The sequence below is a fragment of the Streptomyces sp. LUP47B genome, assembly GCF_001746295.1.
In the GTDB taxonomy this organism is placed as follows: domain Bacteria; phylum Actinomycetota; class Actinomycetes; order Streptomycetales; family Streptomycetaceae; genus Streptomyces.
In genome coordinates this window covers 796,829-853,816 of the sequence record NZ_MJAH01000002.1, presented here as the reverse complement: position 1 = coordinate 853,816, position 56,988 = coordinate 796,829, and the positions used below count along the sequence as shown (strand labels likewise).

Annotated in this window: 54 protein-coding genes, 1 tRNA gene and 1 riboswitch (2 of these 56 only partly in view); of the genes, 31 read left to right on the top strand and 24 right to left on the bottom strand. The window is 68.8% G+C overall.

What is annotated here, in order from left to right:
• The 9 genes from BFN33_RS10435 to BFN33_RS10395 all read left to right on the top strand — a co-directional run.
• Positions 1–328, top strand: partial view of a hypothetical protein gene (locus BFN33_RS10435; RefSeq protein ID WP_069759597.1) — the final stretch only. Its footprint begins 491 nt before the window's first position; 328 of the gene's 819 nt are visible here — the last part of the coding sequence; its start codon lies off the left edge, out of view; it ends in the stop codon at positions 326–328.
• A gap of 135 nt (positions 329–463) precedes the next feature.
• Positions 464–1,210: a YcnI family protein gene (locus BFN33_RS10430; protein ID WP_069759696.1), complete on the top strand. Its 747-nt coding sequence runs from the start codon at positions 464–466 to the stop codon at positions 1,208–1,210.
• A gap of 77 nt (positions 1,211–1,287) precedes the next feature.
• On the top strand, positions 1,288–1,944 hold the full coding sequence (locus BFN33_RS10425) for an SCO family protein (RefSeq protein WP_069759596.1): 657 nt from the start codon (positions 1,288–1,290) through the stop codon (positions 1,942–1,944).
• Complete coding sequence (locus BFN33_RS10420; RefSeq protein ID WP_069759595.1) at positions 1,941–2,393, top strand: copper chaperone PCu(A)C; 453 nt, start codon at positions 1,941–1,943, stop codon at positions 2,391–2,393. Before BFN33_RS10425 ends, BFN33_RS10420 begins: the two co-directional genes overlap by 4 nt.
• A 13-nt stretch (positions 2,394–2,406) precedes the next feature.
• Positions 2,407–4,311, top strand: a complete 1,905-nt coding sequence (locus BFN33_RS10415) for a copper resistance CopC/CopD family protein (protein WP_069759594.1) — start codon at positions 2,407–2,409, stop codon at positions 4,309–4,311.
• Positions 4,312–4,319: 8 nt separating this feature from the next.
• Positions 4,320–5,621 (top strand): iron uptake transporter deferrochelatase/peroxidase subunit, encoded by a 1,302-nt coding sequence (gene efeB, locus BFN33_RS10410; RefSeq protein WP_069759593.1) that lies wholly within the window; start codon positions 4,320–4,322, stop codon positions 5,619–5,621.
• 144 nt (positions 5,622–5,765) lie between these two features.
• On the top strand, positions 5,766–6,698 hold the full coding sequence (gene pheA, locus BFN33_RS10405; RefSeq protein ID WP_069759592.1) for a prephenate dehydratase: 933 nt from the start codon (positions 5,766–5,768) through the stop codon (positions 6,696–6,698).
• A gap of 530 nt (positions 6,699–7,228) precedes the next feature.
• Positions 7,229–8,506, top strand: a complete 1,278-nt coding sequence (gene serS / locus BFN33_RS10400) for a serine--tRNA ligase (RefSeq protein ID WP_069759591.1) — start codon at positions 7,229–7,231, stop codon at positions 8,504–8,506.
• A complete protein-coding gene (locus BFN33_RS10395; protein WP_069759590.1) occupies positions 8,503–9,306 on the top strand; it encodes an HAD family hydrolase in 804 nt (267 codons plus the stop codon). The genes serS and BFN33_RS10395 overlap by 4 nt, the downstream gene beginning before the upstream one ends.
• A 257-nt stretch (positions 9,307–9,563) precedes the next feature.
• Here the strand turns inward: BFN33_RS10395 and BFN33_RS10390 are convergent.
• From BFN33_RS10390 to BFN33_RS10365, 6 genes are all read right to left on the bottom strand, one after another.
• A tRNA-Ser gene (locus tag BFN33_RS10390) sits at positions 9,564–9,651 on the bottom strand.
• Between the two features lie 268 nt (positions 9,652–9,919).
• Positions 9,920–10,117 carry a hypothetical protein gene (locus BFN33_RS10385; protein WP_069759589.1) on the bottom strand — a complete coding sequence of 66 codons (198 nt, stop codon included), beginning with the start codon at positions 10,115–10,117 and terminating at the stop codon, positions 9,920–9,922.
• A gap of 107 nt (positions 10,118–10,224) precedes the next feature.
• The gene (locus tag BFN33_RS10380; protein ID WP_069759588.1) at positions 10,225–10,944 is read right to left on the bottom strand and encodes an ABC transporter permease subunit; all 720 of its coding nucleotides are present in this window, start codon (positions 10,942–10,944) and stop codon (positions 10,225–10,227) included.
• 10 nt (positions 10,945–10,954) lie between these two features.
• The gene (locus BFN33_RS10375; protein WP_069759587.1) at positions 10,955–11,866 is read right to left on the bottom strand and encodes an ABC transporter ATP-binding protein; all 912 of its coding nucleotides are present in this window, start codon (positions 11,864–11,866) and stop codon (positions 10,955–10,957) included.
• Positions 11,863–12,771, bottom strand: a complete 909-nt coding sequence (locus tag BFN33_RS10370) for an ABC transporter permease subunit (RefSeq protein WP_069759586.1) — start codon at positions 12,769–12,771, stop codon at positions 11,863–11,865. Before BFN33_RS10370 ends, BFN33_RS10375 begins: the two co-directional genes overlap by 4 nt.
• On the bottom strand, positions 12,761–13,726 hold the full coding sequence (locus BFN33_RS10365; RefSeq protein WP_069759695.1) for an ABC transporter ATP-binding protein: 966 nt from the start codon (positions 13,724–13,726) through the stop codon (positions 12,761–12,763). The genes BFN33_RS10370 and BFN33_RS10365 overlap by 11 nt, the downstream gene beginning before the upstream one ends.
• Before the next feature lie 248 nt (positions 13,727–13,974).
• Here BFN33_RS10365 and BFN33_RS10360 point away from each other — a divergent pair, with 248 nt between their 5' ends.
• The 8 genes from BFN33_RS10360 (at position 13,975) to BFN33_RS10325 (ending at position 21,472) form a co-directional block, all read left to right on the top strand.
• Entirely contained in the window at positions 13,975–14,817 is an 843-nt protein-coding gene (locus tag BFN33_RS10360) for a M24 family metallopeptidase (RefSeq protein WP_069759585.1), read from the top strand.
• Positions 14,814–16,571: an SDR family oxidoreductase gene (locus BFN33_RS10355; RefSeq protein ID WP_069759584.1), complete on the top strand. Its 1,758-nt coding sequence runs from the start codon at positions 14,814–14,816 to the stop codon at positions 16,569–16,571. Before BFN33_RS10360 ends, BFN33_RS10355 begins: the two co-directional genes overlap by 4 nt.
• Positions 16,568–17,437 carry a metal-dependent hydrolase gene (locus BFN33_RS10350; protein ID WP_069759583.1) on the top strand — a complete coding sequence of 290 codons (870 nt, stop codon included), beginning with the start codon at positions 16,568–16,570 and terminating at the stop codon, positions 17,435–17,437. The genes BFN33_RS10355 and BFN33_RS10350 overlap by 4 nt, the downstream gene beginning before the upstream one ends.
• Entirely contained in the window at positions 17,434–18,372 is a 939-nt protein-coding gene (locus BFN33_RS10345) for a MerR family transcriptional regulator (RefSeq protein WP_069759582.1), read from the top strand. The genes BFN33_RS10350 and BFN33_RS10345 overlap by 4 nt, the downstream gene beginning before the upstream one ends.
• 122 nt (positions 18,373–18,494) lie before the next feature.
• A complete protein-coding gene (locus tag BFN33_RS10340) occupies positions 18,495–19,067 on the top strand; it encodes an RNA 2'-phosphotransferase (protein WP_069759581.1) in 573 nt (190 codons plus the stop codon).
• A 25-nt stretch (positions 19,068–19,092) separates the two neighbouring features.
• Positions 19,093–19,548 carry a hypothetical protein gene (locus BFN33_RS10335; RefSeq protein WP_256122702.1) on the top strand — a complete coding sequence of 152 codons (456 nt, stop codon included), beginning with the start codon at positions 19,093–19,095 and terminating at the stop codon, positions 19,546–19,548.
• Positions 19,549–19,600: 52 nt separating this feature from the next.
• On the top strand, positions 19,601–20,503 hold the full coding sequence (locus tag BFN33_RS10330; protein WP_069759580.1) for an LLM class flavin-dependent oxidoreductase: 903 nt from the start codon (positions 19,601–19,603) through the stop codon (positions 20,501–20,503).
• Positions 20,504–20,605: 102 nt separating this feature from the next.
• Positions 20,606–21,472, top strand: coding sequence for an HAD hydrolase family protein (locus tag BFN33_RS10325; protein ID WP_069759579.1), 867 nt, complete (start codon positions 20,606–20,608; stop codon positions 21,470–21,472).
• Between the two features lie 55 nt (positions 21,473–21,527).
• On the opposite strand, the gene cydD is transcribed toward BFN33_RS10325, so the two are convergent.
• The 4 genes from cydD to hisC form a co-directional block, all read right to left on the bottom strand.
• Positions 21,528–25,016 carry a thiol reductant ABC exporter subunit CydD gene (cydD, locus tag BFN33_RS10320; protein WP_069759693.1) on the bottom strand — a complete coding sequence of 1,163 codons (3,489 nt, stop codon included), beginning with the start codon at positions 25,014–25,016 and terminating at the stop codon, positions 21,528–21,530.
• 59 nt (positions 25,017–25,075) lie between these two features.
• Positions 25,076–26,080, bottom strand: coding sequence for a cytochrome d ubiquinol oxidase subunit II (cydB, locus tag BFN33_RS10315; protein ID WP_069759578.1), 1,005 nt, complete (start codon positions 26,078–26,080; stop codon positions 25,076–25,078).
• An 18-nt stretch (positions 26,081–26,098) separates the two neighbouring features.
• On the bottom strand, positions 26,099–27,607 hold the full coding sequence (locus tag BFN33_RS10310; RefSeq protein ID WP_069759577.1) for a cytochrome ubiquinol oxidase subunit I: 1,509 nt from the start codon (positions 27,605–27,607) through the stop codon (positions 26,099–26,101).
• 230 nt (positions 27,608–27,837) lie between these two features.
• A complete protein-coding gene (gene hisC, locus BFN33_RS10305; protein WP_069759576.1) occupies positions 27,838–28,917 on the bottom strand; it encodes a histidinol-phosphate transaminase in 1,080 nt (359 codons plus the stop codon).
• A gap of 424 nt (positions 28,918–29,341) precedes the next feature.
• Here hisC and BFN33_RS10300 point away from each other — a divergent pair, with 424 nt between their 5' ends.
• The 3 genes from BFN33_RS10300 to BFN33_RS10290 all read left to right on the top strand — a co-directional run bounded on the left by BFN33_RS10300 (position 29,342) and on the right by BFN33_RS10290 (position 32,776).
• The gene (locus BFN33_RS10300; RefSeq protein ID WP_079140742.1) at positions 29,342–30,454 is read left to right on the top strand and encodes a LacI family DNA-binding transcriptional regulator; all 1,113 of its coding nucleotides are present in this window, start codon (positions 29,342–29,344) and stop codon (positions 30,452–30,454) included.
• A 200-nt stretch (positions 30,455–30,654) separates the two neighbouring features.
• Complete coding sequence (locus BFN33_RS10295) at positions 30,655–31,719, top strand: metallophosphoesterase (RefSeq protein WP_069759574.1); 1,065 nt, start codon at positions 30,655–30,657, stop codon at positions 31,717–31,719.
• A 193-nt stretch (positions 31,720–31,912) separates the two neighbouring features.
• On the top strand, positions 31,913–32,776 hold the full coding sequence (locus BFN33_RS10290) for a hypothetical protein (protein ID WP_069759573.1): 864 nt from the start codon (positions 31,913–31,915) through the stop codon (positions 32,774–32,776).
• 115 nt (positions 32,777–32,891) lie between these two features.
• Here the strand turns inward: BFN33_RS10290 and thiC are convergent, their stop codons facing one another.
• Complete coding sequence (gene thiC / locus BFN33_RS10285) at positions 32,892–34,670, bottom strand: phosphomethylpyrimidine synthase ThiC (protein ID WP_069759572.1); 1,779 nt, start codon at positions 34,668–34,670, stop codon at positions 32,892–32,894.
• Positions 34,663–34,852: riboswitch (TPP riboswitch) on the bottom strand. Its footprint overlaps the gene before it by 8 nt.
• 71 nt (positions 34,853–34,923) lie before the next feature.
• Here thiC and BFN33_RS10280 point away from each other — a divergent pair.
• The gene (locus BFN33_RS10280; RefSeq protein ID WP_370743265.1) at positions 34,924–36,660 is read left to right on the top strand and encodes a YibE/F family protein; all 1,737 of its coding nucleotides are present in this window, start codon (positions 34,924–34,926) and stop codon (positions 36,658–36,660) included.
• A 371-nt stretch (positions 36,661–37,031) separates the two neighbouring features.
• Here the strand turns inward: BFN33_RS10280 and BFN33_RS10275 are convergent, their stop codons facing one another.
• The 4 genes from BFN33_RS10275 to BFN33_RS10260 all read right to left on the bottom strand — a co-directional run bounded on the left by BFN33_RS10275 (position 37,032) and on the right by BFN33_RS10260 (position 39,409).
• Complete coding sequence (locus tag BFN33_RS10275; RefSeq protein WP_069759570.1) at positions 37,032–37,469, bottom strand: SsgA family sporulation/cell division regulator; 438 nt, start codon at positions 37,467–37,469, stop codon at positions 37,032–37,034.
• Between the two features lie 98 nt (positions 37,470–37,567).
• Positions 37,568–38,302 (bottom strand): IclR family transcriptional regulator, encoded by a 735-nt coding sequence (locus BFN33_RS10270; protein ID WP_256122710.1) that lies wholly within the window; start codon positions 38,300–38,302, stop codon positions 37,568–37,570.
• A 417-nt stretch (positions 38,303–38,719) separates the two neighbouring features.
• Positions 38,720–38,932: a DUF5326 family protein gene (locus BFN33_RS10265; RefSeq protein WP_037711649.1), complete on the bottom strand. Its 213-nt coding sequence runs from the start codon at positions 38,930–38,932 to the stop codon at positions 38,720–38,722.
• A gap of 159 nt (positions 38,933–39,091) precedes the next feature.
• The gene (locus BFN33_RS10260; protein WP_069759568.1) at positions 39,092–39,409 is read right to left on the bottom strand and encodes a cupin domain-containing protein; all 318 of its coding nucleotides are present in this window, start codon (positions 39,407–39,409) and stop codon (positions 39,092–39,094) included.
• Positions 39,410–39,467: 58 nt separating this feature from the next.
• Between BFN33_RS10260 and BFN33_RS10255 the strand changes: the two genes are divergently transcribed.
• From BFN33_RS10255 to BFN33_RS10235, 5 genes are all read left to right on the top strand, one after another.
• The gene (locus BFN33_RS10255) at positions 39,468–39,845 is read left to right on the top strand and encodes a phage holin family protein (protein ID WP_069759567.1); all 378 of its coding nucleotides are present in this window, start codon (positions 39,468–39,470) and stop codon (positions 39,843–39,845) included.
• Between the two features lie 6 nt (positions 39,846–39,851).
• On the top strand, positions 39,852–40,343 hold the full coding sequence (locus BFN33_RS10250; RefSeq protein ID WP_069759566.1) for a low molecular weight protein-tyrosine-phosphatase: 492 nt from the start codon (positions 39,852–39,854) through the stop codon (positions 40,341–40,343).
• Positions 40,340–41,479, top strand: a complete 1,140-nt coding sequence (locus BFN33_RS10245) for a cystathionine gamma-lyase (RefSeq protein ID WP_069759565.1) — start codon at positions 40,340–40,342, stop codon at positions 41,477–41,479. The genes BFN33_RS10250 and BFN33_RS10245 overlap by 4 nt, the downstream gene beginning before the upstream one ends.
• Positions 41,480–41,704: 225 nt before the next feature.
• Positions 41,705–42,625, top strand: a complete 921-nt coding sequence (locus BFN33_RS10240; protein ID WP_069759564.1) for a LysR family transcriptional regulator — start codon at positions 41,705–41,707, stop codon at positions 42,623–42,625.
• Positions 42,626–42,713: 88 nt separating this feature from the next.
• Entirely contained in the window at positions 42,714–43,196 is a 483-nt protein-coding gene (locus tag BFN33_RS10235; RefSeq protein WP_069759563.1) for an NUDIX domain-containing protein, read from the top strand.
• 12 nt (positions 43,197–43,208) lie between these two features.
• On the opposite strand, the gene BFN33_RS10230 is transcribed toward BFN33_RS10235, so the two are convergent.
• Both BFN33_RS10230 and BFN33_RS10225 read right to left on the bottom strand, forming a co-directional pair.
• Positions 43,209–44,858: a globin domain-containing protein gene (locus tag BFN33_RS10230; protein ID WP_079140741.1), complete on the bottom strand. Its 1,650-nt coding sequence runs from the start codon at positions 44,856–44,858 to the stop codon at positions 43,209–43,211.
• A gap of 403 nt (positions 44,859–45,261) precedes the next feature.
• Complete coding sequence (locus BFN33_RS10225; protein WP_069759562.1) at positions 45,262–45,894, bottom strand: HAD family phosphatase; 633 nt, start codon at positions 45,892–45,894, stop codon at positions 45,262–45,264.
• A 206-nt stretch (positions 45,895–46,100) separates the two neighbouring features.
• On the opposite strand from BFN33_RS10225, the gene BFN33_RS10220 reads away from it, so the two are divergent.
• On the top strand, positions 46,101–46,967 hold the full coding sequence (locus BFN33_RS10220) for a GNAT family N-acetyltransferase (protein ID WP_069759561.1): 867 nt from the start codon (positions 46,101–46,103) through the stop codon (positions 46,965–46,967).
• Between the two features lie 34 nt (positions 46,968–47,001).
• Here the strand turns inward: BFN33_RS10220 and BFN33_RS10215 are convergent, their stop codons facing one another.
• Positions 47,002–48,210 (bottom strand): MFS transporter, encoded by a 1,209-nt coding sequence (locus BFN33_RS10215; RefSeq protein ID WP_069759560.1) that lies wholly within the window; start codon positions 48,208–48,210, stop codon positions 47,002–47,004.
• 163 nt (positions 48,211–48,373) lie between these two features.
• Here BFN33_RS10215 and BFN33_RS10210 point away from each other — a divergent pair, with 163 nt between their 5' ends.
• A complete protein-coding gene (locus tag BFN33_RS10210; RefSeq protein WP_069759559.1) occupies positions 48,374–48,826 on the top strand; it encodes a GNAT family N-acetyltransferase in 453 nt (150 codons plus the stop codon).
• A gap of 89 nt (positions 48,827–48,915) precedes the next feature.
• Here the strand turns inward: BFN33_RS10210 and BFN33_RS10205 are convergent, their stop codons facing one another.
• On the bottom strand, positions 48,916–50,301 hold the full coding sequence (locus tag BFN33_RS10205) for a serine hydrolase (RefSeq protein ID WP_069759558.1): 1,386 nt from the start codon (positions 50,299–50,301) through the stop codon (positions 48,916–48,918).
• A gap of 528 nt (positions 50,302–50,829) precedes the next feature.
• The gene (gene dnaB, locus BFN33_RS10200; protein ID WP_037707244.1) at positions 50,830–52,308 is read right to left on the bottom strand and encodes a replicative DNA helicase; all 1,479 of its coding nucleotides are present in this window, start codon (positions 52,306–52,308) and stop codon (positions 50,830–50,832) included.
• Between the two features lie 459 nt (positions 52,309–52,767).
• On the opposite strand from dnaB, the gene BFN33_RS10195 reads away from it, so the two are divergent.
• Positions 52,768–54,105 (top strand): MATE family efflux transporter, encoded by a 1,338-nt coding sequence (locus tag BFN33_RS10195; protein WP_069759557.1) that lies wholly within the window; start codon positions 52,768–52,770, stop codon positions 54,103–54,105.
• 155 nt (positions 54,106–54,260) lie between these two features.
• Here the strand turns inward: BFN33_RS10195 and rplI are convergent, their stop codons facing one another.
• The 4 genes from rplI to rpsF form a co-directional block, all read right to left on the bottom strand.
• Positions 54,261–54,707: a 50S ribosomal protein L9 gene (gene rplI, locus BFN33_RS10190; RefSeq protein ID WP_069759556.1), complete on the bottom strand. Its 447-nt coding sequence runs from the start codon at positions 54,705–54,707 to the stop codon at positions 54,261–54,263.
• An 18-nt stretch (positions 54,708–54,725) separates the two neighbouring features.
• Complete coding sequence (gene rpsR / locus BFN33_RS10185; protein WP_003949403.1) at positions 54,726–54,962, bottom strand: 30S ribosomal protein S18; 237 nt, start codon at positions 54,960–54,962, stop codon at positions 54,726–54,728.
• Between the two features lie 58 nt (positions 54,963–55,020).
• A complete protein-coding gene (locus tag BFN33_RS10180) occupies positions 55,021–55,623 on the bottom strand; it encodes a single-stranded DNA-binding protein (RefSeq protein WP_069759555.1) in 603 nt (200 codons plus the stop codon).
• 80 nt (positions 55,624–55,703) lie between these two features.
• A complete protein-coding gene (rpsF, locus tag BFN33_RS10175; protein WP_030827724.1) occupies positions 55,704–55,994 on the bottom strand; it encodes a 30S ribosomal protein S6 in 291 nt (96 codons plus the stop codon).
• Between the two features lie 262 nt (positions 55,995–56,256).
• On the opposite strand from rpsF, the gene BFN33_RS10170 reads away from it, so the two are divergent.
• On the top strand, positions 56,257–56,568 hold the full coding sequence (locus BFN33_RS10170) for a hypothetical protein (protein ID WP_069759554.1): 312 nt from the start codon (positions 56,257–56,259) through the stop codon (positions 56,566–56,568).
• A 184-nt stretch (positions 56,569–56,752) separates the two neighbouring features.
• A protein-coding gene (gene femX / locus BFN33_RS10165; protein ID WP_057609122.1) for a peptidoglycan bridge formation glycyltransferase FemX crosses the window boundary here: on the top strand, positions 56,753–56,988 show its 5' portion. Its footprint extends 883 nt past the window's final position; 236 of the gene's 1,119 nt are visible here — the first part of the coding sequence; it begins with the start codon at positions 56,753–56,755; the stop codon falls past the right edge of the window.

Here is a 56,988-nt window from a genome sequence, read left to right as displayed (position 1 = left end):
GTCCCTGCCGATGGTCCTCGGGCACGTCATCGCGGCCGTCGCCGCTGGGTGGCTGCTGCGGCACGGGGACCTGGCGCTGCTGCGCCTCGCCGAACTGTCCACGTGCTCGGCGCATTCGGTCGCGGAAGGGGCGCTCGTACGGTCCCTGCGGGGGGCCCTCGCGCTGGTACGCGCCCTGCGTGCGGGGCTGCCGGGAGCGCCCGAGGCCGGACCACGCGCCCCGCTGGCGGCGTCGCTCGCGCCGCCCCGACCGTGTACCGCGGCACTCCAGCACACGGTGATCAGGCGCGGCCCCCCGGCCGCCGCCGGACTCGTTCTCGCCGCCTGACGCGACGCGATCACCGATCCGCATCCTGAAGGACATTCCTGAGGGACGTGTGGAAGGGGCCGCCGTCGTGCGGCACGCGCGTGTGCTCACGCGTATCCCTCTTCACGGAACCCCTTTCGAAGCGGAGTGCTCTTCATGAAGGCTTCTCGTCTCGCCGCCACCGGTGCCGTCGCCGCCACCGCCGTCAGTGCCGTCATCGTCTTGTCCTCACCCGCCTTCGCGCACGTCAGCGTGGCCGCCGAGGGCACCGCCGCCAAGGGCGGTTACGCGGTCGTGGACTTCAAGGTTCCCAACGAGCGCGACAACGCCTCCACCACCAAGCTCGAGGTCAACTTCCCGACCGACCACCCGCTGGCCTCGGTCATGCCGGAGCCGATGGCCGGCTGGAAGATCGAGGTCACCAAGTCCAAGCTCGCCAAGCCGCTCGAACTGCACGGCGAGCAGATCACCGAGGCCGTCTCCAAGGTCACCTGGACCGCCGCCACCAAGGACAGCGGCATCCCGACCGGCTACTTCGAAAAGTTCCCGGTCTCGATCGGCGCCCTGCCCGAGAACGCCGACGAACTGGTCTTCAAGGCGATCCAGACGTACTCCAACAAGGAGGTCGTGCGCTGGATCGAGGTGCAGGAGGACGGCGCGGAGGAGCCCGAGACGCCGGCTCCCGTCCTCGCCCTGTCCGCGGCCTCCGAGGACGGACACCACGGCTCGACGGCCGCCGAGAACGCGGACGCCAAGACCGAGAACGCCGCCGCGACCACCGAGGCCGCCACCGGCGACAGCAGTGACACCACCGCCCGCGTCCTCGGTGTGGTGGGCATCGTCGTCGGCGCCCTGGGCGTGGCCTACGGCGTGCTCGCCGGTCGTCGGCGCAGCGACGCCTGACCCTGTTTCGCGGGAGGCGCGCCGGGGTCGTACGGCCCCGGCGCGCACCGGAATTCTTACCTCTGGGACATTTTGATATGCGCAAGAAGACGTTCGCCGCGGCCGCGCTGATCGCCGCCGCCACCCTGACCCTCTCCGCCTGCGGCAGCGGTGACGACAGCAACTCGCCCGTTTCCGTGGTCTCGGAGGAGGCCGGCGCCGACAAGGCCGCCACCGTCCTCGACCAGCCGTTCGAGAAGCCGGACCTGGTCCTCACCGACACCAAGGGCGGGAAGTACGACCTCCGCAAGGAGACCGCAGGCAAGCCGACGCTGATCTACTTCGGCTACACCCACTGCCCCGACATCTGCCCGCTCACGATGAACAACATCGCCGTCGCGAAGAAGCAGCTGCCGAAGTCCGAGCAGGACAAGCTGACCGTCGTGTTCGTCACCACCGACCCGGCCCGCGACACCCCGGTCGAACTCGGCAAGTGGCTCAAGGGCATCGACACCCGGTTCGTGGGCCTGACCGGCGACTTCGCCACCATCCAGGCGAGCGCCCGCACCCTCGGCATCTCCATCGAGCCGTCCCACAAGGACAAGAAGACCGGCAAGACAGTCTCGGTGCACGGCACCCAGGTCGTCGCCTTCTCCCCGAAGACCGACGAGGGGTACGTCCTCTACGGCGAGGACGCCACCGTCGACGACTACACCAAGGACCTGCCCAAGATCATCAAGGGGCAGAACCCGTGAACCGTACGTCCACCGGGCTCGCCGTACTGACGGGGGCGGTCCTGCTGCTGGCGGGCTGTTCGGATTCCGACGGCTCCCCGGGAGGGCTCACCGTCTCCGGCGCCTACATCCCGCAGCCCGTCTCCGCCGACATGGCCGCCGGTTTCCTGACCATCTCCAACTCCGGCTCGTCGAAGGCCGAGCTGACCTCGGTCACCAGCGACGACGGCGAGGTCACCATGCACGAGACATCCGGCGGCGCGATGGAGCAGGTGTCCAGCCTCTCCGTGCCCGCCCACGGTCAACTCGTGTTCAAAAGCGGCGCCAACCATCTGATGTTCGACAAGCTGAAGCAGGCTCCGAAGCAGGGGCAGACGGTCACCGTCGAACTGCACTTCGCCAAGTCCGACCCCGTCGTCGTGAAGATGCCGGTGAAGTCGGCGACGTACGTCCCGAAGACCGGACACTGAGGGAGGGATCACCTTGACGCAGACCATCACCCCCCGCGTCCGGACCCTGGTACTGCTGCTCCTGGCCGCGTGCGGCCTGCTGCTGACCACGGCCGGGCCTGCCTCCGCGCATGCCGCGCTCACCGGCAGCGACCCCCAGCAGGGGGTGGTGGTCGACAAGGCGCCCGACCAGGTCTCACTGACCTTCTCCGAGAAGGTCGCCTTGTCGAACGACTCGCTGCGGGTCCTCGACCCCAAGGGCAAGGCCGTCCAGCAGGGCAAGCCGTTCGAGGTCAGCGGCACGACGTACGGCATCAAGGTCCACAGCGGCCTGCCCGACGGCACGTACACCGTCACCTACCAGGTCGTCTCCGCCGACAGCCACCCCGTCGCCGGCGCCTACACCTTCTCCGTCGGCGCCCCCTCGACCACCTCCGTCTCGGTCTCCGGGGAGACGGCGGGCGGAGGGGTCGTCGGCTGGCTGTACGGCTTCGGGCGGTACATGTCGTACGCCGGTTTCATCGTGCTGGTCGGCGGCGCCGCGTTCGTGCTCGGCTGCTGGCAGCGCGGCGCCGGTGTGAAGCCCATGCAGCGGCTCGTCGTCGGCGGCTGGCTCACACTGACCTCGTCCACTCTGCTGCTGCTCCTCCTGCGCGGCTCCTACACGAGCTCCGGGAAGGTCGGGGACGTCTTCGACCTGGACCTGCTCGGAAACGTGCTCCAGACCAAGGCGGGCGCGGCCCTCGTGTCCCGGCTGCTGCTGCTCGCGGCGGCGGCGCTCTTCATCTCCGTGCTCTTCGGGGCCTATGACAAGCGCGAGGACGAGGAGAAGCGGGACCTCACCTTCGGACTCGCGATCGGCGGAACCGTCGTCGCGGCCGGACTCGCGGCGAGCTGGGCGATGGCCGAGCACGCCTCGGTCGGGCTCCAGGCGGGCATCGCGATGCCCGTCGACGTCGTCCACCTGCTGGCCGTCGCCACCTGGCTCGGCGGGCTGACCGCACTGCTCGTCGCGCTGTACCGTTCCGACGCGCCGATCGAGTCGGCCGCCGTACGACGGTTCTCCCAGGTCGCCTTCGGCAGCGTGGTCGCGCTGATCGCGACCGGCGTGTACCAGTCCTGGCGGCAGCTCGGCTCCTGGTCGGCGTTCACCGGGACCCGGTACGGGCAGCTGCTGCTGGTCAAGATCGGGCTGGTGGCGCTGCTGGTCGGCATCGCATTCATCTCGCGGCGGTGGACGGCCCAGCTGGCCGACACCGTCGTACGGCAGAACAAGCGGGCACCTCAGAAGGAGCGGGTGGCTGCGAGTGCGTCCGGCTCCGGCAAGTCCAAGGGCGGCGGCTCCAAGCGGGCCGCTCAGCTCGCCCGGCAGCAGGCCGCGATGGACACCGCGCGGCAGAAGCGGACGCGGGACGCCGATCCGCACCGGTTCGGGCTGCGCCGCTCGGTGCTCGCCGAGGCCGGTGTCGCGGTCGTGCTGCTGGCGGTCACGACCGTGCTGACCCAGACCGAGCCCGGCCGTACGGAGGAGGACGCCAAGGCGGCCAAGGCGGCTTCCTCCTCTTCGTCGTCCTCCTCCTCGGCGTCGGCCGGGTCCGGGGCGGTGACCCTGGACATGTCCTTCGACACCGGCGGCGCGGACGGCAAGGGCGTGGTGACCGTGGACGTCGATCCCGCGCGCGTGGGCGGCAACGAGATGCATGTCTACGTCCAGCGGCCCAACGGCCGTGCCTTCGACATCCCCGAGGTGAAGGTCGCCCTCACCCTGGAGGCCAAGAAGATCGGGCCGCTGGCCATCACCCCCGACCACATCACCACCGGCCACTGGTCGGCGAGCGGAGTGCAGATCCCCATGGCGGGCGACTGGAAGATCGCCGTGACCGTGCGGACCTCCGACATCGACCAGACGACCGTCTCCAAGAACGCGCAGATCGGCTGAACCGCACCATGGCTGAACAGTCCATTCCCGTCGCCGGCCCCGAAGAGAGCGGCTCGGTCGAGGAGAGCACCTCCGCCGCGGGGGGCATCCCGGCCGGCAGCGGCATCTCGCGGCGCGCCCTGCTCGGCACCGCCGGCGCCACCGGGCTCGTCCTGGGCGCGGCCGGCGGAGCCGTGGGGTACGCCTCCGCGCCCGCCGCGGCTACTCCGCTGACCTCCGTGGGCAGCACCGAGGTGATGTTCCACGTGAAACATCAGCCCGGCATCACCGAGGGCCTCCAGGCCCGCGGCCATCTCGTCGCCTTCGACCTGGCGGCGGGCGCGGGCCGCAAGGAGGCCGCCGCGCTGCTGCGCCGCTGGTCACAGACGGCTCGCCGGCTGATGGCGGGGGAGGCCTCCGGGTCGGACGACACGGATGTCGCCCGCGACGCCGGACCCTCCTCACTGACGCTGACCTTCGGCTTCGGGCACAGCTTCTTCGCCCGCACCGGGCTGGAGAAGCAGCGGCCGGTAGCCCTCGACCCGCTGCCCGACTTCTCCTCCGACCAACTCGACAGGAGCCGCAGCAACGGCGATCTGTGGGTGCAGATCGGCGCCGACGACGCCCTGGTCGCCTTCCACGCCCTGCGCGCGATCCAGAAGGACGCGGGCAGCGCGGCGAAGGTCCGCTGGCAGATGAACGGCTTCAACCGCACACCGGGGGCCACGGCCCACCCCATGACGGCCCGCAACCTCATGGGCCAGCTGGACGGCACACGCAATCCGAAGCCGGGCGAGTCCGACTTCGACCGGCGCATCTTCGTCCCGGAATCCGGCACGCCCGCGTGGATGGCGAACGGCTCCTATGCCGTCGTACGACGGATCCGGATGCTGTTGGACGACTGGGAGAAGTTGTCCCTGGGGGCCCAGGAGGACGTCATCGGGCGCCGGAAGGCGAACGGCGCGGCGCTGTCCGGGGGCACCGAGACGACGCCGATGAACCTGGAGAAGACGGACGCGAAGGGGAATCTGGCGGTGCCGATCAATGCGCACGCCCGGATCACCCGGCCCGATCAGAACGGGGGCGCGGCCATCCTGCGCCGTCCGTTCTCGTACCACGACGGCATCGACGCCGACGGGGTGCCGGACGCCGGGCTCCTGTTCGTCTGCTGGCAGGCCGACCCCTTGCGCGGCTTCGTCCCGCTCCAGCGCAAACTCGACCGCGGCGACGCCCTCTCCCAGTACATCCGGCACGAGTCGAACGGTCTGTTCGCGGTGCCGGGCGGGGCGGCGGAGGGGGAGTACGTGGGGCAGGGGCTGCTGGAGGGGTGAGGGTTCGGGCGGGGCGTGGCGTGGCGTGGCGACGCGGGGTCACGCGAACGTCCTGGGCGGCCCTTGGTCACGCGGTTTCACTCAGCGGAGGGGCAGACCTGAGACACCCGCGCCCTGTTCCGCAAGGGCCATTAGGGTGAGGTCATGCCAGCCAGCTATGCCTATCTCGGCCCTGAGGGCACCTTCACCGAAGTCGCGCTGCGGACGCTTCCCGAGGCGGCGACCCGGGAGCTGATCCCCTACGTGTCGGTGCAGTCCGCGCTGGACGCGGTGCGCGTGGGTGAGGCCGAGGCCGCGTTCGTGCCGATCGAGAACTCCGTCGAGGGCGGCATCACCACCACCCTCGACGAACTGGTCGCAGGCGCCCCGCTGATGATCTACCGCGAGGTGCTGCTGTCGATCACCTTCGCGCTGCTGGTCAGGCCGGGCACGAAGCTCACGGACGTCAAGACGGTCTCGGCGCACCCGGCCGCCCAGCCTCAGGTGCGCAACTGGCTCAAGACGCACCTCCCGGACGCCCACTGGGAGTCGGCCGCCTCGAACGCCGACGCGGCCCGGCTGGTCCAGGAGGGCCAGTACGACGCGGCCTTCGCCGGTGAGTTCGCGGCTGCCCGGTACGGCCTCGAGGCTCTGGAGACCGAGATCCACGACGCCGAGAACGCCCAGACGCGGTTCGTGCTGGTCGGCCGCCCCGCCCGGCCGGCCGCACCGACCGGCGCCGACAAGACCTCCGTCGTGCTGTGGCAGCGCGACGACCACCCCGGCGGGCTGCGTGACCTGCTGGGCGAGTTCGCCACCCGCGGTATCAACCTGATGCTGCTGCAGTCCCGGCCCACGGGCGCGGGCATCGGCAACTACTGCTTCTGCATCGACGCCGAGGGCCACATCACCGACCGCCGGGTGGCGGAGGCGCTGATGGGGCTGAAGCGGATCTGCCGTGAGGTGCGGTTCCTCGGTTCGTACCCGCGTGCGGACAAGGAACCGGCGGACCTGCGGGCGCCGCTGACCGGCACCTCGGACGAGGAGTTCATGGCGGCCTCGGACTGGGTGGCCCGGTGCCAGGACGGACGCTTCTGACCTGTCTTACCTGCACATTTTAGTTATCCACAGAAGTTATCCACAGGCGTGCGTCTCGACCTGGGGACAAGTCGACACCAAAGCGCGACCCTGTCGACAAATCGGCCTACAGGCCCCTCCGGCGTTCACGGGGGCGCGCATCACCCTTCGTCCATTCTTTTCCCTTGGGTAACCCTTTGGAGTGACCGCTTTCCACTCGAAAGTAGGGGTAGATGTGGGTTTGCGCCGGGAATCCTCGGCGTGATCCCCACGTTTGGGAGTGATCAATTCCGAAATCCACAGATCTCCCGCACAGCCTGTGGATAACTTTTTGAGGGGTGGGGATTCCTGTGGACAACCGTGCGCCAAGTCCCGCTCTCCACAAGGGAGTCCAGTCAACCCGACTCCCCACGCATGCTTCGTCCCGGGGATCCGGGTGCTTTTCATTGACACACGCCGCAATTAACCCATAACGGAACGTAAGCCACGATCTGGTACGGCTGGGAATAGTGAGTCGTGGGCCGTATCCCCGCACCGGTAGCCTTGACCGCGTGATTGACCTTCGCCTGCTCCGTGAGGACCCCGACCGAGTGCGCGCGTCCCAGCGCGCCCGTGGAGAGGACGTCGCCCTCGTCGACGCCCTCCTGTCTGCCGACGAGCGGCGCAGGTCGTCCGGCGTCCGCTTCGACGAGCTGCGTTCCGAGCAGAGGTCGCTCGGCAAGCTCATCCCCAAGGCCACTCCGGAGGAGCGCGCCGAGCTCCTGAAGAAGGCGGAGCAGCTCAAGGCGGGCGTCAAGGAAGCCGAGGCCGCGCAGAACGACGCCAACGAGGAGACCAAGCGCCTCGCGTCGCAGCTCGGCAACCTCGTCCACCCCGACGTCCCCGTGGGCGGCGAGGAGGACTTCGTCGTCCTGGAGACGCACGGCACCATCCGCGACTTCGGCGCCGAGGGCTTCGAGCCCAAGGACCACCTGGAGCTCGGCGAGGCGCTGGGCGCCATCGACGTCGAGCGCGGCGCCAAGGTGTCCGGCTCCCGCTTCTACTACCTGACGGGCGTCGGCGCCCTGCTGGAGCTCGCCCTCGTCAACGCGGCGATCGCGCAGGCCACCGAGGCGGGCTTCACCCCGATGCTCACCCCCGCGCTGGTCCGCCCCCGCGCCATGGAGGGCACCGGCTTCCTCGGCCAGGCCGCGGAGAACGTGTACCACCTGGAGAAGGACGACTACTACCTGGTCGGCACCTCCGAGGTCCCGCTCGCCGCGTACCACATGGACGAGATCCTCGACGCCGACAAGCTGCCGCTGCGCTACGCCGGCTTCTCGCCATGCTTCCGCCGCGAGGCCGGCACCTACGGCAAGGACACCCGGGGCATCTTCCGCGTGCACCAGTTCGACAAGGTCGAGATGTTCTCGTACGTCGCCCCCGAGGACGCGGAGAACGAGCACAAGCGGCTCCTGGACTGGGAGAAGCAGTGGCTGACCGGCCTGGAGCTGCCGTTCCAGGTCATCGACGTGGCCTCGGGCGACCTCGGCGCCTCGGCGTCCCGCAAGTACGACTGCGAGGCGTGGATCCCGACCCAGGGCAAGTACCGCGAGCTGACCTCGGCCTCCAACTGCGACGGCTTCCAGGCGCGCCGCCTGTCCGTCCGCATGCGTGACGGCAAGAAGATCCAGCCGCTGGCGACGCTCAACGGCACACTGTGCGCCGTACCGCGCACGATCGTGGCGATCCTGGAGAACCACCAGCTGGCCGACGGCTCGGTGCGGGTGCCCGAGGTGCTGCGTCCGTACCTGGGCGGCCGGGAACTGCTGGAACCGGTCGCCAAGTGAGCGGTGGCTTTCCGTACCGACTGATCGCGACCGACCTCGACGGAACGCTCCTGCGCTCCGACGAGTCGGTCTCGCAGCGCACCCGTGACGCGCTCGCCGCGGCCACCGCGGCGGGCGCCGTCCACATCGTCGTGACGGGACGCGGGGCCCCGTGGACGAGGCACATCCTCGACGACCTCGGCTACGACGGCCTCGCGGTCTGCGCCCAGGGCGCACAGGTGTACGACGCCGGCGAGCACCGTCTGCTGACGTCGGTGACGTTGGACCGGCAGCTGGCCGGCGTGGCCCTCGCGAAGATCGAGGCGGAGGTCGGCCCGCTGTACCTGGCGGCGAGCCGCGACGGCCTCGACGGCGACGTGATGGTCGGACCGGGGTATGCGGTGACGGGCGCCTTGCCGTCGACGCCGTTCACGGACGCGTCGGATCTGTGGGCCGCCCCGCTGAACAAGATCTACATCCAGCATCCGGAGCTGTCGGACGACGAGTTGGCGCAGGCCGCCGTTCGGGCCGCGGGCGGTTTCGTCTCGGTCGCGATGGCGGGCCAGGGCATCGTCGAACTGCTGCCGCTGGGCCTGTCGAAGGCCACGGGCCTGTCGCTGGCCGCTCGCCGCCTGGGAGTGAAGGCCGCGGACACGATCGCCTTCGGTGACATGCCCAACGACCTCCCGATGTTCGCCTGGGCCTCGTACGGCGTGGCGATGGCGGACGCGCACGAGGAGCTGAAGGCGGTCGCCGACGAGGTGACGTCCTCCAACGAGGAGGACGGGATCGCGGTGGTACTGGAGCGGTTGCTCGGCTGACGGCGGTCCGGCTGGGCCGGAAGCTCCTCGAGGGCCGGAGGCTCATCGATGGCCGGCAGCGCGTGCACCGGTCCCGCGGCCGCTGCGCCGCCGGGGCCGGGCTGGTCGGCGATCACGCTGCAACCGGCCGGCGCACCGCCGCACTCCTCGACCATGTTCTTGAGGGCGGCGGCCTACACCGGCAGGTTCGGAAACCGCCGGCCATTCTTGAAGGACTCCGGCCAGAAACCCGGCCAAGTCCCAGTGACAACGTCTCGCGGAGGATGCACGGATCGAACGTGCGCGGGCTTTTCAGGCCCGACCACGGCTTAGCAAGCCGGTGCCTTACCACTCGGCCAATCCTCCGGGTGGGCGGCCTCACGCGAGAGCGACATCGCGTGCTCGAAGCGGCCGCCCCGGGCAGTTCCCGCGGGTGGACTCGACGGTGGCGTAACTACACCGGAGTCCTCCGCGGACTGCCCTGGCGGGAGCTGGACGTACTGTCGTGCATGGACATCGTCCGGCTCCTCCCCAGAACGTGGTGCCGGACCGTCGTCCGGCTGTGTGGACATCAACCACTCTGCCTGTACGACGGGTTGGGCGCCACCGATTAAATGCGGCCGTGTGTTCGAGCCTACCGGCGCCGCCAGCGCCGACGGCGCTTGCTGAAGAACCACCCCGCGGGCGGCTCGTCGGAGCGCCAGGGCTGCGGTTCGGGCTCCTCGTCACGCCAGCGCGCCGCCAGCATCCGGGCGCGGGCAGACGGCTCGGTCGTCCCCGCGGACTGTATGAAGTCCTCGTCCAGGACGAGGTCGTCCCAGTCGTCTGCCATGCCCGTTCCCTTCGACTCGCAGCCGAACGTTCCCCTTTGTCCAGTCTGCCCGGACAAGGATGAAGTCCCTGTCAGTAAGCGGGACATCAGTGGTTCGTCAGGAGCGCCTACTCCTCGCCCGCCAGCGTCAGCGACCGCAGCTTCTGCCCCGCGTACCAGGTGGCGAGGACGGTCACCACGACCAGCAGCACCGTGGCCGTCGGAAGTCCGACGTCCGAGGTGACCAGGTCCCCGCCCGCGACCTTGTGGGCGACGGCCAGCGACCACTGCTGGACGCTCAGGGTCCTCGCCCCGGCGACCAGGGAGCCGAACAGGGCTTCCCAGACCAGCGCGTAGACCAGCCCGAAGACCACCGCGTGCCGCGACACCGTGCCGAGCAGCAGGAAGAGCGCCGCGTAGGCGATCGAGGAGACCAGCGCGGCCACCGTGTAGGCGACGGCGATCTGCTGGCCGTTGCCGTTGAGGATGAATCCCGCGATCAGCGTCGGCAGGGCCGAGAACACCATCGTCACCGCGATCGCCACGATCAGCTTGGTGAAGATGATCGTCGGCCGCTTGACCGGCTTGGACAGCAGGTACACCACCGAGCCGTCGTCGATCTCCGGCCCGATCGCGCCGGTTCCCGCGATGACGCCGATGATCGGCACCATGGTGGCGAGCGCGAGCCCGCCCAGCAGGTCCGAGGCGGTCTGGTCGTCGGCGCCGACGAGGGCGCGCACGATCACGGAGATCGCGATCAGCAGCAAGGGCAGGGCGCCCAGGATGAGGGCCCGGCGGCGGCCGAGCAGGGCCCGATAGGTGAGTCGGGCGACTGTGGGGTCGTACATCTTCGGCCTCCTACGCCGCGACAAGATACGAGAAGACGGACTCGAGGGACTCGTCGGACGGCGAGACCGTGAGCAGCCGGATGCCGTGGTCGCGCGCGACCTTGGGCAACAGCGCCGTGAAACGGCCGAAGTCGACCGCCTCGATGCGCAACGCGCCCTCCGCCAGGTCGACTTCGATGCCGGAGGTCGACGGGTCGGCGATCAGCGCGGCCGCGAGGGCCCGGTCGTCGCTGGAACGCACCAGGTAGCGGTGCGGACGGTCCGTCATCAGGCGGCGGATCCTGCGGAAGTCACCGCTGGCCGCGTGCCGGCCCGCGACGACGACCTCGATGTGCCAGGCGAGCTGCTCGACCTCTTCCAGGATGTGCGAGGAGAACAGCACGGTACGGCCCTCGTCGCCCATGCGCCGCAGCAGGTCCATGAGCTGCATGCGCTGGCGGGGGTCCATGCCGTTGAACGGTTCGTCGAGCAGGAGCAGCGAGGGGTCGTGGACCAGGGCGGACGCCATCTTCACGCGCTGGCGCATGCCCTTGGAGTACGTCGAGATCTTGCGGTCCTGCGCGTACTCCATCTCGACCGTGGCCAGCGCCTTCTGGGCGGCCTTGGCCCCCAGGCCGTGCAACTCGGCGTTGGCGACGACGAATTCGCGGCCGGTGAGGAAGTCGTACATCGCCTCGCGCTCGGGGACGATGCCGATGTGTTTGTAGATGGCCTCGTTGCGCCACACCTGCTGCCCGTCGAGGGTGACGGTGCCGGTGGACGGGGCGAGGAAGCCGCCCATCATGTTGATGAGGGTGGACTTTCCGGCGCCGTTGGGGCCGAGGAGGCCGGTGACGCCGGGGCCGATCGTCATGGTGATGTCGTTGACGGCGACCACGTTGCCGAACCAGCGGGAGACATGGTCGATCTGGAGCGTGGTCACAGTCCCACCTTCTTGTAGCGGCGCATCAGGAGGCCATAACTGGCGGCGATCAGGCCGAGGACGGCCAGGACGTAGACCACGCCCTCACCGTTCGACGGGCCGACCGCTCCCGGGAACGCCGAGCTCGCGCCGAGGAACGCGGACTGCAGACCGTCGATGAGCGTGACCGGCGAGAACAGGCCGATCCACGGGATGGCGCCGGAGCTGCCCTGGGCGTCGGCGATCGCCTGGACGGTGGAGACCGCGCCGTAGGAGATGGTCAGCACGGCGATCACCGCCGCGATGCCGAAGCCGCGGCGAGGGGTGATTGACGCGATGACCAGGCCGATACCGGCGAAGAGCAGCGAGAGCAGCGCCACGGAGACGAGTCCCTGCCCGAACCCCTTGGTCTGGTCGGCGAAGTCCAGCTTGGCCAGCAGCGCGCCCACATAGAGCACGATCAGCGGGGCGGCGGTCAGGATGAACATCGCAGTGGCCAGTGCCGCGTACTTCGCGCGCACGTAGTCCGCGGTCTCGATGGGCCGCGAGAAGTAGAGCGGCACGGTCTTGAAGCGCAGGTCGCGCGAGACGGACTGCGGGGCCTGCGAGGCGACGTACAGACTGATGACGGCCTGCATGATGATCGCGTAGCGCGTGTAGTCGACGGGCAGGTCGTTCGCCTTCGTGGCGACCGCGACGGCCACCATGATGGCCGCGGGCACGCACATCACGACGAACAAGAGCATCGGCAGCACCTTGGACTTCACCGAGCGGCCGAGGCCATAGGCGCCGCGCAGGGACTGCGAGTAGAGCGAGCGGGTGGCGTAGGAGCGGCCGAGGCGAGGGCCGTCGTAGGTGCGGTAGCCGATGTTGTGGATGCGGGTCTGGTCGCCCGAGGGGGCGGTGACCGGGTTCTCAACTGCCATGGCCGACGGCCTCCTTCCGCTGCTCGTCCTCGTTCGTGAAGACTTCCGAGATGTGGTGCCTGCGCTGCTCCATGCGCACCAGGCCGAGACCGAGGTCGGCGACGACGTCCCGGACGAGGTCGTAGGTCTCCTCGCCCTGTGCGGTCAGCAGCAGGATGCGGCCGGCGCCCGGCAGACCGCTCTGGGAGTCGAGGACCTCCACCCCGCGCGCGTGGAGCACCTCGCGCACCGCGCGGGTGCCGTCCGGGTGCTCGTCGGTGTCGGTGACCTCGACCGCGAGGGTCGTCGTGGTCTGGGTGAAGTCGGTGGTGGAGCTGGAGCGCAGGAGCTTGCCGCCGTCGATGACGACGACGTGGTCGCAGGTGCGCTCGAGTTCGCCCAGGAGGTGCGAGGTCACCAGGACCGAGATGCCGAAGTCGGTGTAGATACGGCGGATCAGGCCCAGCATGTCGTCGCGGCCGACCGGGTCGAGGCCGTTGGTCGGCTCGTCGAGGAAGACCAGCTGCGGGTCGTGCACCAGGGCCTGCGCGAGCTTCACTCGCTGCTTCATGCCGGTGGAGTAGCCGCCGATGGGGCGGTAGCGCTCCTCGTACAGGCCGACATGGCGCAGGGTGTCCGCGGTGCGCTCGCGCGCGGCGGTGGGCGGCAGACCGGACATGCGGGCCATGTGCACGACGAACTCGGTGGCCGAGACGTCCGGCGGCAGGCAGTCGTGTTCCGGCATGTAGCCGACACGCTCGCGGATGGCGGCGCCCTTGGTCGCGACGTCGAGCCCGAGCACTTCGGCACGGCCCTCGGAGGCGGGGGACAGACCCAAAAGGATCTTGATCATGGTGGACTTGCCGGCTCCGTTGGCTCCGACGAGTCCGGTCACACCGGGTCCGACGTCCAAGGAGAGCCGGTCAAGAGCGGTCACCCGGGGGAACCGCTTGCTCAGGCTTTCGGTCGCGATCACAGTCACGTCGTCGACAGTAGTGACGCGGACCACTCAGGTCGTCACCCCGCAGAGCTGCATCGGCATCAGACTCCAGATGTACGGGCACCTAGGGGTCACCCTGAAGTAGAACAACGCGGCCTCCGTTTTCCACATCGGCAGGTTTTTCCACAGCCCGTCCCGGCCCTATTGACGCAGCCTCTGACAACTGTCACATTCGCCAGTGTCACGTTACGGGCACGTACCGCAGTCGACGGGGACGAGGCGGCATGACGACGGCAGCGAACAGCGAACTCTCCACCCGATTGCGGGGATTCAGGCAGGTCCAGCGCCTCGCCTACGAGTGCGCGGAGGCGATCGCGGCCCGTCTGGAGCCCGGCGTGAGCGAGCGGCAGGCCGCCCGGATGCAGCGCGAGTGGCTGCGCGAGCGGGGCGTACGGGACTGGTTCCATCTGCCGTTCGCCTGGTTCGGTGACCGTACGGCGTTCACGGGCTTCCGCGTTCCGCTGCAGTTCTTCCCGAGCGACCGCCGCCTGGCGCCCGGCATGCCGTTCATCCTGGACATGGCCCCGGTGTACGAGGGCTTCACCGCCGACATCGGCTACTCCGGCTCGCTGGGGATCAACCCCGTCCAGGACAGACTGATGGCCGACCTCGAGGCGCACCGCGAGCTGATCCTGCGCGAGGTCCGTGAGCGGCGGTCGCTGCGCGAGATCCACGAGGACGTGGACCGCCTCATGGTCCGCCAGGGCTACGCCAACCGGCACCGCGCGTACCCCTTCGGCGTGATCGCCCACAAGGTCGACCAGGTCAAGCAGCGCCGCTGGTCACCGCACGTCTTCGGGTTCGGCACCCAGTCCCTGAAGGGCCTGGCCGCGGACGCGCTGCACGGCCACCGCGAGGGCTGGTCGCCCCTGTGGTCGCCGTACCGCTTCTCCGACCATCCGCCGCGGCCGGGCCTGTGGGCGGTCGAACCCCACCTCGGATTCCGGGGCACCGGCGCGAAGTTCGAGGAGATCCTGGTCGTCACCGACTCCAGGGACCCCGAGCAGAGCGCCTTCTGGCTGGACGACGATCTGCCGCACGTGCGGCGCTGGGCGGAGGCGACGTGAGCTTGCTGAAAGGTGCGCGGGAGCGCCGGGTACGGACCGGTGGCATCGAACTGTGCGTGGCCGAACTGGGCGACCCGGGCCGGCCGACCGTGGTTCTGGTGCACGGCTACCCGGACAGCAAGGAGGTCTGGTCCGAGGTCGCGACCCGGCTCGCCGACCGCTTCCACGTCGTCCTCTACGACGTCCGGGGCCACGGCCGGTCGACGGCACCGAAGCCGCTGCGCGGCGGGTTCACCCTGGAGAAGCTGACGGACGACTTCCTGGCCGTCGCGGACGCCGTCAGCCCGGACCGGCCCGTGCACCTGGTCGGACACGACTGGGGCTCGGTGCAGTCCTGGGAGTTCGTCACCGTCGCGCGCACCGAGGGGCGCATCGCGTCCTTCACCTCGATGTCCGGACCGTCCCTCGACCACCTCGGCCACTGGATCGCCGGACGCCTCAGGCGCCCCACCCCGCGCCGGGTCGGCCAGCTGCTCGGACAGAGCGCCAAATCCTGGTACGTCTACCTGCTGCACACCCCCGGCCTGCCCGAACTGGCCTGGCGCGGTCCGCTCGGAAAGCTCTGGCCGCGCCTCCTGGAGAGCGTCGAGAAGGTCCCCGCCGACGGTTATCCGACCTCCTCGCTGCCCACCGACGCGGCCCACGGCGCGTGGCTGTACCGGGACAACGTCCGGTCCCGGCTGCGCCGCCCGCGCACCGACGCGTACGCACACGCGCCCGTGCAGCTCATCACGCCCCTGGGGGACGCGTTCCTCTCGGAGAAACTCTGCGACGGCCTGGAGCAGTGGGCACCACAGCTGACCCGGCGCACCCTCCCCGCCAAGCACTGGATCCCGCGCTCACGCCCGGACCAGCTCTGCGCGTGGATCACGGAGTTCGTGACGTCCGTCGAAGGCGGCCGGACCGCTGTGCGGGCGACCGGGAAGTACGCCGACCGGTTCGGCGGACAGCTCGTGCTGGTCACCGGCGCGGGCAGCGGCATCGGCCGCGCCACGGCATTCGCCTTCGCGGAGGCCGGCGCGCGCGTGGTCGCCGTCGACCGGGACGCCGAGGCCGCCGCCCGCACCGCGGAACTGTCCCGGCTGGTCGGCGCCCCCGAGGCCTGGGCAGAGACCGTCGACGTCTCCGACGAACAGGCCATGGAGAAACTCGCCAACAAGGTCGCCGCCGAGTACGGCGTGGTGGACGTCCTGGTCAACAACGCCGGAATCGGCCTCGGCGGCTCCTTCTTCGACACCACCACCGAGGACTGGAAGAAGGTCCTCGACGTCAACCTGTGGGGCGTCATCCACGGCTGCCGGCTCTTCGGCAAGCAGATGGCGGAGCGCGGACAGGGCGGCCACATCGTCAACACCGCCTCGGCGGCCGCCTACCAGCCCTCCAGGGCACTGTCCGCCTACGGCACCTCCAAGGCGGCCGTCCTCATGCTCAGCGAGAGCCTGCGCGCCGAACTCGCGGGCCGCGGCATCGGCGTGAGCGCCATCTGCCCCGGCTTCGTCAACACCAACATCACCTCCACAGCGCGCTTCGCGGGCGTCAACGCCGACGAGGAGAAACGCCGGCAGAAACGCACGGCCCGCCTCTACGGACTGCGGAACTACCCGCCCGAGAAGGTCGCCGACGCGATCCTGCGAGCGGTCGTGCGCAACCAGGCCGTCGTACCGGTCACACCCGAGGCCCGCGGCACGCGCGCCCTGGCCCGGTGGGCGCCGAAGGCACTCCGGGCGATCGCACGACTGGAGCCGCCGCTGTGAGCCACGAGATCGCCCCACGCCGAGTGTCCTTCGACTGGTCCCGCACGCCCCTGCACTGGATCCCCGGCGAGCCCACCGCGACCCACGTCATCAACGTGCTGCACCTGCTGCTGCCGGCGGGGGAGCGCTGGTTCGTGAAAGTCCTCAAGGAAGGCCTGCCCCTGGTCCGCGACCCCGAACTCCGCGCCGACGTCAAGGGGTTCATGGGCCAGGAGGCCACACACAGCGTCCAGCACACACACGTACTGGACCACCTGGCCGCGCAGCGGCTCGACACCGCAGACTTCACCAAGTACGTCGACTTCCTCTTCGAGCGGCTGCTCGGCGAGCGTCCGCCCCTCAACGCGCCCATTCCCGCGCGCGAATGGCTGCGCTTCCGGCTGTCGGTCGTCGCCGCCATCGAACAGTTCACCGCCGTGCTCGGCGACTGGGTGCTGGCCGCTGACGGACTCGACCGGGCCGACGCCGACGAGATCATGCTCGACCTGCTGCGCTGGCACGGCGCCGAGGAAGTCGAGCACCGCGCGGTCGCCTTCGACATGTACCAGCACTGCGGCGGCACCGGAACGCCCCGATACGCCCGCCGGATCGCGGGCATGGCGGTCACCGCCCCCGTGATGCTCCACCTGTGGCTGTGGGGGACGGCCTACCTGATCCGCCACGACCCCCAGCTCGCCGGCCGCCTGCGCTACTCCCTCAAGGAGCACGAAAGGGCCGTACGAAAAGGACTGCTGCCGGCCTGGCGGGAGCTCGGCGCGGCCATACCGCGCTACCTCCGGCGGTCCTACCACCCGTCGCGGGAGGGGTCGTTGAGCCGTGCGGTGGAGTACCTGAAGCGGTCACCGGCAGCGCGGGCCGCCGCGTGAGCGAGACCCCCGCCCACCGGATCGAGGACCTCGCCCACCTCAGCGGCGCCACCGTCCGCACCATCCGCGCCTACCAGGACCGCGGACTGCTCCCCCGCCCCCAGCGGCGGGGCCGGGCCAACATCTACACCGACACCCACCTCGTCCGGCTGCGCCAGATCGCCGATCTCCTCGACCGCGGCTACGGGCTGGCCTCCATCAAGGAGCTCCTGGAGGCCTACGACTCCGGTCGTGGCCTCGGCGGCATCCTCGGTCTTGTCGCCGAGGTCGACGGTCCGTGGACCGACGAGGAGGCCGTCCGGATCTCCCGCGCCGAACTGGACGCCCGCTTCGGCGCCACCCCCGACGAGACCGCGGTCGCCGAGGCGGTGGAGCTCGGCGTACTGGAGCCGGTACCCGGCGACGACGGATCCTTCCTCGTGCCGAGCCCCCAAGAGCTCGCCGTGGCCGTCGAGTTGTACGCGGCCGGAGTCCCGCTATCCGCGATCTCCGGCCATCTCAGGGAGTTGAGGGGACAGGTCGAGCACATCGCGGCCCGTTTCGTGGAGTTCACCACCGAACACGTCTTCGCGCGCTACCTGCAAGGACCGCACCGGCCGACCGACACGGAAGCCGCCGAAGCCGCCTCACTCGTCCGCCGACTGCGGCCGCTCGCGCAACAGACAGTGGACGCCGAACTCGCGCGCGCGATGCGGACATTGGCGGCACGACACCTGAGGCAGCACCTCGGTTCCGAGGAGACGCCGGATGGGCGTCAGACGTCACGTTCCGTGTCCGTACCCGAGGAGACGATGCGGGCGGTGGAAAGGCTGGTTGGCGTGGAGCGGGCGGCGGAGTTCTTTGTGTTGGCGGCTGAACGGGAGGTGCGGGCAAGGGCGTTGGATGCGCTCACGTCAAATGGGCGACCCCCAGTCGATCTTGACGAAGAGGACTGACATGACAGGGAGTTGTCCACAGAAACGCCAAGTAGCCTGTGGATAACTACAGTTGGTTGTGGATCAAACATCCGGCCCAAAATCATTCGCGTGATTCACGTCTCTCCCGGCACCCTGATGAAATGAACGAGAACGAGCTACGCGAGAGGGACGAGAGACGCACCGTGAAGGTCTCGAAGTACCTCTCGAAGCATCTGCGCCACCAGCCCGAACGCATCGGGCTCACGCTCGACGAGGCCGGCTGGGTCGAGATCGACGTACTGATCGCCGCTGCCACCGAGCACGGCTTCCGCTTCACCCGGGACGAGCTGGACCACGTGGTCGCCGCCAACGACAAACAGCGCTTCGCTATCGACGGCACGCGCATCCGCGCCAACCAGGGCCACAGCATCGACGTCGACCTCGGCCTGCCACCGGCGACCCCGCCGCCCTACCTCTACCACGGCACGGTGGCGCGCTACCTGGACGCGATCCGCGCCGAGGGACTGCGCCCCATGAACCGGCACGATGTACACCTCTCGCCGGACCGCGAAACCGCGACCCGCGTCGGCGCCCGCCGTGGCCGCCCCGTCGTGCTCTCCGTGGACGCGGAAGCCATGCACCGCGACGGCCACGCCTTCCACGTCAGCGCGAACGGCGTGTGGCTGACCCAGTCCGTGCAACCGCGCTACCTGCGGTTTCACGAGCAGCACTGAGCCTCGGCGGGGGATGATCGACGCCATGCACCACGGCATGGACCACCTCCCCACCACCGAGGCCGCCGTCACCGCGCTCCGCGCCCTCGCCGCCGCGTACGGGCTCGCGATCGAGGTGACCCACGACATCGGCGCCGACCAGACCTCGCGCCGCAGCGCTGCGGGCGTCGGCGTCACCACCGACCCGGACGGCACCCTGCCCCACGAGGCCTACGTCGAACTCGGCGGCCGGCCGCAAGTGGATGTGCGGCTGTTCCCGGACGACGACGCCCTGATCACCGTCGACGGAGTCGAGTGCCCCGACATCGCCCGCGACGATGTCCCCGCCTTCCTCCGCGCCCTCTACGAAGGCCACGCCTGGGTGAAGAAGCGCCGCTTCCCGCCCAGCCACTTCCTGATGGTGCCGCTACCGGGTGACCGCGTGCACAAGGAGTTCATCCCGGTCGGACTCAGCCCCTGGCTCAGCGGGCGAACACAGTGACTGTGGGTCACTGTTTCACGTGAAACACGGGTCGGCCCTTACGCTCGGACACATGAATCTGCGCCTGAGCACCGTGATCCTCCCCTACCGCCGCTGGAACGAGGGGAGCCGCGAGGCATGGCAGCGCGCGGACCAACTCGGCTTCCACACCGGATACACCTACGACCACCTGTCCTGGCGCACCTTCCGCGACGGCCCCTGGTTCGGTGCCCTGCCCACGCTGACAGGCGCCGCGGGCGTCACCGACCGGCTGCGCCTGGGCACCCTGGTGACCTCGCCGAACTTCCGGCACCCGGTGAACCTCGCCAAGGAACTGATCACACTCGACGACATCTCCGGCGGCCGCGTCACCCTCGGTATCGGCGCGGGTGGCACCGGCTTCGACGCCACCGCGCTCGGCCAGGATCCGTGGAGCCCGCGCGAGCGTGCCGACCGGCTCGCCGAGTTCGTCCCGCTGCTCGACCGCCTGCTCTGCGAGGACTCGGTGTCCTACGAGGGCGACTTCTACTCGGCGCACGAGGCCCGCAACATCCCCGGCTGTGTCCAGCGGCCCAGGCTGCCCTTCGCCGTGGCCGCCACCGGCCCCCGCGGACTGCGGCTCGCCGCCCGCCACGGCCAGGCGTGGGTGACCACCGGCGACCCGAAGCTGTACGAGAACGGCACGCCCGAGCAGTCCCTCCAGGCCCTCCGCGGCCAGGCCGAGAAGCTCACCGACGCCTGTGCGTCGCTCGGCCGGGACGTGAACTCGCTCGACAAGATCCTGCTCACCGGCTTCACCCCGGACCGCGGGCGCCCGCTGGAGTCCCTCGACGCCTTCGTCGACTTCGCGGGCCGCCACCGGGAGCTCGGCTTCACGGAGCTAGTGATCCACTGGCCGATCCCCGACTCGGACTTCGCCGCCGACGAGAAGGTCTTCGAGCAGATCGCCATGGAAGCACCGGCACAACTGGGCTGAGGCGGCAGCACCGGGGCGGATGAGGTCCGCTCCTGCGTCATCTATGTCTCACCTGTGCGGGCACCCGTCCGGTCGTGCAGGCGTATACGGGAGAATGAGCGCGTGACCTCAGCTACTCGACAGCCCGAGACCCCGGCCGCCGACATACCTCCGCGCCTGATCGCCACAGATCTCGACGGCACTCTGCTGCGCGACGACAAGTCGGTGTCCCCGCGCACGGTCGCGGCTCTCGCCGCCGCCGAGAAGGCGGGCATCGAGGTCTTCTTCGTCACCGGCCGCCCGGCCCGCTGGATGGACGTCGTCAGCGACCACGTCCACGGTCACGGCCTGGCCATCTGCGGCAACGGCGCCGCGGTGGTCGACCTGCACGGCGGCCCCGGCGCCCACCGGTTCGTGAAGGTACGCGAGCTGGCCCGGGAGAACGCGCTGGATGCCGTACGGCTGCTGAGGGAAGCGGCGCCCGGCACGGTGTACGCGGTGGAGCAGACGTACGGCTTCTACCAGGAGCCTGACTATCCCAAGCTGCACATGGAGATCCCCGACAACCTCGCACCGGCCGAGGACCTGCTGGCCGAGGACGGTCCCGGTGCCGCCGAACCGGTGCTGAAGATTCTCGCCTACCATCCCTCGATCGACCCGGACGCCTTCCTCACCCTCTCGCGCCTCGCCATCGGCGACCGCGCCAACGTCACCCGGTCCAGCCCCAGTGCCCTGCTGGAGATCAGCGGTCCCGGCGTCTCCAAGGCCAGCACGCTCGCCCTGTGCTGCGCCGAGCGCGGAATCTCGCACGAGGAGGTCGTCGCGTTCGGGGACATGCCCAACGATGTCGAGATGCTCACCTGGGCCGGACAGTCGTACGCGATGGGCAACGCCCACCCGGACGTGATCGCCGCGGCCTCGGGCCGGACCGTCGCCAACAACGACGACGGGGTGGCCGTCGTGATCGAGCGGATGCTGGAGCGGCGGTAGGGGTCGCTGCGGCTCAGCCGAGGACCGCTCCTCGCGTGAGCCGCAACCCAAGGCCTCAGCGCGCCGCCACCAGCAACTCCGACTCCGCCTCCCGCTCGGCCATTGCCCGCAACGGCCCCTCCACCCCCGCCAGCTCAGCGTAGGAACCCCGCTGCACGACCCGTCCTTCATCGAGTACGACCACCTCGTCCACCGACTCGAGACCTGCCAGCCGGTGCGTGATGAGGAGCGTCGTACGGCCCTCGGTGGCGGCCAGCAGATCGGCGGTGAGCGCGTCGGCGGTGGGCAGGTCGAGATGCTCGGCGGGCTCGTCCAGGACAAGGACCGGGAAGTCGGCGAGCAGTGCCCGGGCCAGCGCGAGCCGCTGCCGCTGACCGCCGGACAGCCACGCCCCGTGCTCGCCGACCAGGGTGTCGAACCCGTCGGGCAGGTTCTCGGCCCAGTCGAGCAGGCGAGCCCGATGCAGTGCGTCCCGCAGCTCGTCCTCGGTCGCGTCCTTCTTGGCAAGGAGCAGGTTCTCGCGCACCGAGCTGTCGAAGAGATGTGCGTCCTGCGCGCACAACCCCACCAGCCGCCGTACGTCGTCGCTGTGCAGCCCGTAGGCGTCCACGCCGCCCAGGGTGTAGGTGCCGGCGTCCGCGTCCAGGAAGCGCAGCAGCACCTGCGCGAGCGTGGTCTTGCCCGAGCCGGATGCGCCGACAACGGCGATCCTCCGGCCCTCCGCCAGGCTCAGATCGAGGCCCGTGAGGGCGTCCCGATCCTGGCCCTCGTGCCGAGTGGTCAGCCCCTTGAGGACAACCGGGAACGGGGAGGCAGGCGCCTGCCGAGCAAGCCCCGGTTCCCGTACGGGCGCGGGCGCGTCCAGCACCTCGTGGACGCGCTCCGCGCTCATGCGCACCCGCTGCCGGTACTGCACGGCGAGCGGCAGCCCGAGCACAGCCTCGAAGGATGCCAGTGGAGTGAGCACCACGACGGCCATGGCGACCCCGCCGAGCCGCCCGGAGGCGACCGCCTGGGCGCCCACGAGGGCGGCGGCGGTGACGGTCAGGCCGCAGATCAGGGCGGTGAGTCCGTCACCGAGTGCGGTGGCGGTGGCGGCGCGGGAGGCGATCCGGGTGAGGACGCCGTCCGCCCGCCGTGCCTCGGCGGTACGGGCGGGCAGAGCACCGGCGACGGTCAACTCCGCAGTTCCGGTCAGGAGATCGGTCACCCGCGTCGCCAGTTCCCCTCGGGCGGGGGCCAGTCGGCGCTCGGCACGGCGAGCCACGGCTGCGGTGATCAGCGGGACACCGACACCGGCGGCCAGCAGGCCCACGGCGAGCGCGGCACCTGCCTCGGGCAACAACCAGGCCGTGAAACCCACGGAGGCCGTGGACACCACGAGCGCGGCACCTGCGGGCAGCAGCCAGCGCAGCCAGTAGTCCTGGAGGGCGTCCACGTCGGAGACGAGCCGTGAGAGCAGATCACCCCGGCGCGCCGTGCGCAGACCGGCCGGCGCCAGTCGCTCCAGGCGCCGGTACACGGCGACCCTGGTGTCGGCGAGCATCCGCAGCACGGCGTCGTGCGACACCAGGCGCTCCGCGTACCGGAACACCGCCCGGCCGATCCCGAAGGCCCTGGTCGCCGTCACGGCCACCATCAGATACAGCACGGGCGGCTGCTGCGAAGCCCGCGAGATCAGCCACCCGGAGGTGGCCATCAGGCCCACGGCACTGCCGAGCGCGAGGCTCCCGAGCAGCAGTGCGAGGGCGAGTCGGCCTCGTCGGGGGCCGGACATGGCACGCACGCGGGACAGAACGCTGCGCGCCTCTGCCGGCGGCGCGGTCGTCCCGGGCTCGGCCGAAGCAGGGCTGCTGTCCTCGACCGTACGTGCCGCGGGCACCCTGGCCATGGCCTCCACCGGAGCCGGTACCGTCGGCTCCGCCAACCGCACCACCCGGTCGGCCACCCCGAGGAGCGCCGGCCGGTGCACCACCAGCAGCACCGTCCGCCCGGCCGCGAGCCTCCGTACCGCCGCCACGACCTCCGCCTCGGTGGCTCCGTCGAGCGCCGCCGTCGGCTCGTCGAGGAGCAGCACCGGCCGATCCGCGAGGAAAGCCCGGGCCAGCGCGAGTCGTTGCCGCTGCCCGGCGGACAGCCCGGCCCCGTCCTCGCCGAGCACGGTGTCGGCCCCCAGGGGCAGCGCGTCGACGAACTCCAGCGCCCCCGCGTCCCCCAACGCCCCTCGCACCGCGGCCTCGTCGGCGTCCGGCCGGGCCAGCCGCACGTTCTCGGCGACCGTCCCGGCGAACAACTGAGGCCGCTGCGGCACCCACGCAATGCGCGAACGCCACTCCTCCAGGTCGACCTCGGCGAGGTCGACTCCCCCGATCCGGACCCGTCCCTCGGTCGGCCGTACGAATCCCAGCAGGACGTTCAGCAGCGTGGACTTGCCCGCGCCGCTGGGCCCGACCAGAGCGACCGTCTCCCCGGGCGCGACCTCGAAGGACACGTCCGCGACGGCGTCATCCGAACGCCCGGGGTACGTGACCGTGACCTGCTCGAAGGCCAGCCCACCGGCGGGCACCGCAGCGGTACCCGACCTCGGCACCGGCGTCTCCAGCACCGAGAAGATCTCCTCGGCGGCTGTCAGCCCCTCCGCCGCCGCGTGATACTGCGCGCCGACCTGCCGCAGGGGCAGATACGCCTCGGGGGCAAGGATGAGGATGACCAGGCCGTCGTACAGGTGCATCTCGCCGTGGACGAGCCGCATCCCGATGGTCACGGCGACCAGCGCCACCGAGAGCGTCGACAGCAACTCCAGGGCGAAGGAGGAGATGAAGGCGATCCGCAGCGTCCGCATGGTCGCCTGCCGGTACTCGCCGGTGATGCGCCGGATCGACTCGGCCTGCGCCTTGGCCCGGCCGAACACCTTCAGTGTGGGCAGCCCGGCGACGACGTCCAGGAAGTGCCCCGACAACCGGGACAGCAGCTGCCACTGGCGGTCCATCCGGGACTGAGTGGCCCAGCCGATCAGCACCATGAAGACAGGGATGAGGGGCAGGGTCCCGACGATGATGGCCGCCGATACCCAGTCCTCGGTCACGATCCGCGCCAGCACCGCCACCGGCACGACCACCGCAAGGCCCAACTGCGGGAGATAGCGCGAGAAGTAGTCGTCGAGGGCATCGACCCCCCTGGTGGCGAGGGCGACCAGCGACCCGGTCCGCTGACCGCTCAGCCACCCGGGCCCCAGCGTCGTGGCCCGCTCCAGCAGCCGCCCCCGCAGTTCCGACTTCACTGCGGCACTCGCGCGGTGCGCCGCAAGCTCGGTGAGCCAGGAGACGAGCCCGCGACCGACAGCGACGGCTGCCAACAGCAGCAGGGGAGTACGGAGTTCCGCGACCGCCAGACCGTGCTGGAACGCGCCCACCACGACCTCGGCGACGAGCATCGCCTGGGCGATGACCAGCAGGGCACCGAGGCCACCCAGGCCGACCACGGCCACCAGGAACAGTCGGGTGGCCCGGGCGTATCGGAGCAGACGCGGGTCGATCGGTTTCACGTGAAACACACCCTCTTCTCAAGGGGCATGTTTCACGTGAAACATGCCCCATCTCGGGCTCAGTGCACAGGTTCAGCGATGTGCTGCGTGCCGATCCGCTTGCGGAACACCCAGTACGTCCAGCCCTGGTAGAGCAGGACGATCGGTGTGGCGATCCCCGCGCACCAGGTCATGATCTTCAGGGTGTACGGGCTCGACGAGGCGTTGGTGACCGTCAGGCTCCAGTCCGCGTCGAGTGAGGACGGCATGACGTTCGGGAAGAGCGTCAGGAAGAGCATCGCGACGGCGGCCACGATGGTGACGCCCGACAGGGCGAACGACCAGCCCTCACGCCCGGCCTGGTTGGCCACCAGGGCGGCGACCAGTGCGGCCACGGCGACCACCAGCGCGACCAGGCTCTTGGCGTCGCCGCTGTCGACCTGCGTCCAGAGCAGGAAGATCAGCGCCAGCGCGGCCGAGACGACGCCGACCCGGGTCGCCAGCTTCCGCGCCCGCTCCCGGATCTCCCCGACGGTCTTCAGAGCCGTGAAGACCGTTCCGTGGAAGGTGAACAGCGTCAGCGTCACCAGTCCACCGAGCAGGGCGTACGGGTTGAACAGGTCCCAGAGGGTGCCGACGTACTCGAAGTCCTGGTCGATCTTCACCCCGTGCACGATGTTGCCGAAGGCCACGCCCCACAGGAACGCCGGGATGAGCGAGGTCCAGAAGATCGCGGTCTCCCAGTTGCGCTGCCAGTTCTCCTCGGGCCGCTTGGCCCGGTACTCGAAGGCGACGCCCCGGACGATCAGGCAGACCAGGATGACCAGCAGCGGCAGATAGAAGCCGGAGAAGAGCGTGGCGTACCAGTCGGGGAAGGCGGCGAAGGTGGCACCGCCCGCCGTCAGCAGCCACACCTCGTTGCCGTCCCAGACGGGACCGATGGTGTTGATCAGGACACGCTTCTCGGCCCGGTCACGGGCGAGCAGCTTGGTGAGGACACCGACCCCGAAGTCGAAGCCCTCCAGGAAGAAGTAGCCGGTCCACAGGACGGCGATGAGCACGAACCAGACGTCGTGAAGTTCCATGACTCGATCTCCCTCGGCCTAGTACGAGAAGGCCATCGGCTTGTCGGCGTCACGGGTGTCGCCGCCGATCTTCGTGGGCGAGTTGAGGTCGGCCTCGGTGAGTTCGGGCGGGCCGGCCTTGACGTACTTCACGAGCAACTTCACCTCGACGACGGCGAGGATGGCGTAGAGAGTCGTGAAGACGAGCATCGAGGTGAGGACCTCGGCCTGGGAAACGCCGGGGGAGACCGCGTGCCGGGTCTGCAGAACGCCGTAGACGACCCATGGCTGGCGGCCCATCTCGGTGAAGATCCAGCCCCAGGAGTTGGCGATCAGTGGGAAGCCAAGGGTCCAGATCGCCACGAGCCAGTAGAGCCTGCCGAGCTTGGGGCTGAGGGCCTTGTTCTTGAAGAGGACCAGATGCGGAACCTCGTCCTCGCCGACACGCAGGTGCTGCGGGAGCATGAACTTCTTGCGGGTCAGCCAGAGTCCGGCGAGACCGATGGCGAAGGACGCCATGCCGAAACCGATCATCCAGCGGAAGGCCCAGAAGGTGACGGGGATGTTGGGCCGGTAGTCGCCCGGCCCGTACTTCTCCTGCTCGGCCTTGTTGACGTCGTTGATGCCGGGGACGAACGAGGTGAAGTTGTCGTCGGCGAGGAAGGACAGCAGGCCCGGGATCTCGATGGCCACGGTGTTGTGGCCCTTTTCCACGTCGCCGTAGGCGAAGATCGAGAAGGGTGCCGAGTCCTGGCCGTCCCACAGGGCCTCGGCGGCCGCCATCTTCATCGGCTGCTGCTTGAACATGACCTTGCCGAGGGTGTCACCGCTGATCGCGGTGAGCATGCCGGCGATGACCACGGTGACCAGGCCGAGGCGCAGCGAGGTCTTCATCACGGCGACGTGCTTTTTGCGGAACAGATGGAAGGCCGCGATGCCCACCATGAAGGCGCCACCGGTCAGGAAGGTGGCCGACATCGTGTGGAAGACCTGGGCGAGCGCGGTGTTCTGTGTCAGTACCGCCCAGAAGTCGGTGAGTTCCGCCCGGCCCCTCTCCTTGTTGATCCGGTAGCCGACCGGGTGCTGCATCCACGAGTTGGCCGCGAGGATGAAGTAGGCCGACAGGATCGTGCCGATCGAGACCATCCAGATGCAGGCCAAGTGGATCTTCTTGGGCAGCTTGTCCCAGCCGAAGATCCACAGACCTATGAATGTGGACTCGAAGAAGAAGGCGATCAGGGCCTCGAAGGCCAGGGGAGCGCCGAAGACGTCGCCGACGAAGCGCGAGTAGTCGGACCAGTTCATGCCGAACTGGAATTCCTGCACGATGCCGGTGACCACGCCCATCGCGATGTTGATCAGGAAGAGCTTGCCCCAGAACTTGGTGGCCCTGAGGTACTTCTCGTTCTCCGTCCGCACCCAGGCCGTCTGGAGGCCGGCCGTGAGGGCGGCCAGAGAGATCGTCAGGGGGACGAACAGGAAGTGGTAGACGGTGGTGATGCCGAACTGCCAGCGCGCCAGGGTCTCCGGCGCCAGAGCCAGGTCCACGTCGCCGCTCCTTACCTCACAGGCTTGTGGAACATATGCGTGCATAGTGCGCGCTTGTGAAAGCGTTCACATTCACAAGCAAGTATGACGCATGGTTGTTCGGCACGGGACGGGCGGGGGGTCCCTGGGAGGGTCCGATAGGTCACATCAGGGAGGGACCGGTCGGCCCTGGCGCGCGGGGCGTGGGGGTTTCACGTGAAACCCCCACGCCCGCAGTCGCACACGTCCCGTCACAGCTCCTTACGGAACCCCTCCGCCACCTTCAGGAAGATGTCGTTCGCCTCGGTCTCCCCGACCGTCACCCGCACGCCCTCGCCCGGGAACGGCCGTACCACCACGCCATGCTGCTCACACGCCGCCGCGAAGTCGACCGTGCGCTCCCCCAGCCGCAGCCACACGAAGTTGGCCTGCGTCTCGGGCACCGTCCAGCCCTGAGCTCGCAGTCCCTCCACCACGCGGTTGCGCTCGCAGACCAGCGAGCCGACCCGGCCCAGGAGTTCGTCCTCGGCCCGCAGCGAGGCGATCGCCGCCTCCTGCGCGATCTGGCTGACCCCGAAGGGCACCGCGGTCTTGCGCAGCGCCGCGGCCACCGGCTCGTGGGCGATCGCGAAGCCGACCCTGAGGCCGGCGAGGCCGTACGCCTTGGAGAAGGTGCGCAGCACACAGACGTTCGGCCGTGTGCGGTACAGCTCCACACCGTCCGGCACCTCGGGGTCACGGATGAACTCGCGGTAGGCCTCGTCGAGCACCACCAGCACGTCACTCGGCACCCGGTCGAGGAACCGTTCCAGCTCGGCCCGCTTCACGACCGTGCCCGTCGGGTTGTTCGGGTTGCAGACGAAGATCAGCCGGGTCCGCTCGGTGATCGCTTCGGCCATCGCGTCCAGGTCGTGCACGTCGCCCGCCGTCAGCGGCACCTTCACCGAGGTGGCACCGCTGATCTGCGTGATGATCGGGTACGCCTCGAAGGACCGCCAGGCGTAGATCACCTCGTCACCCGGTCCCGAGGTCGCCTGGATCAGCTGCTGGGCGACGCCGACGGAGCCGGTGCCGGTGGCCAGATGGGAGAGCGGGACGCCGAAGCGCTCGGACAGCTCGTTCATCAGACCTGTGCAGGCCATGTCCGGGTAGCGGTTGAAGGAGGAGACGGCGGCCGTCACGGTCTCCAGCACTCCCGGCAGCGGCGGATACGGGTTCTCGTTGGAGGACAGTTTGTAGGCCACCGGACCGCCGGCAGCGGCGGGCTTGCCCGGCTTGTACGTGGGGATACCCTCCAGCTCGGCGCGCAGCTTGGGGCTCGTCTCGCTCACCGCAGTCCTCCTCATGACCACCGACTCATGGCGTCCGACTCCGGCAGCCGGCATCCAATACTGCTCACCTTATGAGGATTGGGCGCCGCCGCGTACAGGTGGAAGCGAACCTCATCTGCCCCACAGGCATCAGGGGCATCACCGTACGAAGACAGACGAATCAAGGGGCGCGGTCACATATATCTATGCGCCGGTGGCTCGCGCCGTGGCGCGCGTCACCCGTGCAGGTGAGTTGAGACCTCTTCGAAACATCGGGACCTTGGCAGGCCCATGCGTGTCGACAAGTTACGTAATGCCATTGGATCGTTTAACTGTCTCTGTTTCAAAGGTAGTTGACGCTATATGACCTTGCAGAAACGTGCCTGTCAACGCGTGCATATGCGTCCGCCCTACCCCACCGCATGAGCCCTACTATCGGCTCGCCATGACAGCAGCAGGGAAGCACCAGGTGAGCCGCGCGGAAACCTCCCGTCGAGGCAGCCGGCCGGGCCGGGCGGGCATCAGAGACGTGGCCGCCGCCGCCGGAGTCTCCATCACGACCGTCTCCGACGCCCTGAACGGCAAGGGCAGGCTCCCGGACGCCACCCGCCGCCATGTCAGGGAGGTCGCAGACCGGCTGGGCTACCGGCCCTCGGCCGCGGCCAGAACCCTCCGTACCGGCAAGTCAGGACTCATCGGCCTGACCGTGACGACGTACGGGGATGAACCTTTCACCTTCACCGAGTTCGCGTACTTCGCCGAGATGGCGCGGGCCGCCACCTCCGCCGCGCTCGCCCGCGGCTACGCCCTCGTCATCCTGCCCGCGACCTCGCGCCACGACGTGTGGTCGAACGTCGCCCTGGACGGCACCGTGGTCATCGACCCCTCCGACCAGGACCCGGTCGTCAGCGAGCTGGTCCGGCAGGGGTTACCGGTTGTCTCCGACGGCCGCCCGGCCGGGACCCTCCCGGTCACCGCCTGGGTCGACAACGACCACGAGGCCGCCGTCCTCGGCATCCTCGACCATCTGGCCGACGCCGGCGCCCGCCGCATCGGCCTGCTGACGGGGACGACGACGGACACGTACACCCACCTGTCGACCAGCGCGTATCTGCGTTGGTGCGAGCGGGTCGGGCAGGACCCGGTCTACGAGGCCTACCCCGCCCACGATCCGTGCGCGGGCGCCGTCGCCGCCGACCGGTTGCTCGCCCGCCCGGACCGGCCGGACGCCGTCTACGGCCTGTTCGACCCGAACGGCACCGACCTGCTGGCCGCCGCCCGCCGCTACGGGCTGCGTGTCCCGGACGATCTGCTGATCGTGTGCTGCAGCGAGTCCACCGTGTACGCCGGCACCGAGCCGCCCGTCACCACGCTCTCCCTCAAGCCGCGCCACATCGGCACGGCCGTGGTCCAGCTCCTCATCGACGCCATCGAGGGGGTCGAATCGGACCAACCGGTCGAGCAGGTGATACCGACCGAGCTGATCGTGCGCACCTCCTCCCAGCGGCGTGCCCCGCGCACGACGGTCAGCTCGCCGCGGTCGCCCGAGGGGAAGTAGCAGGAAGCGGCCGGGCGAGGGTCCAAGCCCGGCCCAATCGGGGCGAATGCCGCGGTGAACAGGAGTCTCGCTCCGATTCACTACCCCTGGGTCATCACACGGCGCGATCCGCATTCCTATGATGGGCCCACGACACCGCGGGCCGCTGCGACCAGGCAGTCCGAAGCGGTGCAGATGCGGCGCGATGGTGGAGGGGTCTGATGACTCAGGGGGCCGGTCAGGGACCCGAGGCGGAGCGCACGGCGGTGCTGCGCGACTTCCGGGTGCCCGCGTACGTCAACGAGACCGGTCCGTACGGCCACAGCACGCACCCAGGCGACGTCGTCCCGGCCGAGGAGGAGGCCTACCCGGAGGGGTACACCCCCACCGCGCAGGACCTGCCCGTCATCAACCACGGCGACGAGTTCCAGTCGGCCGCCGACCCCGCGGAACAGGCGGTGGACGGTCCCGGTCCGCTGTTCGTCGTCGGCGACGTCCACGGCTACCTCGACGAACTGATGGCCGCACTCCATGAGAAGGGCCTCGTCGACGCCGCGGGCAACTGGTGCGCGGGCACCGCCCGGCTGTGGTTCCTCGGCGACTTCACCGACCGCGGCCCCGACGGCATCGGCGTCATCGACCTCGTGATGCGGCTGTCAGCGGAGGCCGCCGCGGCCGGCGGCTACTGCAAGGCCCTCATGGGCAACCACGAACTGCTGCTGCTCGGCGCCAAGCGGTTCGGCGACACCCCCGTCAACTCCGGCGCGGGCACCGCCACCTTCCAGGCGGCCTGGCTGCTCAACGGCGGACAGAAGACCGACATGGACCGCCTCCAGGACCACCATCTGCAGTGGATGGCACGGCTGGACGCCGTCGAGGAGGTCGACGGACATCTGCTCGTCCATTCCGACACGACCGCCTACCTCGACTACGGCGACTCGATCGAGGCGGTCAACGACACCGTCCGCGAGACCCTCACGCGCAACGACGCGGACGAGGTGTGGGATCTGTTCCGGAAGTTGACCAAGCGGTTCTCCTTCCGCGACGAGGGCGGGGCCGACCATGTGCGCTCCCTGCTCGATACGTACGGTGGCGCGCGGATCGTTCACGGCCACAGTCCGATCCCCTATCTGCTCGGCGAAGTGGGTTCCGAGGACGATGAGGACGAATCCGGTCCGGTGGTCGAGGGACCGCACGTCTACGCCGACGGACTGGCCATCGCGATGGACGGCGGGGTGACCATGGCCGGAAAACTGCTGGTCCAGCAACTTCCCCTGGATATCTGAACGTTCGCGGGGCAGTCGTTCCCCCATGACGGACTGACCGTCGACCGCGCAGGCCAGAGGCCAATTTCTGGAAACCCCCTGTCACCCTGTGCCGTGACCGCTCTACCATCTGCTTATCCGTAGCAGGCTCCCCTCCGTTTCTGCCCGACGGCTCGTTGGCATGCGAGCCCCAAGCCCTACGGAGCATCGGGGGATGCACATGAACAGCGTTCCGCAGCACCTGCACAGCGAGGACCGCCAGGAGTACGAGCGGATCCTCGATGAGGCGCTGCGCTCCGCACCACACCGTCCCGAACTGGCCGCTGTCGGACAGCGGCTGAATCCCGAACAGCTGCGCACCATGGCGCTCAACGCCACCGCACTCGTCACGGCGGCCGCGGCGACCGAGTACCAGCACTACGTGAAGGTCCGCGAGGAACAGCGCCGCCCGGCGGCGCCGTCCACCCTGTCGTCCGTGCACGAACCCGGTCCCGCCGAGTCGGGCACGGGTGCGATGGGGCTCGCCACCACCATGGGAGAGGTCGCCGAGACCGCCGGTGCGGGCGCCGTCGCCGTCGCCGCGGTCCTGACGCCCGTCCTCGCCGGAATAGCCGCGGCGATCTTCCTGCTCGTGGGTTACATCCTCCAGATGCTCAGCCCACCGCCGGCGTTCGCCCACGCCATGATCACCATCGGATGGGTGTTCGGCGCCCTGACCGCGGCAGCGATCCTCGTCGCCGCTGTCGGACTGCTGCTCACCGCCCTGCGCAACCGGCCCTCGCCGGACGCGGGGTACGGCGAGCTGAATGAGGAGGTGGCACGGGCCAGGGACGCCTGGCGCGAGGCCCTGCTGGAACGCGGCATCCTCCCCTTCCTCAGGGAGGCCCTGGCCGACCCCGGCACCGCCGCACTGCACCACACGGCTCCACCCGCACCGACCAGCCGGATGCCCAGCCTCGGCTACGACCGCCCGGGCTTCAGCAGCCCGGACGACGGAGCATCCGGTGCCCGCCCGAGCTTCAGCAGCCCGGACTACACCAGCCCGGACTTCGGGGGGCCGGAACACCAGCCGGAGTAGCACCCGGCACAGCCCCTCGGCTTGCGCCCCCACCACGGGGAGCGCAAGCCGAAGACTCGGCCGCGGGCCGACTGCCGATGGTGCGCCGCGCCGGTCAGCGAGCGATTCGCCTACGTCACTCCGTGATCGGCAGATACACCCGGTTGCCCGCCGCCGCGAACTCCTTCGACTTCTGGGCCATGCCCTCCTCGATCTCCCCCTGACTGTCGCCGTGGCGACGGCGGATGTCCTGGGAGATCTTCATCGAGCAGAACTTCGGCCCGCACATGGAGCAGAAGTGGGCCGTCTTGGCCGGTTCGGCCGGGAGGGTCTCGTCGTGGAACTCCCGGGCCGTGTCGGGGTCGAGGGCCAGATTGAACTGGTCCTCCCAGCGGAACTCGAAGCGGGCGTCGGAGAGGGCGTCGTCCCACTCCTGGGCGCCTGGGTGTCCCTTGGCGAGGTCGGCCGCATGAGCGGCGATCTTGTAGGTGATTACACCCGTCTTGACGTCGTCCCGGTTGGGCAGGCCCAGGTGCTCCTTGGGCGTGACGTAGCAGAGCATCGCGGTGCCCCACCAGGCGATCATCGCGGCGCCGATGCCGGAGGTGATGTGGTCGTAGGCCGGCGCGACGTCGGTTGTCAGCGGGCCGAGCGTATAGAACGGAGCTTCATCGCAGATCTCCTGCTGAAGGTCGATGTTCTCCTTGATCTTGTGCATCGGGACGTGCCCCGGGCCCTCGATCATGGTCTGTACGTTGAAACGCTTCGCGATCCGGTTGAGTTCCCCGAGCGTGCGCAACTCCGCGAACTGTGCCTCGTCGTTGGCGTCCGCGATCGAACCGGGCCTGAGGCCGTCGCCCAGCGAGTACGTGACGTCGTAGGCGGCGAGGATCTCGCACAGTTCCTCGAAGTTCTCGTACAGAAACGACTCCTTGTGGTGCGCGAGGCACCAGGCCGCCATGATCGAGCCGCCGCGCGAGACGATGCCGGTCTTGCGGTTGGCCGTCAGTGGTACGTACGGCAGGCGCACGCCCGCGTGAACCGTCATGTAGTCCACGCCCTGCTCGGCCTGTTCGATGACGGTGTCCTTGTAGATCTCCCAGGTCAGCTCCTCGGCGCGGCCGTCGACCTTCTCCAGCGCCTGATAGAGCGGCACAGTGCCGATGGGGACAGGAGAGTTGCGCAGCACCCACTCGCGAGTGGTGTGGATGTTGCGGCCGGTGGACAGGTCCATGACCGTGTCGGCGCCCCAGCGGGTCGCCCAGGTCATCTTCTCCACCTCCTCCTCGATGGAGGAGGTCACCGCGGAGTTGCCGATGTTGGCGTTGACCTTCACCAGGAACCGCTTGCCGATGATCATCGGCTCGATCTCGGGGTGGTTGACGTTCGCCGGCAGCACCGCGCGCCCCGCCGCGATCTCCTCCCGTACGACCTCGGGAGAGACGTTCTCCCGGATGGCCACGTACTCCATCTCCGGTGTGATCTCACCGCGACGGGCGTAGGCGAGCTGCGTGACCGCGCTGCCGTCACGGCTACGGCGCGGCTGGCGTGGCCTCCCCGGGAAGACCGCGTCGAGGTTACGGAGGCCACCCCGCGGTGAGGTGTGCTTGATCCCGTCGTCCTCGGGGCGCACGGGACGTCCCGCGTACTCCTCGGTGTCCCCACGGGCGATGATCCAGTTGTCGCGCAGTGGGGCAAGGCCCCGTCGGACATCCGTCTCGGTGACCGGATCGGTGTACGGGCCGGACGTGTCGTACAGCGTGACCGACTGCCCGTTGGTGAGGTGCACCTGACGGACCGGCACCCGAAGGTCGGGGCGCGAGCCCTCGATGTACGCCTTGTGCCAGCCGATGGACTTCCCGGCCTCCCCGTCGAGCTGATCGGAGGCAGGCGTGCGCGCGTCCTTGATGGTCATGAGACCTACTCCCTACGCCGGCATTACCCGGTAACAGGTTCGGCGGTCGACGCAGCGGTTTCCGTCTGTCGACGTTTCGTGGGGAACGTCACTCGTTCGAGATGACGTTCCACGTGAAACATCGCTGGGACGGAGGTCAGCGCCCTCTCAGCCCGGTGCTCCGAGCTCCCGCGTGTACAAAGGTGGCTCCACGCTAGCGTCAATTCGGGCGCGGTGAACAGAGGGCCCCTGTCGTTCTTGCGATGATCGGTCGGTGACCACGACGCATCAGCCCCCGTACCCGCCTCCCGAGCCTCCGCGCCGGCCGGGCTCCGGAAACGGCACCGGGCCTGGCCCCGGCAATGGCTCCCGCGGGACTTTCGGAGACGGCGGGGCCGACGACTGGCACGAGCATGAGCACGGCGGGCAGGGCGGGCAGGGCGGCCACAGCGGGCAGGACTATGGGTACGGGCCCCGAGCCGGTGGCGGTGGCCAGGGTGGTGGCAGTGACCTGGGCGGCGGCCAGGGCGGTAGCGGTCGGGGTGGCGGGGGCCGGGGTGGTGGTGACGGCCACGGGCACGGACCCGGCGACGGACACGGGCATGCGCATGGGCACGCGCAGGGGGACGGTTCCGAGTCCGGCAGCGGTGGCGGGCACGGCCACAGTCACAGCCACGGGCCGGCAACTCCCGTCTCCAAGCACCTGCGCAAGGTTATCGCGGCGATCCTCATCCCGTTCGGCGTAGCCGTGGTGGTGGGTCTCGCAGTGCTGTGGCCCGGTGGCGCTCCGGCGCACGAACGCACCGGGGTCGGCTTCGACAGACAGACCCAGCAGGCCACGGTCAGCAAGGTCGTGAGCGTCAGCTGCAAGTCGGTGAACGCCTCGGGGGAGGCCCCGACCGGGGACACCTCCACCGCCGAGGGCTCCTCCGCCGAGCAGCAGGCGAACGGCACCTGCAAGAAGGCGACGATCCGGGTCGACACCGGGAACGACAAGGGCCGCACCTTCACGGAGATCGTCCAACCGGACCAGTCCCGGCAGTTGCACGAGGGCCAGAAGGTCGTGGTCGCGTACGAACCCTCGGCGCCCAGGGATCTGCAGTACTCGGTCGCCGACGTGAACCGCAGGCTCCCCATGGGACTCCTCGCCGGCATCTTCGCGCTCGCCGTGGTGATCGTCGGACGACTGCGCGGTGTCATGGCCCTGGTCGCGCTGACCGTCAGTTTCCTGTTGCTGAACTTCTTCGTCCTGCCCGCGATCCTGCAGGGCTCGAACCCGCTCCTCGTGGCGGTGGTCGGGTCGAGCGCCATCATGCTGATCGCCCTCTACATGTGCCACGGTCTGTCGGCCAGAACCTCCGTGGCGGTGCTGGGCACGCTGATCTCCCTGATTCTGATCGGCATCCTCGGATCGCAGTTCATCGGTTGGGCCGCGCTCACGGGCAACACGGACGACAACACCGGGCTCATCCATGGGCTGTATCCGTCGATCGACATGAGCGGACTGCTGCTCGCCGGCGTCATCATCGGCTCGCTCGGTGTCCTCGACGATGTGACGGTCACGCAGACCTCCGCCGTCTGGGAGCTGCACGAGGCCAACCCGACCATGGGCTGGCGTGGGCTCTACCGTGCGGGTATCCGGATCGGGCGGGACCACATCGCCTCCGTCGTCAACACGCTCGTCCTCGCCTACGCGGGTGCCGCGCTGCCGCTGCTGCTGCTCTTCTCCATCGCACAGTCCAGCGTGGGAGCCGTCGCCAACAGTGAGCTCGTGGCGGAGGAGATCGTGCGCACGCTGGTCGGCTCGATCGGCCTCGTCGCCTCGGTTCCGGTCACCACGGTCCTCGCGGCCCTGGTGGTCTCGGCGGACCGGCCGGGGACGGGAACGGTGAGTGCGGGAGCAGGGGCTCCCATGCCCGTGCCCGTACCGGCGACCAGCGCGAGCGCGGGTACGGCTGACAGCCGGCCGGCAGCGGCACGCGGTGGCAAGGGGCGGCGGCGCAAGCACTGAGCTGGGCCGCGGGGGCAAGCCGAGACTGGGGCGCTTCTGATCGCGCCCTCCGTCGGACGGGCACCGAGTGGCCGATCTCCCCCAGGCGGGGCGCCGCATGAGGCGCGGACCGCTCCGCTCCGTTCGGGCCCACCCAGTCCAGCGTGAAGGCGACTTCAGGATTCGCCCGAAGCAGCCCGGGGCTCCCGGCTCCCGGCTCCCGGCTTCAACGATGAGACGCGCTCGCCGTAGGGCATGTGCGGGCAGCCCGGCCCGGCGCCACGTTCCTACACGCTCAGGGTCCCACCGCGGCAGAAGCGTTCCTGCATCCTCCCACCTCACGATGAGGCGTTCCGTCACCTCAATACCGGAAACCCCAATGCCGTAAGGCGTCAGCCCGCGCTCTGTTCCTCCGCCAAGATCCGGTCCAGCGCCTCGTCGAGGTGGGTGTCGAAATCGGCCAGAGCGGCCTCCTGCCCCAGCGGCACCAACTTGTCGGTGCGGTCGAGGAACGCGATGACCGGCGCCGTCGACGAGCGGAACAGTGCCTGATCGCCGCCGACCTGAAGCCTGATCAGGACGTCGCCCAGCAGGTCGGAACCGGCGGGCGAGACGCGCACGTCGCCTTCTCCACATGGCCGACCCACTCCGTCGATCAGCAGCTCGCGGCCGAAAGCCCAGGTCACCGGGTCATCGCCCGGGAGATGGAAGGTCAGCCGGACTGCGTAGGGGTCGCAGGCCTCGTAGCGCAGCTCCACCGGAATGCGGAAGGAGAGCTCCTCCGAGACGAGAAAGCTCATCATGACCTCTGCCTGTACGGACTCGCGCATCGCCTACCCCGTCGTCTGCCTTCGTTGGCCGGGAATGATCCCTCTGACACTGGTGGCATCTTGCTGAACGTACACAACAGATCACAAGGAGTGAGTTTTCAGATACTGATAGAGATCGCCAGCGAGCCCATCAGCCGCCCGATTTCCTCTTGCAGTTGCTGGGTTGCGGTCGGCAACCGGTCCGCCTGACGGGCGGGCAGGGAGATGGCCATCGTTGCCGCGGTATTACCCAACGTGATCGGAATGGCCGCACACACCGTCCCCAGTGCGTACTCCTGACGCTCGATCACCGGTTCCATTCGCGCGGCCCGTTCGAGACGCCGGAGCAGGCTGTGCCCGTCGCGCACGGTGTACGGGGTGATGGACTGCACGGGATACCGGTCCAGGTGGTCGCGCCGGGCCTCGTCGTCGAGCTGGGCGAGGAGGCACTGCCCGATGGCGTGCGCGTGTCCGGTCTCGCGGAAGTCGGCCCACTCCTCGACCGCCGGGTTGCCGGGGCTGTCGGAGACACAGAGGACCTCGATCTCGCCGCTCCGGTACTGCGCGTAGTACACCGGCACGCCGATCAGGTCGCGCCAGTGCGCGAGCGCCTCGACGACGGTGCTGCGACGTTTCTGCTCTGCTCCGCTGCTGCTCAGCCGCTCGGCCGCCTCGCCGAGGAAGAACAGGCCCTTGTCGCGGCGCAGATAGCCCTCGTGCACGAGGGTGCGCAACAGGTGGTACGCCGTGGGGAGCGCCAGCCCGGTCTCGCGGGCGAGTTGTTTGGCGGGTGCTCCGTGTTCGTGCTCCGCGACGGACTCGAGCAGACGCATCGCACGCTGGACGGACCCGATGAGCGTCGCGGAGTGGGCCTGTTCGGGTGCTTCGGAGGAGCCCGCCGCGTGGCGCTGGACGGGGGCTGACGGTCGTACGGGGGCGGACGGTCGTACCGAAGCACACGGCTGTGCGGGAGCTGTCGGTTGTACCGGCGCTGTCGGCTGTGCCGAAGCCGTCGGTTGTGCGGGAGCCGTCGTCGAACGGTCGATCTGTGCGGGTGCGGTGTCAACCGTGGCCAAGGGTCACTCCCGGAGCGCGAGGGGCCCCGTGCGGGGAACACGGGAGGGGGTGTACGCCGCTCGCGGGGTCGTCCCCGCGTCGAGTTCCGGACTTTAACGGTCCGCCACCGCACGTATACGGTCCGTCCGGAAAACTTCCCTCCCCCGAGCGAACGGGGGATTCCTGTTACCGGCCGCCCGGCCCCCTCCGGACGCTCACCAGTCGCTGCGCGACGAGGAGCTCGACATGAACTTCCGTACGACGTAGACGAGTCCGCCGACCAGGGCTACGAAGACCAGCAGCTTGAAGAGCAGGCCGATGACGAAGCCGACGACCGTGGCTATCAGCCCGCCGAACACGACCAGGGCAATGACCGGCACAGCGATCCACTTCACCCACCACGGCAGCCCCGCGAAGATCTCTCCCATCGCACTTAACCTCTCTGAAGTCCTGCACCGTCCGGCACCTCTGGTACCGGATCCATCAATGTCCTGCACTCGATGCTAGGGCCGGCAGGTGCCTCTGCGGGGGCCTCGCACCCCTTGTCCTCCCCTGACTGATCCCCTAGGGAACCCCGAGACCGCAGGTCAGCTCTCCGGGGGAGAGAACACCACCATGACCCTGAGGTCCTCGCTGATGTGGTGGAACTTGTGGGCGACACCGGCCGGTACGTACACCACGCTGCCGCGCGACACCTGGGTGGTCTCCATGCCCACGGTGATCGCCGCGCGGCCGCTGACCACGAAGTAGACCTCGTCCTGGTGGTGGGGCTGCTGCGGGTCCTGGGCGCCGGCGTCGAGCGCGTAGAGGCCGACGGACATGTTCCGCTCACGCAGGAACTGCAGATAGGCGCCGTCGTTGGCGGCTCGCTCCGCCTCCAGTTCATCCAACCGGAATGCCTTCATCGACTTGGTCCGCCCTCGTCAGTGCCCGTAACCGATCTCTTCTGTCACGATCAGACACATGAAGAATTTCGTAGTCAAGACGATCGCCAACGCGGGTGCTCTGGCGGTCGCGGTGTGGCTGCTCGACAAGATCACCCTGACGGGTGGCAGCACCGGCAAGAAGGTCTGGACGCTGATCCTGGTCGCCCTGGTCTTCGGCCTGGTGAACGTCCTGGTCAAGCCGATCGTGAAGGTACTGACCTTCCCGCTGTTCATCCTGACGCTCGGCCTGTTCACCCTGATCGTCAACGCACTGATGCTGCTGCTCACCTCGTGGCTGGCCGACAAGCTCGACCTGAGCTTCCACGTCGAGGGGTTCTGGACCGCCGTCCTGGGCGGCCTGATCATCTCGATAGTGGCCTGGGCCCTGCACGTCGTCCTGCCCGACGAGGACTGACGAGGCATGGCCTACCGCGTCTGTTTCGTCTGTACGGGCAACATCTGCCGTTCCCCGATGGCCGAGTCGGTCTTCCGCGCCCGCGTGGCGGAGGCCGGCCTGGACGGTCTGGTCGAGGTCGACAGCGCCGGAACAGGTGGCTGGCACGAGGGCGACGGCGCCGATCCGCGCACCGTGTCCGTCCTGGAGGAGCACGGCTACGACGGCGGTCACACGGCCCGGCAGTTCCAGCCGTCCTGGTTCTCCCGCCTCGACCTCGTCATCGCCCTCGACACCGGCCACCTCAAGGCGCTGCGACGCCTCGCACCGACCCCGCAGGATGCCGCGAAGGTTCGGCTGCTGCGTTCGTACGACCCCGCCGCAGGCGACGAGCTCGACGTTCCGGACCCGTACTACGGGGGCCTGGACGGCTTCGAGGAGTGCCTTGAGATGGTGGAGACGGCGAGCGAGGGTCTGCTCGCCGAGGTGCGCGAGCAGACGGAAGGACGGGTGGCATGAGCGACAGGGCTGCGGACAAGGGAGAGGGCACGCGCGCGGTGCGGGCCGGACTGCCCGAGGCGGTCAAGAACGAACCGACCCTGCCCGGTCCCGCCTTCGCCGCCCACTTCCATCTGCCCGGGGAGGTGGACGGCCCGTACACCTATGGCCGCGACACGAACCCGACCTGGAACCTGCTGGAAAGCGCCATTGGCGAACTGGAGGCGCCGGGGCAGGACGGCGTGGAGACGCTGGTCTTCGCCTCGGGCATGGCGGCCATTTCCGCCGTCCTCTTCTCCCAACTGCGCGCAGGCGACACCGTGGTCCTGCCCGACGACTGCTACCAGGCGATGCCCCTGGTGAAGGCGCAGCTGGAGACGTACGGCATCGAGGTGCGCACCGCTCCCACCGCCGGTGACGCCCAGCTCGACATCCTGGACGGCGCACGGCTGTTGTGGCTCGAGACGCCGTCGAACCCCGGCCTCGACGTGTGCGACATCCGGCGGCTGGTCGAGGCGGCACACGCGCGTGGGGCGCTCGTGGCCGTCGACAACACGCTCGCCACGCCGCTCGGACAGCGCCCGCTGGAGCTCGGCGCGGACTTCTCCGTGGCCAGCGGCACCAAGCAGCTCACGGGGCACGGAGACGTCCTCCTGGGGTACGTCACCGGCCGCGCGGGCGAGGCCATGGACGCCGTACGCCGTTGGCGGAAGATCGTCGGTGCGATCGCGGGACCGATGGAGGCCTGGCTCGCGCATCGCTCGATCGCCACGCTCCAGATGCGGGTCGACCGGCAGAACGCGACCGCGCTCGTGCTCGCCCAGGCGTTGCGCGAGCGGCCGGAGGTGACCGGGCTGCGCTACCCGGGACTGGCCGACGACCCGTCGCACAAGATCGCATCGCAGCAGATGCGCCGCTATGGCTGCGTGGTCTCCTTCACGCTGCCCACGCGCGTGCGTGCCAACCGTTTCCTCGACGCCTTGCGGCTCGTGGACGACGCGACGAGCTTCGGCGGAGTGCGCTCCACGGCCGAGCGACGTCGGCGCTGGGGCGGGGACGACGTGCCGGAGGGCTTCATCCGCTTCTCGGTCGGGGCGGAGGATCCCGAGGACCTGGTGGCGGATGTGCTGCGTGCGCTGGACGAATCGACGGACTGACCGATTCCTCATGGTTTCGCAGGTGTCCGGCTACGTACAACGGACGGTCCGAGCCTCCCCCCTCGTGGCTCGGACCGCCCCCGGTTCTGCGCGCGAAGAACCGCGCGAACAAGGCTAGTTGACTCTCTGTCAGTGTCCAATCACAGTAGCGACAGAGACCTATCGACATATTTATAGTTGGCCCGGCCTCAAGGCGGGGAGAAGGGCAGGGAAGGGGGCACCGCCATGGATCTGGCTTTGTTGCGCACCTTTGTGACGGTGCACCGGGCCGGTTCCTTCACCCGTGCCGCAGCGCTGCTGGGCCTCTCGCAGCCGGCCGTCACCTCGCAGATCCGCACCCTGGAAAGGCAGTTGGGGCGCCCCCTCTTCCTGCGCCAGGCCCGCGGCGTGACCCCGACGACCATCGGCGACGAACTCGCCCACAAGGCCGCCCCCCATCTCGACGCCCTGGTGGAGATCACCGAGACCGGCCTCGACGACGAGTCGTCCCTGAGGACACTGCATCTCGCGGGGCCACCCGAGTTCACCGCCGAGCGGGCGCTGCCCGCGCTCACCGAGCTGAACGGCGAGGACGGCCAGGGCTACGCTCTGCGGGCGTCCTTCGGGAACGCCGAGGAAACACTGGAGGGTCTGGCCGCCGGGCATCACGATCTGGCCATCAGCACGGCTCGTCCACGGGGTGCGCTGCTCACGGCGAGCACGCTCTGCGACGAGGAGCACGTCCTGGTCGCCGCACCGAAGTGGGCCGGTCAGATTGGCTCAGGGGAGGCGCTCGAGACTGTTCCGTCGGTCAAACGAGCCCCCGCGTTCGAGAACGTCCCCGTGATCGAGGTGCACGAGTCACTCCCCTTCGTTTCGCGCTACTGGGCCTCCGTCTTCGACTCCCGCCCGGCCGCCCCGGGCACCGTCGTCGTCCCCGATCTGCGTGCGGTTCTCGCCTGTGCGGTCGCGGGCGCCGGGCTCGCGGTGCTGCCGCGCTATCTGTGCGCGTCAGCACTGGAGCGTGGTGACGTCGTCGCCCTCCACGAGCCCACCGTGCCACCGCTTCGGACGTACTTCCTGGTGGTGCGCACCGGAACGCTGGCCATGCCGCACATCGCACGGGCGCACGAGTGGTTACTGCGAGCGGCTGCCGACTGGGGTTGAGCAGCTACTTTGCGCTTTTAACGCAGCGAGCCCGGTCGGTCACCACATGCGATGTTTCACGTGGAACCATCCGGGCCACATTCCCCCCATGACCGTCCGACCCGTGGTCAAGCGCACCGCCCGTGCCGTCCTGCTGGACGGTGACGACCTGATCCTGATCAAGCGCACCAAGCCCGGCATGGATTCCTACTGGCTGACTCCCGGCGGCGGAGTCGAGCCGACGGACACGACCGTCGTCGACGCCCTGCACCGCGAGGTGTACGAAGAGCTCGGCGCCAAGATCACCGACGTGGTGCCCTGCTTCGTCGACACCGTCGAGCACATCGGTGACGACGGCGGCGCTACCGGAGTGAAGGTGCAGCACTTCTTCGTCTGCCACCTGGAATCGATGGACCCGTCCCTGCGGCATGGGCCGGAAGTGGACGAGCCCATCGGAGAGTACGAGATCGTCCGGGTGCCGTTCACCCGCGTCGGGATCGCCTCCGTCCACCTGGTCCCGCTGTCCCTGCGGCACTATCTGGACGGCAACATCGAAGGCGTACGGGCCATGCACGCCCCGGATCTGGGCTGACCTCTCGGAGGATCACTGCGCCAGGACGATCTCCTCCACGGAGTCGTGGCGTATGCGTTCCGACGGGATCCCGATGGACCTGAGCGTGTCCACACCACTGCGGATCATGCCGGGCGGGCCCGAGAGATAGGCGTCGTACTCGTGCCAGGGGCCGTACTCGCGTACGGCGTCCGGGAGCTGGACATGGGCCTGCTGATCGACGATGGCGCGGACGGACAGCCAGGGGTGGGACTGCTGGAGCCTGAGCATCGTGTCGATGTCGTACAGGTCGTTGTCAGTGCGGGCCCCGTAGAACACCTCGACAGACCGTCGTGCGCCGCGTTCGGCGACGTCCTCGACCAGCGCCTTGATCGGAGCTATGCCGGTTCCGCCGCCCAGACAGAGCAGTCCGCTGTCGGTGGTGTGGTCCACGGTCATGGACCCGGCCGGCGGACCGAGCCGGATGATGTCGCCGGGGCGAGCCCGGTGCACCAGGGCGTTGGAGACCCAGCCCGCGGGGACGGCCTTCACGTGGAACGACAGCAGACCGTCTGAGCGTGGCGCCGAGGCGAAGGAGTAGTGCCGCCATATGCGCGGCCACCACGGTGTCTCCAGGCTTGTGTACTGGCCGGCGAGGAAGGGGTAGGGCTGGTCGGGCCGGACGGTGACGACGGCGACGTCCGGGGTCCTCAGGTCGTGTGCCACGACCTCCGCATACCACCAGGCGGGGGCGCGCAGTTCGTCCGCGGCCGCCGCGTCGATCATCACCTGCGAGATCGTCGTGTACGCCCGGACCCAGGCCGCTTCCGTCTCCGTGTCCCAGATGCCGGAGGCGTACTTGCTCAGCGCGCCGATGAGGCACTCCCCGACCGCCGGATAGTGCTCGGCACGGGTGCCGTACTTGCGATGGCCCCGGCCCAGGTTCTTTAGGTAGTCGACCAGGACGGGGGTGTTGTCGATGTGCTCGGCCGCCGTCAGCAGTGCCCTGAGCAGGCGGTCCCGCTGGGCGTCCATGGCGGCGGGGAACAGTGGGCGCAGTTCGGGGTGGCGTACGAAGAGCAACGCGTAGAAGTACGAAGTGACCTTCTCGGCGACAGGAGCCACCTCGGCCATGGTCCGGCGGATGCGGACGGCGTCCGGGGAGGGCGGTTGGTCTCTCGGGGACAGGCCCGGAAACTGAGGCGAAGCGGTACCGAGCGGCGGGGTGGTGCCCTGGGGTGGGGAGGAGCGCTGGACGGGCACTCGGAGGCTTGCGGAGGGGGTGTCGTCCGGCACTTTCGGGGGCTGAGCGGGGGCGGAACTCGGGGTCTGCCCCCTCTGCTGGCTCTGATCCGGGGGGTGTATCTCCTCCGACCGTGCCGGGGGCTGTGTCTCGTCGGCCGGGGCGTCCATCTCCTCGGCCGGGGTCACTTCCTCGCGGTCGGCCTGCGTGCCGGGCGGCGCCGTGGTCTGGTCCGACGGATCCGGTTCGGTGGCTGTCGAGGGCCCTGGCGAGTTATCCGTCCTCGGCCTGCGGACCGGGCGCAGCGCGGCCAGCCTGCTTCCCTCCGCCGTCTGCTGTTCGGCGCCGGGCGCCGCCGTCGGCTGATTGCGTGAAGTGAACCAGCCGCCCCCGCCCCCGGATATACCGTTGTCGGCCGACATGGTGGTCGGAGCGTCCATGGTGTGCCTCGCCTCGAACATCTTTCGGTCGGTCTGCGCACTTCCTCGGTCGGAAGATGCCTGCTTTCCCCCGCAGACGGCTCGCTTTCCCCGCTCGGCGTCCCGGCCAACACGGCCACATTCAACCCGCATTCGCCGTCCGTACGGACAAGTAGGCGAGAGTGTGACATTGGCCGCATCACCCACACTGCAGCGTCCCACCGCGCGCGAATGCCCTGGCCGTACAACCACAAATGCGGGTCTTCGATCTCTCCGTCCGATTAGGCTGCATTGCCCCACTCTCGGCCGCACAGAGGCAGTCGCACCCCAGTACGGACAGGAACCGGAGTCGACCCTACCGGTCACCGCTCCGCACACAAGTCCCGCCTCCTCCTCCACGAATTGCTCGCGGGGTGTTCGCGGGACGAACTGTGAATTGCCTCAATTACCGGGCGTGGCGCACCAATTCATAGGCTTCCCACAGATCCATGCCCTTGTAGGAGTGGGTCGAGATATCGGACAGATGATGGTCCGCATTGACCGCAACGGAGATCGGCACCGCAACGAACAGATCCTTGTCGGAGGACGAGTCTCCATAGGCAACGCAGTCCGCTCGTGTCACTCCGAATCGCTCACACAGCCGGTCCGCGATCAGGACCTTGGCGGCGGCGCTGAGGGCTCCGGCAGGATCCACGGGCTCGGTGAAGGGGACGGCCGGAAAGCGGGACCCGTATGCGGCATGAGCTCCCCAACTGGTGAGCCGTTCCACGAAGAAGGACGGCGAGAGCGACACGACCGCGCAGTAGTCGCCCTGTCCCCTGATCTCCGCCCAGACCTCACGAATGCGGGCCAGCCACGGGGCACCTTCGAAGGCCGCGACGACGTGCGCCTCGGTCAGGGACGCCCACAGCGCGTGCACCTGCTGTGCATATTCGGGCGGGCCTATCAGTCCGGCCCCGACCGCCTGGTCGAGTGCCACCGTCTCGGCCTCGAGCCCGAGCTGCCGGGAAATCTGCACGGGAGCGCTGGTCCCATGCAGCAACGTGCCGTCGAGGTCGAAGAGATGAAGTCTCGCCATGTTCTTGAGGCTAGTGGTCCATGAACCCCTCTGAGGCGCCAGCGCTTCCGGTCGATCGCCGGACGGTCGCCGTTCTCCGATGTTTCACGTGAAACACCCGGCATCTGATCGCCTGTTGTGCGCTTGGCTACGACATGGCCAAAAGCTCGTACGCGCCCCGGGAAACAGGTGGACGGCGAGGGCACCCATCGGACAGCCTGACGTGCGTGCCGATTCCTTCCCTCGCAGCTCTCCCCATCCGCCGTCTGACGCTTCGCGATCTCACCGCCTGCGCAGACTTGTCCGAGGACCGGGGGTGGCCGCGCGAGGAGCACAAGTGGGGCCTCCTGCTCGCGGCCGGAAAGGGCTATGGCATCGACGACCCCCACGGAGGGCTCGTCACCGCCTGCGTGGTCACGGAGTACGGTCCCTACAGCGAGCCCGACCTGGGAGCGATCGGGATGGTGCTGGTCGCGGAACGGCACGCCCGACAGGGCATCGGCCGTCGGCTCATGAGCCACGTTCTCTCCGCGATGGGCACAACCCCTCTGACTCTTCACGCGACGCCCAACGGTCGTCCGCTCTACGAGGAACTGGGCTTCAAGCTGACCGGTCGGGCAGAGATGCTCCAGGGGCGCTTCACTCCGGGCGGTCCGGCGCCGACGGTGAGCACACGTGCGGCCACCGCTGAGGACCTCGCCACGATTCTCCGGCTCGACGAGGAGGTGCTCGGCACGGATCGCACGCATCTCATCACCCGGCTGCCCGCCTTCGCCGACCAGTTGCGGGTAGCCGAGGAGAGCGGCCGGATCATCGGATACGCGGCCGCCTGGCCCAATATGAACACCCATGTCGTGGGCCCGCTGATCGCACGTGACACCGAGACCGCACAGGCACTCCTCACCTCGCTCGCCGCAGGCACCGACCGTCCGCTGCGCACCGACGTCGACGTACGACACGAAGAGCTGCGGGCGTGGGGCAGGGAACGGGGGCTGGCGCCGGTAGGCCTCAACTCGGTCATGACGTACGGAGTCCCGGAGCTGCCGGGCGACTGGAGCCGGCGGTTCGCTCCGCTGACCGTGGCGGCACTCTGAGGCAGGTCTGTTCCTGGCTGCCGGTCGGGTCGGCTCAGTGGTGCACTGCGGCCCTCTTGTCGGCGGGCGTCGCGTCTGCCACCACGGCGCTGGGAGCGCTGTCCCGACGCTCCAACCCAGCCGAGAGAAACGCGAGGAGGAGAGCCCCCGCTGCCAGGGCTGCGCCCACCCAGTTGGGAGCGGTGTAGCCGAAGCCGGCAGAGATGACCAGGCCGCCGAGCCAGGCCGAGAGCGCGTTGCCGAGGTTGAAGGCACCGATGTTCACGGCTGAGGCAAGCGTAGGGGCGTCGTGCGCCTGGTCGAGGACCCTCTTCTGGAGCGGCGGCACGGCGGCGAAGCCCAGAGCACCGATGAGAGCGATCGTGACGCCGGCCAGGACCTTGTTGTGCGCGGTGAGCGTGAAGAGCGCGAGCACGACGGCCAGGGCGCCCAGAGAGACGTACAGCATGGGCATCAGAGCGCGGTCGGCGTACTTGCCGCCCACGAGGTTGCCGCCGACCATGCCGAGCCCGAAGAGGACCAGCAGCCAGGTCACCGAACTGTCGGCGAAGCCGGCCACGTGGGTCATCATCGGTGCGATGTAGGTGATGGCGGCGAAGACGCCGCCGAAGCCGAGGACAGTCATCGCCATGGCGAGCAGCACCTGGGCATTCTTGAAGGCGGCCAGCTCGTGGCGCAGACGCACGCCCTCCGGCCGGGGTATCTCGGGGACGAGCCTGGCAACGCCGATCAGACCGATGACACCGAGGGCCGCGACGATCGTGAAAGTGAGACGCCAACCGGCGGCCTGACCGATCAGTGTGCCGAGCGGGACCCCGACGACATTGGCGACGGTCAGGCCGGTGAACATCATCGCGATGGCTCCGGCCTTCTTGTCCGGGGCTACGAGGTCGGCGGCGACGACCGAGCCGATGCCGAAGAAGGCTCCATGGGCGAGGGAGGCGACCACCCTGCCGATCAGCATGACGGTGAAGGCCGGGGCGAGGGCGGAGAGCAGATTTCCGACGACGAACAGCCCCATCAGCAGCATCAGCATCCGCTTGCGGGAGACCTTGGTGCCGAGGGCGGTCATCAGCGGAGCGCCGAACATGACGCCGAGCGCGTAGCCGGTGACCAGGAAGCCGGCGGTGGGGATGGAGACCCCGAAGTCGTCCGCGACCTCTGGCAGAAGCCCCATGATCACGAACTCGGTCGTTCCGATTCCGAAGGCCCCGATCGCGAGAGCCAGAAGCGCGAGCGGCATGGGATGCCACCTTCCAAGATGATTGCAGGAGCTGGTTGAGTACAGACACAATAATTGCAGACGCTCGATATCTACAAACGGTGGCTACTAGCAGGTCCACACCCTCAAGCCCCTCCGCATACCTGCGGTGCCTGTACGCGGGCACCCGGCATAGGGTGCCGTCATGGGAGATCTTGAAATTCGGCCCGCCGCGCTGGACGACCTCTCCGCGATCGTCGGCATGCTCGCCGACGACCCCCTGGGCGCCCAGCGCGAGTCCCCGGACGATCTGGCGCCCTATGTGAGCGCGCTGGAGCGCCTCTCCTCGGACCCGAACCAGCATCTGGTCGTGGCGGAGCGGAAGGGTCGCGTGGTGGGCACGCTTCAGCTCACAGTCGTTCCGGGCCTGTCCCGGCGCGGTGCCACCAGATCGATCATCGAAGGGGTGCGCATCCACGCCGATGAGCGTGGCAGTGGACTCGGGACCCGGCTCATCGAATGGGCGGTCGAGGAATCCCGGCGTCAGAACTGCCAGTTGGTGCAGCTGACGTCCGACAGCACACGCACGGACGCCCACCGCTTCTACGAGCGGCTCGGTTTCACGGCCTCGCATGTGGGCTTCAAGCTGGCACTGTGAGCCTCCCCCGTGGCCACTCGCTCACGGCACAACAAGGCGCCCTGTTTCACGTGAAACAGGGCGCCGCTCAGCCGATCAGGCAGGGGCGTCTAACCGATGCCCCGCCACCCCTCCGGATCAACTCCACCCGGCACGGAGGACGCCTCGTCATACGGCTGCCGAGTGAACACGAACGAGCCGAGGTCCAGGTGGTCCACGGACCCATCAGGCCGCCGTACGGCCTTCAAGAGCTCCCCATGAAAGTAGCCCTCCAGCCCGGTCCAGGTGCCGTCACCGTTGGCCCGAAATCGCGAGCGCCGGCCTGCGCCCGACAGAGGCTCCAGCGAGGCGAATCCGTCCGCAGTCAACCGCAGGGCGAATCCGTTCGTTCCCCAGTACCACTGACCCGCCAACTCCAGTGAGGACGAGTCGGCTTCGCGCATCGGACGCCAGGGCTCCGGGATCCTGGGTTCGGCCTCGGCGACGATCCGTACGAGATCGGCCCCTACGACGGACAGCTGCGGGCCGGAGGTGCAGTTGGCGAGTACGACTGCGGCCACGTCGTCCGCCACACCGATCGTGAGATTCGCCAGGAAGCCGGGCAGCGAGCCCGAATGGCCCACGAGCAGTCGCCCGTCGCGGTGCTGGACCTGCAATCCGAGCCCGTAAGAGGCGCCGTCGGCGAGATCCGTCATTCCGGCCGGAGCCGCGGGCAGGTGCATTTCCCGCACGGTCTCCGCACTCAGTACGCGACCGTCGCCGTTGGCGAGGAAGACCGCAAACCTGGCCAAGTCAGCAGTGGTTGACCAGAGTTGACCCGCCGGAGCCATCCGTCCGAGGTCCTCGGAGGGTTCGGGCAGCATCACGTCGGCCCACGGATGTACTGCCCAGCCGCCCGCATGCGGCGCTTCCGGGCGGACGCTCGTGCGGTCGAGGCTCAGGGGTACGAGCACTTCACGTCGGAGCACCTCCTCCCACGGAGCGCCACGCAGCTTCTCGACGAGTGCGCCGAGCAGGGTGTAGCCGGGGTTCGAGTAGTGGAAGTGGCGTCCGACGGGATGCAGGAAGGGCTGCTCGCCCAGTACGTCGGCGATTTCCGGACGCAGTTCCCCGGAGGTGCGCTCCCACCAGGGCGCGGGAGACTCGGCCGCCAATCCGCTGGTGTGGGCGAGGAGTTCGGCCACCGTGGCCTCCCCCGCTCCTGTGCCGGACAGGTACTTCTCCAGCGGGTCACCGAGGTCGAGCAGTCCCTCGTCCCGCAGTCGCAAGACGAGAACGGCGGTGAAGGTCTTGGTGATCGACCCGATGCGGTACTGCACGTTCTCGTCCGGGGCGTGCCCGCCCACCAAGGTACGCGCGCCGTGCCACACCGTCCGTCCGCCCCGCACGACCGCCGCTACCAGCGATGGTGCCCGCCCCTCGGCCTGGGCCACGGCGATCCGGTGCAGCAACGCCCTGCGTGTACCGGGAAGCAGCTCTCCCTGAGATGTCGTCATGCCCCCAGTCCATCCCGCCGACGACGCGGACGTCGACTTCTTTAGCCCTGCGGGCCTTGCAGGGGGCCGACCGCCGACGCCCGTCGCACGCCCAGGTGATCTGCGCGTCGAACGCTCGGCGAACCCGGGCGGCGACCGGCGGATCGGTCGGACGCCTGGTGTCCACCCTGCTGACGGGTGACCGAGGGTCGTAGTGGGCCAGAACCCCGGGCACGAGTTCGCGCACCACATGGACCGAGTGAGTCATGGCCGCCCGCTCGGCAGGGGGACGAGCGGCCTCCTCCGGTGGCCACGCTCGTGGACCTCGGCCACCGTCGCGGCGGTCAGGAGCTCGAGGTGGGGCCGGGTGCCGGGACGGCGTGGCAGGGAGTTCGTCTCGGGGACAGCCTCAGGTCTGCGCGCAGTGAGTGCCCAGAGAAGCCTCAGGGCCGCGGCGCCCAGGCGGCGTGAGGACGGCAGGTCCACGGGTGCGTGCAGCGAGTCGAAGCTCCTCCGCCGGCGGCAGCACGCTGCGCCGACGTACGGACATCAGGTCTGCGCCATGTCCACGAAGCGCGAGTAGTGGCCCTGGAAGGCGACAGTGATCGTCGCCGTCGGGCCGTTTCGGTGCTTGCCCACGATGATGTCGGCCTCGCCGGCGCGCGGCGACTCCTTCTCATAGGCGTCCTCGCGGTGCAGCAGAATCACCATGTCGGCGTCCTGCTCGATGGAGCCGGACTCGCGCAGGTCGGACACCATCGGCTTCTTGTCCGTACGCTGCTCGGGACCACGGTTGAGCTGCGAGAGCGCGATCACCGGGACCTCAAGCTCCTTGGCCAGGAGCTTGAGGTTACGGGACATGTCCGAGACCTCCTGCTGACGGCTCTCGGAGCGCTTGGAACCACCGGCCTGCATCAGCTGCAGATAGTCGATGATCACGAGCTTGATGTCATTGCGCTGCTTCAGCCGCCGGCACTTGGCCCGGATCTCCATCATCGACAGGTTCGGGGAGTCGTCGATGTAGAGCGGAGCGGAGGACACTTCGGGCATTCGGCGCGCCAGCCGGGTCCAGTCCTCGTCCGTCATGGTGCCCGAACGCATGTGGTGCAGGGCCACGCGCGCTTCCGCCGACAGGAGACGCATCGCGATCTCGTTGCGCCCCATTTCGAGGGAGAAGATGACACTGGCCAGGTTGTGCTTGATGGAAGCGGCGCGAGCGAAGTCCAGCGCAAGGGTGGACTTGCCCATGGCGGGACGGGCGGCGATGACGATCATCTGGCCGGGGTGCAAGCCGTTGGTGAGCGAATCGAGGTCTGTGAAACCGGTGGGCACACCGGTCATCTCGCCGCTACGTGAGCCGATCGCCTCGATCTCGTCGAGTGCGCCCTCCATGATGTCGCCGAGCGGCAGATAGTCCTCGCTCGTGCGCTGCTCGGTGACCGCGTAGATCTCGGCCTGGGCTCGGTTGACGATCTCGTCTACGTCGTCGTCGGCCGCGTATCCCATCTGCGTGATGCGCGTCCCCGCCTCGACCAGGCGCCGCAGGACGGCACGCTCGTGGACGATCTCCGCGTAGTACTCGGCGTTCGCCGCCGTCGGCACGGTCTGGACGAGGGTGTGCAGATACGATGCGCCGCCGACCTTGTTGATCTCACCGCGCTTGGTGAGTTCGGCGGCGATCGTGATGGGGTCGGCCGGCTCGCCCTTGGCGTAGACGTCCAGGATTGCCTGGAAGATCGTCTCGTGGGCCGGCTTGTAGAAGTCGTGGCCCTTGATGACCTCGACGACGTCCGCGATGGCGTCCTTGGACAGGAGCATGCCGCCGAGGACCGACTGCTCGGCATCCAGGTCCTGAGGAGGGACCCTCTCGAAGGCCGTGCCTCCGCCGTCCCACTCGCCGGTGTCCCTGCCGCGGTCGTGCTGTTCGTCTCGGCCACGGCCTCCGTCGCCGCGGCGGCGCGAGGAGGGCAGACGGTCACTGGGACCGCTGTCGGCCCAGGGGTCGTCCAAGGGCTCGGAAATGCTCACCGAGCCACCTCCTCCCGTCCGCCGAGCGGACCTCGCCGTGCTTCTCAGTTCTACGGCACGGCACTGACAAATGAGACGCCCAACTCCGGTTCTGGCGCGTCGGTTTTGGGGTGATTTCCAAGCCGACGAACGGAGCGGGCGCCGGACCACCGTAGGCCCGTCGGCACCGTCAGCCAATCTGGTTATCCACAGGCCATGTGGACGACGGCCCAGATGCTGTGGAGAACTCCGCGAAACCTGTGCACGACTCGGTGGACAGGCCTGTGAACAAGCTGCGCCTCATCGCCAAAGAGGGGTCTTGACCTGCATCTTCGCCGTCCACCGGCTGTGCAGAAGAAAAACTTTCCCAGTCGGCTCAAGATCAGTTCGAACTGTACACAGCGGCACACACGTCCCGAACGTACGTAAGGGTCTAAGCTCCATTGCATCTCTTACCTGTGGACGATTAGATTGGTGCACATGACACAGGCGTCAGCTACCCCCCAGGCCACACGGCGACAGCACGACCGCGAGATCGTCGCACTCGCCGTTCCGGCCTTCGGCGCGCTTGTCGCCGAGCCTCTCTTCGTCATGGCCGACAGCGCGATCGTCGGACATCTGGGCACCGCTCAACTCGCTGGTCTCGGCATCGCCTCCGCTCTTCTCACGACGGCCGTCAGCGTCTTCGTCTTCCTCGCCTACGCCACTACGGCCGCCGTCGCCCGCCGCGTGGGAGCCGGAGACCTCCAGGCCGCCATACGCCAGGGCATGGACGGCATCTGGCTGGCGCTGCTGCTCGGTGCCGTTGTCATCGCCGTCGTCCTGCCCACCGCTCCGTCGATCGTGGAGCTCTTCGGCGCCTCCGACACGGCAGCCCCCTTCGCGACCACCTACCTGCGGATCTCGGCTCTCGGCATTCCGGCCATGCTGGTGGTACTCGCGTCGACCGGGGTACTCCGCGGACTGCAGGACACCAAGACCCCGCTCTACGTGGCCATCGCCGGCTTCGTAGCCAACGCCGTCCTCAACGCAGGCCTCGTCTACGGTGCCGACCTCGGCATTGCCGGCTCCGCATGGGGCACGGTCATCGCCCAGTGCGGCATGGCCGCCGCCTATCTCGTGGTCGTCGTTCGCGGTGCGCGCAGGCACGGCGCGTCCCTGCGCCCCGACGCTTCGGGGATCAGAGCCTCCGCCCAAGCAGGCGTGCCGCTGCTGGTCCGCACGCTCTCCCTGAGAGCGATCCTGATGATTGCCACGGCCGTGGCGGCTCGCCTGGGTGACGCCGACATCGCCGCCCACCAGATCATCCTGTCCCTGTGGAGCCTGCTCGCCTTCGCACTCGACGCCATCGCCATCGCTGGGCAGGCCATCATCGGACGCTATCTGGGCGCCGATGACACCGAAGGTGCCCGCCAGGCATGCCGTCGGATGGTGGAGTGGGGGATTGCGGTCGGAGTGACTCTCGGCGTACTGGTCGTACTCTCCCGGCCGTTGTTCCTTCCCTTGTTCACCGGTGACCCCGCGGTCAAGGACACCGCGCTACCCGCTCTGGTGATCGTGGCGCTCTCCCAGCCGATCTGCGGTGTCGTCTTCGTCCTGGACGGCGTACTCATGGGCGCCGGAGACGGCCCCTACCTGGCCAAGGCGATGATCCTGACTCTGGCGGTCTTCGCCCCGGTCGCCCTGCTCATTCCTACGCTGGGCGGTGGACTGACCGCTCTCTGGGCCGCCATGACCCTGATGATGACGGTACGGATGCTGACCCTGTGGCTGCGGTCCCGCTCGGGCCACTGGTTGGTGACGGGTGCTACTCGCTGACCGTTTCACGTGAAACACACCCAGCTGGCCGCGCTGACCGTTTCACGTGAAACATGGCCGCGCCCCGGTCGCCGGCAGACGGAAGGGGCCGCGCCCCAGAGGGTGCGGCCCCTTCTCAGCTGATCAGCCAAAGCTGCTCAAGCCAGACGCAGCGATCAGGCCGCGACGACCTCGATGTTGACCTTGGCGGCAACCTCGGGGTGCAGACGCACGGACGTCTCGTGGGCGCCCAGGGTCTTGATCGGCGAGCCCAGCTCAATGCGGCGCTTGTCGACCTCGGGGCCACCGGAAGCCTTGATCGCGGAAGCGACATCGGCCGGGGTGACAGAACCGAAGAGACGACCGGCGTCGCCGGAGCGGACAGCCAGGCGAACCTTGACACCCTCGAGCTGGGCCTTCACCTGGTTGGCCTGCTCGATGGTCTGGATCTCGTGGATCTTGCGAGCACGACGGATCTGCTCGACGTCCTTCTCGCCACCCTTGGTCCAACGGATCGCGAAGTTCCGCGGGATCAGGTAGTTGCGAGCGTAACCGTCCTTGACGTCGACGACGTCGCCCGCGGCACCGAGGCCAGAGACCTCGTGGGTCAGGATGATCTTCATTAGTCGGTCACCCTTCCCTTATCGCGCAGTGGAGGTGTAGGGCAGCAGCGCCATCTCACGGCTGTTCTTGACGGCCGTGGCGACGTCACGCTGGTGCTGCGTGCAGTTGCCGGTCACGCGGCGGGCACGGATCTTGCCGCGGTCGGAAATGAACTTCCGCAGCATGTTCGTGTCCTTGTAGTCCACGTACGTGACCTTGTCCTTGCAAAAAGCGCAGACCTTCTTCTTAGGCTTGCGCACAGGCGGCTTCGCCATGGTGTTTCTCCTGTGTGATCAAGAAGTGTGGGTACGACCCACCCTTCGGCCCGAGGGCCTAGAAGGGGGGCTCGTCCGAGTAGCCGCCGCCCTGCTGGCCGCCGCCGGAGTTTCCACCCCAGCCGCCACCACCGCCGCCGCCCTGGCTGCCACCGGCAGGAGCGCCGGTCGCCCACGGGTCGTCCGCGGGAGCACCGCCGGCCGGCTGGCCGCCGCCGGAGTTTCCACCCCAGCCGCCACCACCCTGGCCGCCACCGCCGCCGCTGTAACCACCCTGGCCACCCCGCCCGGCACCGCCGGCGGTCTTGGTGACCTTGGCCGTGGCACTGCGCAGGCTGGCGCCGACTTCCTCGACATCCAGCTCGTAGACCGTGCGCTTGACGCCCTCACGGTCCTCGTAGGACCGCTGCTTCAGCCGGCCCTGCACGATGACGCGCATGCCTCGCTGAAGCGACTCGGCGACGTTCTCCGCCGCCTGACGCCAGACCGAGCAGGTCAGGAACAGGCTTTCGCCGTCCTTCCACTCGTTGGTCTGACGGTCGAAGGTGCGGGGGGTGGACGCGACACGGAACTTCGCGACCGCCGCACCGGAAGGGGTGAAGCGCAGCTCGGGGTCATCGACAAGATTGCCGACGACCGTGATGACGGTCTCGCCTGCCATGGGGAACCTCTCGGCGGGTTTGCTGCTCTGGCTGCTTGGTTGCTGCTACTCGAATCCCGAGATCAGCTGAGCGGGAAAGCTCAGTGGGTCTCGGGGCGGAGGACCTTGGTCCGGAGGACCGACTCGTTCAGGTTCAGCTGGCGGTCGAGCTCCTTGACGACCGCAGGCTCGGCCTGCAGGTCGATGACCGAGTAGATGCCCTCAGGCTTCTTCTTGATCTCGTACGAGAGCCGACGACGGCCCCAGGTGTCGACCTTCTCAACCTTGCCGTTGCCCTCACGGACGACGGAGAGGAAGTTCTCGATCAGGGGGGAGACAGCGCGCTCCTCCAGATCGGGGTCGAGGATGACCATCACCTCGTAGTGACGCATGTGGAACCCACCTCCTTTGGACTCAACGGCCACGGTCGTTCCGTGGCAGGAGGGTTGTGATGCGTACGCAACGGTATCGGCCGCCACTGACAATGGGGCTTCCTTGCGGTAGTCCCGGCCGTGACATGGGCAGACACCGTGCAGACGGTACAGACTACCCGCACACCGGCTTCGGGTTGAAATCCGGCCCCGGAGGCGGTCACTCTGTACACATCGGGTGTGTATGGCGCTACTGTGCGCCGTCTTCCGCAGGAGGTGCCCTATGGCACAGGCAATGCGACCCAACACCGCCGGAGGCCTTTTCGCCACGGACGGAAAGCCCCACCCCCTCCAGGACACGCTGCTCGCGGTGACCCTGGTGCTGGGCATCACGGCGTTCGTCACAGCGATGTTCGACAACCTGCACCTGCTGAGCTCCTGGACCGGCCTGGTGGGCATCCTCACCGGCGCGTACGGCCAGTGGATCTCGGAGACGACCCGCGAGCGCTTCGGGCTGATCCTCGGTCTCGGTGCGTCCGCAATCGGCTTCTTCCTCGGCATGGCACACGGGGGCCTCTTCGGTGGAGTCTTCTGACTGACGCCACGGGCACGATCCAGCTGACACCATCCAAAGCACCACGCAACGCCTCGGCGGCCCATGAGCCGGGGCGCAGGTTCCGTATGCCCAGTCGGGGCGCTCGCAAGGCGCAGTAGGCTTCGGCGCGAGAGCCGGAGCCCCTGTACCCATGGGGACACACCAGCCCGAGGAGCGCCCCACAATGAGCCTGACCCTGAGGACGATCAGTCGCGAGCAGCATCTGGCATACATCCAGAGCCTGCCGTCGGCGAGCCACATGCAGGTTCCGGCCTGGGCAGACGTCAAGGCGGAGTGGCGCTCCGAGAGCCTCGGCTGGTTCGACAAGACCGGCGAACTCGTCGGCGCGGGTCTCGTCCTCTATCGGCAGCTGCCCAAGATCAAGCGCTACCTCGCCTATCTGCCCGAGGGCCCGGTCAT

Coding starts and splice junctions, on each gene's coding strand:
- BFN33_RS10300 (WP_079140742.1), top strand. CDS start 29,342: ATGACAGCAGCAGGGAAGCACCAGGTGAGCCGCGCGGAAACCTCCCGT.
- rplI (WP_069759556.1), bottom strand. CDS start 54,707: ATGAAGATCATCCTGACCCACGAGGTCTCTGGCCTCGGTGCCGCGGGC.
- BFN33_RS10215 (WP_069759560.1), bottom strand. CDS start 48,210: ATGCCGCTCGCGCTTCTGGCTCTCGCGATCGGGGCCTTCGGAATCGGA.
- BFN33_RS10380 (WP_069759588.1), bottom strand. CDS start 10,944: ATGTACGACCCCACAGTCGCCCGACTCACCTATCGGGCCCTGCTCGGC.
- BFN33_RS10360 (WP_069759585.1), top strand. CDS start 13,975: ATGACGACGGCAGCGAACAGCGAACTCTCCACCCGATTGCGGGGATTC.
- BFN33_RS10170 (WP_069759554.1), top strand. CDS start 56,257: ATGGCACAGGCAATGCGACCCAACACCGCCGGAGGCCTTTTCGCCACG.
- BFN33_RS10275 (WP_069759570.1), bottom strand. CDS start 37,469: ATGCGCGAGTCCGTACAGGCAGAGGTCATGATGAGCTTTCTCGTCTCG.
- BFN33_RS10335 (WP_256122702.1), top strand. CDS start 19,093: ATGCACCACGGCATGGACCACCTCCCCACCACCGAGGCCGCCGTCACC.
- BFN33_RS10210 (WP_069759559.1), top strand. CDS start 48,374: ATGGGAGATCTTGAAATTCGGCCCGCCGCGCTGGACGACCTCTCCGCG.
- BFN33_RS10430 (WP_069759696.1), top strand. CDS start 464: ATGAAGGCTTCTCGTCTCGCCGCCACCGGTGCCGTCGCCGCCACCGCC.
- pheA (WP_069759592.1), top strand. CDS start 5,766: ATGCCAGCCAGCTATGCCTATCTCGGCCCTGAGGGCACCTTCACCGAA.
- efeB (WP_069759593.1), top strand. CDS start 4,320: ATGGCTGAACAGTCCATTCCCGTCGCCGGCCCCGAAGAGAGCGGCTCG.
- BFN33_RS10205 (WP_069759558.1), bottom strand. CDS start 50,301: ATGACGACATCTCAGGGAGAGCTGCTTCCCGGTACACGCAGGGCGTTG.
- BFN33_RS10265 (WP_037711649.1), bottom strand. CDS start 38,932: ATGGGAGAGATCTTCGCGGGGCTGCCGTGGTGGGTGAAGTGGATCGCT.
- BFN33_RS10295 (WP_069759574.1), top strand. CDS start 30,655: ATGACTCAGGGGGCCGGTCAGGGACCCGAGGCGGAGCGCACGGCGGTG.
- BFN33_RS10260 (WP_069759568.1), bottom strand. CDS start 39,409: ATGAAGGCATTCCGGTTGGATGAACTGGAGGCGGAGCGAGCCGCCAAC.
- BFN33_RS10340 (WP_069759581.1), top strand. CDS start 18,495: ATGAACGAGAACGAGCTACGCGAGAGGGACGAGAGACGCACCGTGAAG.
- thiC (WP_069759572.1), bottom strand. CDS start 34,670: ATGACCATCAAGGACGCGCGCACGCCTGCCTCCGATCAGCTCGACGGG.
- cydB (WP_069759578.1), bottom strand. CDS start 26,080: ATGGAACTTCACGACGTCTGGTTCGTGCTCATCGCCGTCCTGTGGACC.
- BFN33_RS10225 (WP_069759562.1), bottom strand. CDS start 45,894: ATGGCGAGACTTCATCTCTTCGACCTCGACGGCACGTTGCTGCATGGG.
- BFN33_RS10385 (WP_069759589.1), bottom strand. CDS start 10,117: ATGGCAGACGACTGGGACGACCTCGTCCTGGACGAGGACTTCATACAG.
- BFN33_RS10195 (WP_069759557.1), top strand. CDS start 52,768: ATGACACAGGCGTCAGCTACCCCCCAGGCCACACGGCGACAGCACGAC.
- rpsR (WP_003949403.1), bottom strand. CDS start 54,962: ATGGCGAAGCCGCCTGTGCGCAAGCCTAAGAAGAAGGTCTGCGCTTTT.
- BFN33_RS10240 (WP_069759564.1), top strand. CDS start 41,705: ATGGATCTGGCTTTGTTGCGCACCTTTGTGACGGTGCACCGGGCCGGT.
- BFN33_RS10235 (WP_069759563.1), top strand. CDS start 42,714: ATGACCGTCCGACCCGTGGTCAAGCGCACCGCCCGTGCCGTCCTGCTG.
- rpsF (WP_030827724.1), bottom strand. CDS start 55,994: ATGCGTCACTACGAGGTGATGGTCATCCTCGACCCCGATCTGGAGGAG.
- BFN33_RS10425 (WP_069759596.1), top strand. CDS start 1,288: ATGCGCAAGAAGACGTTCGCCGCGGCCGCGCTGATCGCCGCCGCCACC.
- BFN33_RS10255 (WP_069759567.1), top strand. CDS start 39,468: ATGAAGAATTTCGTAGTCAAGACGATCGCCAACGCGGGTGCTCTGGCG.
- BFN33_RS10245 (WP_069759565.1), top strand. CDS start 40,340: ATGAGCGACAGGGCTGCGGACAAGGGAGAGGGCACGCGCGCGGTGCGG.
- BFN33_RS10370 (WP_069759586.1), bottom strand. CDS start 12,771: ATGGCAGTTGAGAACCCGGTCACCGCCCCCTCGGGCGACCAGACCCGC.
- BFN33_RS10230 (WP_079140741.1), bottom strand. CDS start 44,858: ATGTTCGAGGCGAGGCACACCATGGACGCTCCGACCACCATGTCGGCC.
- BFN33_RS10250 (WP_069759566.1), top strand. CDS start 39,852: ATGGCCTACCGCGTCTGTTTCGTCTGTACGGGCAACATCTGCCGTTCC.
- BFN33_RS10330 (WP_069759580.1), top strand. CDS start 19,601: ATGAATCTGCGCCTGAGCACCGTGATCCTCCCCTACCGCCGCTGGAAC.
- BFN33_RS10290 (WP_069759573.1), top strand. CDS start 31,913: ATGCACATGAACAGCGTTCCGCAGCACCTGCACAGCGAGGACCGCCAG.
- BFN33_RS10180 (WP_069759555.1), bottom strand. CDS start 55,623: ATGGCAGGCGAGACCGTCATCACGGTCGTCGGCAATCTTGTCGATGAC.